47 protein-coding genes and 2 pseudogenes (2 of these 49 cut by a window edge) are annotated in these 57,671 nt (G+C 68.8%); 20 read left to right on the forward strand and 29 right to left on the reverse strand.

Going from position 1 to position 57,671, the window contains the following annotated elements; all coding sequences use genetic code 11:
- From KS03_RS10160 to KS03_RS10190, 7 genes are all read right to left on the reverse strand, one after another.
- Positions 1–427 carry the beginning of a class I adenylate-forming enzyme family protein gene (locus KS03_RS10160; RefSeq protein ID WP_012733605.1) on the reverse strand. Its footprint begins 1,040 nt before the window's first position, so 427 of the gene's 1,467 nt are visible here — the first part of the coding sequence; it begins with the start codon at positions 425–427; the stop codon falls past the left edge of the window.
- The gene (locus KS03_RS10165) at positions 424–1,698 is read right to left on the reverse strand and encodes a beta-ketoacyl-[acyl-carrier-protein] synthase family protein (RefSeq protein ID WP_012733604.1); all 1,275 of its coding nucleotides are present in this window, start codon (positions 1,696–1,698) and stop codon (positions 424–426) included. The genes KS03_RS10160 and KS03_RS10165 overlap by 4 nt, the downstream gene beginning before the upstream one ends.
- Positions 1,695–2,792 (reverse strand): beta-ketoacyl synthase N-terminal-like domain-containing protein, encoded by a 1,098-nt coding sequence (locus KS03_RS10170; protein WP_012733603.1) that lies wholly within the window; start codon positions 2,790–2,792, stop codon positions 1,695–1,697. Before KS03_RS10170 ends, KS03_RS10165 begins: the two co-directional genes overlap by 4 nt.
- A gap of 92 nt (positions 2,793–2,884) precedes the next feature.
- Positions 2,885–3,241, reverse strand: coding sequence for an acyl carrier protein (locus KS03_RS10175; protein ID WP_012733602.1), 357 nt, complete (start codon positions 3,239–3,241; stop codon positions 2,885–2,887).
- A 25-nt stretch (positions 3,242–3,266) separates the two neighbouring features.
- Positions 3,267–3,995: an SDR family NAD(P)-dependent oxidoreductase gene (locus KS03_RS10180; RefSeq protein WP_012733601.1), complete on the reverse strand. Its 729-nt coding sequence runs from the start codon at positions 3,993–3,995 to the stop codon at positions 3,267–3,269.
- Positions 3,992–4,363: a hotdog fold domain-containing protein gene (locus KS03_RS10185; protein WP_012733600.1), complete on the reverse strand. Its 372-nt coding sequence runs from the start codon at positions 4,361–4,363 to the stop codon at positions 3,992–3,994. Before KS03_RS10185 ends, KS03_RS10180 begins: the two co-directional genes overlap by 4 nt.
- The gene (locus KS03_RS10190; RefSeq protein ID WP_012733599.1) at positions 4,360–4,809 is read right to left on the reverse strand and encodes a hypothetical protein; all 450 of its coding nucleotides are present in this window, start codon (positions 4,807–4,809) and stop codon (positions 4,360–4,362) included. Before KS03_RS10190 ends, KS03_RS10185 begins: the two co-directional genes overlap by 4 nt.
- Before the next feature lie 378 nt (positions 4,810–5,187).
- On the opposite strand from KS03_RS10190, the gene KS03_RS10195 reads away from it, so the two are divergent.
- The 4 genes from KS03_RS10195 to KS03_RS10210 are packed head-to-tail and all read left to right on the forward strand — an operon-like array spanning position 5,188 to position 9,356.
- Positions 5,188–5,895 carry an ABC transporter ATP-binding protein gene (locus tag KS03_RS10195; RefSeq protein ID WP_167343587.1) on the forward strand — a complete coding sequence of 236 codons (708 nt, stop codon included), beginning with the start codon at positions 5,188–5,190 and terminating at the stop codon, positions 5,893–5,895.
- Entirely contained in the window at positions 5,892–7,289 is a 1,398-nt protein-coding gene (locus tag KS03_RS10200) for an ABC transporter permease (protein WP_012733596.1), read from the forward strand. The genes KS03_RS10195 and KS03_RS10200 overlap by 4 nt, the downstream gene beginning before the upstream one ends.
- A gap of 15 nt (positions 7,290–7,304) precedes the next feature.
- Positions 7,305–8,090: an outer membrane lipoprotein-sorting protein gene (locus KS03_RS10205; protein WP_012733595.1), complete on the forward strand. Its 786-nt coding sequence runs from the start codon at positions 7,305–7,307 to the stop codon at positions 8,088–8,090.
- Between the two features lie 3 nt (positions 8,091–8,093).
- A complete protein-coding gene (locus KS03_RS10210; RefSeq protein WP_012733594.1) occupies positions 8,094–9,356 on the forward strand; it encodes a hypothetical protein in 1,263 nt (420 codons plus the stop codon).
- A 189-nt stretch (positions 9,357–9,545) separates the two neighbouring features.
- Here the strand turns inward: KS03_RS10210 and KS03_RS10215 are convergent, their stop codons facing one another.
- Complete coding sequence (locus tag KS03_RS10215; protein WP_012733593.1) at positions 9,546–10,079, reverse strand: hypothetical protein; 534 nt, start codon at positions 10,077–10,079, stop codon at positions 9,546–9,548.
- 230 nt (positions 10,080–10,309) lie between these two features.
- Between KS03_RS10215 and KS03_RS10220 the strand changes: the two genes are divergently transcribed.
- From KS03_RS10220 to KS03_RS29825, 4 genes and pseudogenes are all read left to right on the forward strand, one after another.
- Complete coding sequence (locus tag KS03_RS10220; protein ID WP_012733592.1) at positions 10,310–11,383, forward strand: sensor histidine kinase; 1,074 nt, start codon at positions 10,310–10,312, stop codon at positions 11,381–11,383.
- 1 nt (position 11,384) lies between these two features.
- Positions 11,385–12,116, forward strand: a complete 732-nt coding sequence (locus KS03_RS10225; RefSeq protein ID WP_012733591.1) for a LytR/AlgR family response regulator transcription factor — start codon at positions 11,385–11,387, stop codon at positions 12,114–12,116.
- Positions 12,117–12,648: 532 nt separating this feature from the next.
- Entirely contained in the window at positions 12,649–13,551 is a 903-nt protein-coding gene (locus tag KS03_RS10230; RefSeq protein WP_012733590.1) for an SDR family oxidoreductase, read from the forward strand.
- Between the two features lie 117 nt (positions 13,552–13,668).
- Positions 13,669–14,193, forward strand: a pseudogene (locus KS03_RS29825) (hypothetical protein).
- Positions 14,194–14,304: 111 nt separating this feature from the next.
- Here KS03_RS29825 and KS03_RS10240 read toward each other — a convergent pair.
- The 15 genes and pseudogenes from KS03_RS10240 to KS03_RS10310 form a co-directional block, all read right to left on the reverse strand.
- Positions 14,305–15,105 carry a class I SAM-dependent methyltransferase gene (locus KS03_RS10240; protein ID WP_012733589.1) on the reverse strand — a complete coding sequence of 267 codons (801 nt, stop codon included), beginning with the start codon at positions 15,103–15,105 and terminating at the stop codon, positions 14,305–14,307.
- 356 nt (positions 15,106–15,461) lie between these two features.
- Positions 15,462–15,777, reverse strand: a pseudogene (locus KS03_RS32745) (transposase); the annotation flags it as partial.
- 124 nt (positions 15,778–15,901) lie between these two features.
- A complete protein-coding gene (locus tag KS03_RS10250) occupies positions 15,902–17,251 on the reverse strand; it encodes an MFS transporter (RefSeq protein WP_088499486.1) in 1,350 nt (449 codons plus the stop codon).
- 363 nt (positions 17,252–17,614) lie between these two features.
- Positions 17,615–18,673 (reverse strand): lipase secretion chaperone, encoded by a 1,059-nt coding sequence (locus KS03_RS10255; protein ID WP_012733586.1) that lies wholly within the window; start codon positions 18,671–18,673, stop codon positions 17,615–17,617.
- Positions 18,673–19,749, reverse strand: coding sequence for an alpha/beta hydrolase (locus tag KS03_RS10260; RefSeq protein ID WP_012733585.1), 1,077 nt, complete (start codon positions 19,747–19,749; stop codon positions 18,673–18,675). The genes KS03_RS10255 and KS03_RS10260 overlap by 1 nt, the downstream gene beginning before the upstream one ends.
- A 461-nt stretch (positions 19,750–20,210) precedes the next feature.
- Entirely contained in the window at positions 20,211–20,747 is a 537-nt protein-coding gene (locus tag KS03_RS10265) for a cytochrome b (RefSeq protein WP_012733584.1), read from the reverse strand.
- Between the two features lie 313 nt (positions 20,748–21,060).
- Positions 21,061–21,840: a peptidoglycan DD-metalloendopeptidase family protein gene (locus tag KS03_RS10270; protein WP_012733583.1), complete on the reverse strand. Its 780-nt coding sequence runs from the start codon at positions 21,838–21,840 to the stop codon at positions 21,061–21,063.
- 97 nt (positions 21,841–21,937) lie between these two features.
- A complete protein-coding gene (locus tag KS03_RS10275; RefSeq protein WP_012733582.1) occupies positions 21,938–22,249 on the reverse strand; it encodes a cupin domain-containing protein in 312 nt (103 codons plus the stop codon).
- A gap of 288 nt (positions 22,250–22,537) precedes the next feature.
- Positions 22,538–22,867, reverse strand: coding sequence for a DUF4148 domain-containing protein (locus tag KS03_RS10280; RefSeq protein WP_012733581.1), 330 nt, complete (start codon positions 22,865–22,867; stop codon positions 22,538–22,540).
- Between the two features lie 204 nt (positions 22,868–23,071).
- Positions 23,072–24,481, reverse strand: coding sequence for an NADP-dependent phosphogluconate dehydrogenase (gene gndA, locus KS03_RS10285; RefSeq protein ID WP_012733580.1), 1,410 nt, complete (start codon positions 24,479–24,481; stop codon positions 23,072–23,074).
- Between the two features lie 96 nt (positions 24,482–24,577).
- Entirely contained in the window at positions 24,578–25,243 is a 666-nt protein-coding gene (locus KS03_RS10290; RefSeq protein WP_012733579.1) for a DUF938 domain-containing protein, read from the reverse strand.
- A 247-nt stretch (positions 25,244–25,490) separates the two neighbouring features.
- Positions 25,491–26,402, reverse strand: coding sequence for an NAD-dependent protein deacetylase (locus tag KS03_RS10295; RefSeq protein WP_012733578.1), 912 nt, complete (start codon positions 26,400–26,402; stop codon positions 25,491–25,493).
- 469 nt (positions 26,403–26,871) lie between these two features.
- A complete protein-coding gene (locus KS03_RS10300; protein WP_012733577.1) occupies positions 26,872–28,473 on the reverse strand; it encodes a purine-cytosine permease family protein in 1,602 nt (533 codons plus the stop codon).
- A gap of 158 nt (positions 28,474–28,631) precedes the next feature.
- Positions 28,632–29,981 carry an NAD(P)/FAD-dependent oxidoreductase gene (locus KS03_RS10305; protein ID WP_230674547.1) on the reverse strand — a complete coding sequence of 450 codons (1,350 nt, stop codon included), beginning with the start codon at positions 29,979–29,981 and terminating at the stop codon, positions 28,632–28,634.
- A 251-nt stretch (positions 29,982–30,232) separates the two neighbouring features.
- A complete protein-coding gene (locus tag KS03_RS10310) occupies positions 30,233–30,577 on the reverse strand; it encodes a cupin domain-containing protein (protein ID WP_012733575.1) in 345 nt (114 codons plus the stop codon).
- 196 nt (positions 30,578–30,773) lie between these two features.
- On the opposite strand from KS03_RS10310, the gene KS03_RS10315 reads away from it, so the two are divergent.
- The gene (locus tag KS03_RS10315) at positions 30,774–31,610 is read left to right on the forward strand and encodes a helix-turn-helix transcriptional regulator (RefSeq protein ID WP_012733574.1); all 837 of its coding nucleotides are present in this window, start codon (positions 30,774–30,776) and stop codon (positions 31,608–31,610) included.
- A gap of 155 nt (positions 31,611–31,765) precedes the next feature.
- Positions 31,766–33,250 (forward strand): aldehyde dehydrogenase family protein, encoded by a 1,485-nt coding sequence (locus KS03_RS10320; protein ID WP_012733573.1) that lies wholly within the window; start codon positions 31,766–31,768, stop codon positions 33,248–33,250.
- A 190-nt stretch (positions 33,251–33,440) separates the two neighbouring features.
- On the opposite strand, the gene uilS is transcribed toward KS03_RS10320, so the two are convergent.
- On the reverse strand, positions 33,441–34,301 hold the full coding sequence (gene uilS / locus KS03_RS10325; RefSeq protein ID WP_012733572.1) for a UilS family quorum-quenching N-acyl-homoserine lactonase: 861 nt from the start codon (positions 34,299–34,301) through the stop codon (positions 33,441–33,443).
- Positions 34,302–34,715: 414 nt separating this feature from the next.
- Positions 34,716–35,030 (reverse strand): GntR family transcriptional regulator, encoded by a 315-nt coding sequence (locus KS03_RS10330; protein ID WP_012733571.1) that lies wholly within the window; start codon positions 35,028–35,030, stop codon positions 34,716–34,718.
- An 812-nt stretch (positions 35,031–35,842) separates the two neighbouring features.
- Here KS03_RS10330 and KS03_RS10335 point away from each other — a divergent pair.
- Together KS03_RS10335 and KS03_RS10340 are read left to right on the forward strand one after the other, a co-directional pair.
- Positions 35,843–37,453 (forward strand): DUF2957 domain-containing protein, encoded by a 1,611-nt coding sequence (locus tag KS03_RS10335; RefSeq protein WP_012733570.1) that lies wholly within the window; start codon positions 35,843–35,845, stop codon positions 37,451–37,453.
- Between the two features lie 297 nt (positions 37,454–37,750).
- On the forward strand, positions 37,751–38,272 hold the full coding sequence (locus KS03_RS10340) for a hypothetical protein (RefSeq protein ID WP_012733569.1): 522 nt from the start codon (positions 37,751–37,753) through the stop codon (positions 38,270–38,272).
- A gap of 268 nt (positions 38,273–38,540) precedes the next feature.
- On the opposite strand, the gene KS03_RS10345 is transcribed toward KS03_RS10340, so the two are convergent.
- Both KS03_RS10345 and KS03_RS31225 read right to left on the reverse strand, forming a co-directional pair.
- Positions 38,541–38,819, reverse strand: a complete 279-nt coding sequence (locus tag KS03_RS10345) for a hypothetical protein (protein ID WP_017423912.1) — start codon at positions 38,817–38,819, stop codon at positions 38,541–38,543.
- Positions 38,816–39,109 (reverse strand): hypothetical protein, encoded by a 294-nt coding sequence (locus KS03_RS31225; protein WP_124836923.1) that lies wholly within the window; start codon positions 39,107–39,109, stop codon positions 38,816–38,818. Before KS03_RS31225 ends, KS03_RS10345 begins: the two co-directional genes overlap by 4 nt.
- A gap of 281 nt (positions 39,110–39,390) precedes the next feature.
- Here KS03_RS31225 and KS03_RS31230 point away from each other — a divergent pair, with 281 nt between their 5' ends.
- Positions 39,391–39,573 carry a hypothetical protein gene (locus KS03_RS31230; RefSeq protein ID WP_020379710.1) on the forward strand — a complete coding sequence of 61 codons (183 nt, stop codon included), beginning with the start codon at positions 39,391–39,393 and terminating at the stop codon, positions 39,571–39,573.
- A gap of 89 nt (positions 39,574–39,662) precedes the next feature.
- On the opposite strand, the gene KS03_RS10350 is transcribed toward KS03_RS31230, so the two are convergent.
- A complete protein-coding gene (locus KS03_RS10350) occupies positions 39,663–39,983 on the reverse strand; it encodes a hypothetical protein (protein WP_012733568.1) in 321 nt (106 codons plus the stop codon).
- Between the two features lie 1,896 nt (positions 39,984–41,879).
- On the opposite strand from KS03_RS10350, the gene KS03_RS10355 reads away from it, so the two are divergent.
- From KS03_RS10355 to KS03_RS10380, 6 genes are all read left to right on the forward strand, one after another.
- The gene (locus KS03_RS10355) at positions 41,880–43,757 is read left to right on the forward strand and encodes a S53 family peptidase (RefSeq protein ID WP_012733567.1); all 1,878 of its coding nucleotides are present in this window, start codon (positions 41,880–41,882) and stop codon (positions 43,755–43,757) included.
- A gap of 381 nt (positions 43,758–44,138) precedes the next feature.
- Entirely contained in the window at positions 44,139–45,398 is a 1,260-nt protein-coding gene (locus KS03_RS10360; protein WP_012733566.1) for a multidrug effflux MFS transporter, read from the forward strand.
- Positions 45,399–45,669: 271 nt separating this feature from the next.
- Entirely contained in the window at positions 45,670–46,698 is a 1,029-nt protein-coding gene (locus KS03_RS10365) for a zinc-dependent alcohol dehydrogenase family protein (RefSeq protein WP_012733565.1), read from the forward strand.
- A gap of 265 nt (positions 46,699–46,963) precedes the next feature.
- A complete protein-coding gene (locus KS03_RS10370) occupies positions 46,964–48,112 on the forward strand; it encodes a nuclease-related domain-containing protein (protein ID WP_039201966.1) in 1,149 nt (382 codons plus the stop codon).
- Positions 48,113–48,502: 390 nt separating this feature from the next.
- The gene (locus KS03_RS10375) at positions 48,503–48,916 is read left to right on the forward strand and encodes a GlcG/HbpS family heme-binding protein (RefSeq protein ID WP_012733564.1); all 414 of its coding nucleotides are present in this window, start codon (positions 48,503–48,505) and stop codon (positions 48,914–48,916) included.
- A 152-nt stretch (positions 48,917–49,068) separates the two neighbouring features.
- Complete coding sequence (locus KS03_RS10380) at positions 49,069–51,237, forward strand: malate synthase G (RefSeq protein WP_012733563.1); 2,169 nt, start codon at positions 49,069–49,071, stop codon at positions 51,235–51,237.
- 240 nt (positions 51,238–51,477) lie between these two features.
- Here the strand turns inward: KS03_RS10380 and KS03_RS10385 are convergent, their stop codons facing one another.
- Positions 51,478–54,780, reverse strand: a complete 3,303-nt coding sequence (locus KS03_RS10385; RefSeq protein ID WP_045678764.1) for an efflux RND transporter permease subunit — start codon at positions 54,778–54,780, stop codon at positions 51,478–51,480.
- A gap of 1,031 nt (positions 54,781–55,811) precedes the next feature.
- Between KS03_RS10385 and tssC the strand changes: the two genes are divergently transcribed.
- Positions 55,812–57,671, forward strand: partial view of a type VI secretion system contractile sheath large subunit gene (tssC, locus tag KS03_RS10390; protein ID WP_012733561.1) — the 5' portion only. 321 nt of this gene lie beyond the right edge of the window; the window shows 1,860 of its 2,181 coding nt (coding positions 1–1,860); it begins with the start codon at positions 55,812–55,814; the stop codon falls past the right edge of the window.

Here is a 57,671-nt window from a genome sequence, read left to right on the forward strand (position 1 = left end):
TGAAGACGATCTGCGCGCGTGGCACGTCGGCGCGCGGCCACGCGAACCCGTCGTCCCCCGGCGCTTCCGCTTCGGCCAGCGCAGGGTCGAGCACGACGACCGGCAGCCCGTGGCACGCGATCGACCGGGGCGCGACCACCGCGAGCGCATCCAGCCGGTACTGGCGCAGCGCGGCGGACAGCATCTTCGGGTCGCACAGGACGACCCGGCAGCCGAGTGCCGAGGCGAGCAGCGTGAACAGGAAGTAGTCGAACCCCGAGAAGCCGACCGCGATCAAACAGCCGCGCCCGAGCAGGTGCGGCTCCAGCGGGCCCAGCGCGCGGCGCGCGGCCCTCAGCCGTGCGCGCAGGTCTTCCGCCCTCAGGCGCGTCCCGTTCACGACGAGATGCCAGTTCGCCTCCCGGGCCAGCAGCGAAGTGAACTTCATGCGGCCGCTCCTTCCAGCACGAGCGAAGCCGCGAGACCGCCCATGCCGAACGAGTTCTTGAGCACGCGCCGCGCATGGCTGGGCATCGGCGCGCGGACGACGTTCACGGGGCACTCCTGCGCCTGCTCGTCGAGGTTGATAGTCGCCGGGATGAAGCGTTCCCGCAGTCCGATTACGGTGTTCAGCACCTCCATCGCGCCGGCCGTCGCGATCAGGTGCCCGTGCTGCGATTTGTTGGCGGTAACGGGAATCCGGGGCTGCATGGGGAAGATCGCGCGGATCGCCTCCGATTCGTGCTTGTCGTTGAGCACCGTCGACGTCCCGTGCGCGTTGATGTAGTCGATATCGCCGGGCGCGCATCCCGCATCGGCGAGGGCGCGCTGCATCGCGAGCCGCATCTCGAGCGACTGCAGGTGGGGAATCACGATGTGCTCGGCGGCCAGGCTCGCTCCGTAGCCGGCCACCCGCCCAAGCGGCGTATCGCCCCGGGCACGGACGGCCGACTCGCGCTCGATCAGGAACAGCACCGCGCCTTCCGCGAGCACGAAGCCGGAGCGGCGCGTGTCGAACGGCCGCGAACGGTGCCGAGGGTCGAGCTTCAGGTCGGTCGAGATCACGTCGAGCGATTCGAGCCGCGCGAGATTGAGCGGATTGACCTTGCCCGACACGCCGCCGACGATGGCCGCGTCGATGCGCCCCTGACGCAGCGCGAGCATGCCCATGCCGATCGCCTGCAGCGACGCGGAGCACAAGCCCACGTGTGCGAGCGCGCAACCGCTGAACGGAATATGGCGATGAATCGCGCCGAACACGGCGGTCGCATCGCCACTCACGAACTCGCTCATCCGCATGTGCGAAACCAGCACGCGAATCAGCGCGTCGCGTGATTTTTCATCCTTGAGCTTGTCGACGAGCTCGAGCGCGCTCTGCACGTCGGTGGCCGGCGCGTCGACGCCGACCAGGCAGCCGATGCGCTCCGGCGCGTAGTCGCGCGCAACGAACGGCGCCTGCGCGAGCAGCCGCGCCGCCGCGAGCTCGCCATACAGCTGCTCGGTGCCGACCCGCCGCGCGGAAGGCCAGCGCACGCGCTCGTTGCCCTCGTCGGGCACGCCCGCGTGTTCGGTCGTGTAGGTCGAGCAATCGAACTTCTCGATCCGGCGAATGCCGGAGCGGCCTTCGCGGAGCGCGGCATGCAGTTCGTCGTAGCTGCCGCCGAGTGGTGTGACAGCGCCGAATGCGCTGATGACGATTGCGTCCGATCGCAGCTTCATCGCCCCACCCCGCTCAGCTTGCGAACCAGGATCGCACCGAGGCCCGACGACACGCCGATGCCGTTGACCAGCACGGCCGCGCCGATCGGAATGGCCGGATCCGCGATCGCGAGAACCAGGTCGATCAGATTGTTCGCCCGCCCGGTATAGCCTACATACGGCTTGTAAGCGTGCATGACGGCGTTCGGCCAGGCATGCAGCACGGCGTTGCGCTCCGCCTTGGCCAGCGACGGCTCGCCGTTCTGATAGAGCACGACGTGCGGCACGCCAAGCGCGCCCTGGTCGGGAAACCGCGCGAACAGCCGCGACCAGTCCGCACTCGACACCGAGGTGTCCGGCTTGTAAAGCGAATGAACGTCGAGCACCTGCGCGCAGGGCCGGCCCCCGCCGCGCGGCGTGCGCTCGACGACGGCGGCGACGGCTCCGAACGCGGGAACGATGCCGACCGGGTGCGAGCTGGTCCGCAACAGGCCCATCTTCTCGAATGCCGCGACGTTGTCGGCCGAGGTCATGTCGCCGACGGCCGCGATGACGGCGCGCTCGATCGCGCCGCCCTCGATCTGCCGGTGCGCCTCCTCGAGCGCGCACAGGCTGGTCAACGACATTCGTTGCAGCGGATAGCCTTCGCCACGCAGCGCGAACAGTTTCGATATCTGGTACAGCGCGTTGGTGGTCAGCAGACGCAGCATATCCAGTGGATTCAGGTCGGCCTTGACTTCGCCGAGGTAGCCGCAGGCGTCGAGGCCGTGACGCGCGTGCAGCGGCGTGAGCACGGCCATCGTCGCGTCCTCGCCCTCGACGCCCGTGAATACCGCGAACCGCTCGCGCTCCTCGCTCGTGTAGGGCCGGCCGGCCGATGCGGCGTCGAATGCCTCGGCGGCCACCTGCAGCGCGAGACGCGAACTGGGATTGAGCAGCGAACGATCCTCGCGCGCCATGCGCTGCACGAGCGGAAACGGCAGGTTGCCGCGCACGTAGTCGCCCGGCTTCGCGGCAGGCGCGAGCGTCGCGCGCGCGGCGAAGTCGACGTCCAGCAGCGACGCGATGTCGGGAAAAGCGGCCGTCGCGATGCCCAGGCCGGTGATGTACGACATGGCAAATCCCCATTCACGTGAGTCGAAAACGGGCGGCCGCACGGCGCCGCGCCGCGTGGCGCGACGTTCCTGTGCCGCGGGCCGAACGCGGGTCAGCTGAACTGCGCGATGCGGCGCTCGATGTAGTTCACGGTGAAGTGCTCGTAGAGCGCCTGCAGGCTGCATTTCTCGTGGCCGTTCCAGCTCATCACGTCGCATACCTGCCGCCAGCCGGCATCGGTCCACTCGGTGCCGGTGTGGCATTGCGGATCGAGCAGCATGCGGTTGAACGGCCAGAGGTTTTCGAGGCTGATGCGCTTGTCCACCTTGTCCTTGAGCTCGTAGCAAAGATCGACGTAGTCGATCGAGCTCATGTTCAGCTCGCGGAACAGCGACGCGGAGTCGGCCACCTGTTCGGGGCCGCTCAGATAGAGGATTTGCGCGACGATGTTCTTGATGTCTTCCTTCATGATCCACTCTCCTTGAGTCACTGGGTCAGCCACTGATGTTCTCGCCATTGCCGAGATCGACGACGCTGCCGGTCGTTTCGAGCGCGCCGTTCGCGAGCAGCAGGACCGCGCGCGCAACCTGCTCGGGCTCGAGGATCTTGCGCATCGGAATCTGGCGGTAGAACGCCGCCGCGTCCTGCGCAGCGAGAAAGCGCTCGAACAGGTCGGAGCGCACGAACCCCGGCGCGACCGCGTTGACGCGCACGCCGAAGCGCGCCATCTCGAGTGCCAGCGTTTTGGTGAAGCGCTCGATCGCCGCCTTCGACGCACCGTATGCGCCGTTGCCGGTCTTGGGCTTGCGCGCAGCGATCGACGACACGTTGACGATCGCGCCTCGCCGGCGCGACTGCATGCCTTCGCCGAACGCGTGGCAGAACGCCATGGTCGCGCCGAGGTTGATCCGCAGCGTTTCCCAGTAGCGCGAAAACGGACGGCCGATCAGCAGCGCGTCGTCGTTGATGCCCGCGTTGTTCACGAGCACCTCGACGGCCGCTTCGGCATTGACGTGGTCGGCGAACGCCTGCACGGCGTTCCAGTCGCCGCCGTCGACCCGAAAGCCGCGCGCCGCGCCGTCATGCGCGCGCTCCAGCGCGTCGGCCAGTTCCGGATTCGATCGGTAGGTGAAGTACACGGCGTGGCCGTCGGCGATCAGCGCGTCGACGATCGCGCGCCCGATCCCGCGGGTGCCGCCCGTCACGATGGCGAGCTTCGTCATGCGTCGTGCTCCCAGCTGAGGATGCCGTCCATCACGCCCCGGCCGTTTGCATCCCGCAGCTCGACGTGCGCGGTGGTGCGCGTGCCGTCCTGCTGCAAGCGCCGCAGCCGCGCGGTCAGGCGCTCGCCCGGCCGTACCGGGCAAATGAAGCTGACCTTGCGGAGCGTCAGCGCCGGCACCGGCCGGCGTGCCGCGATGCCGAGCGCATCGAACAGCATCGCGATCGCCAGGCTGAGGCTGAACGAGCCGGGCAGCACCGGAAACTGCTCGAAGTGCTCGTCGAAGAGCGGTGCGGCCTGCGCCACCTCGATCACGCCGAACTGATCGCCGCGGATCGCCGCCGCCGGCAGTGCGGTGGCGGGCATCATGATCGTTCTCCCGGCACGGCCGATGCGGGCCTGCCGGCCGGCATCAAGGCGACGAACACGGTCCCCGACGCGACGGGCGGACAGCTGCTGGCATCGGCATCGCGGGCCGCCACCTCGACCCGGTAGCCGTCGCCGTGCTTCGCGACCGTGCCGGCCAGCGCCAGCCTCGGATAGCCGTCTACGCGGTGCAGCGTCAGTTCGCGCAACTGCGCGGGCACCATCAGGGCCGGCGCGCCGTGCATCGTGCGCGACGCCTTGACCGCGAACTGATGCAGCGCCTCGATGACGAGCAACGCCGGACCGGCACTCGCCCAGTCGCGATACCGCCGCGGATCGACATCGCCCGCGAAACGCGCGGGATCGGACGGATCCCGGACCACTCGACAAAGGGCAAGAAAGCCAGGCTGCGCCGCCTCGCCCCCCCTCTCAAACCTGATATGTCGCATTTTTTTGCCTTGTTATGTCTGTGTTTTCGGCTTCTCGCACCCCGGTGACGGCTCTCACATCGGCCGATGTCGTGCGGATCGGCTGCTGATCGGCTGCGAGTGTATCGATTCGTCGCGCAAAGAAACGATCATGCGACCAATTGCAGAAACGGACGACGAACCGCGCATGGCGCCGATGGAATGCAACGCCGGGAGACTGCCTGCGGCGGGCCGCAAACGGCTCGCCGCGCCGGTGCGCAACGGTGCTTACCGACGGCCGCCGTTCGTCGCGGAGGAATGCCGTTCGTCCGCGCGTTCCGCCGTTCGTCGCACTGCGCGATATGCGTGCGCGGTTGCGGCTAAGGTGGCGGCATCGATCGCATACCCTGGGAGGTGTCCGTGTTGGCGGCCAGCTTGAGTCATGTCACGAAAACCTATGGAACCGGCCCGCTCGCGGTTGCCGCGGCCGAAGACGCCTCGCTCGAGATTGTCTCGAACCGCTTCACGGTGCTGTCAGGGCCGTCCGGTAGCGGCAAGACGACCTTGCTCAACCTGCTCGGCGGCATCGATCGCCCGACGCGCGGCGCGATCACGGTCGCGGGCGAGCGCATCGACGCGATGCGCGAGAATGCACTCGCCGATTTCCGCGCGCGGCACGTCGGCTTCGTGTTCCAGTCGTTCAACCTGCTGCCCGTGTTCAGCGCGGTCGAGAACGTCGAATATCCGCTGACCCTGCTGGGCGTCGCCCGCGCGCGGCGACGCGAACGGGCACTCGCGCTGCTCGACGCCGTCGGCATGGGCGACAAGGCGAATCGCCGGCCCGGCCAGTTGTCGGGCGGCCAGCAGCAGCGCGTGGCGATCGCGCGCGCGCTCGTCACCGAGCCGGCGCTGGTGCTGGCCGACGAACCGACGGCCAACCTGGACAGCGCGACGGGCGCGGCCATCATCGCGCTGATGCGCACCATGCAGCGCGAACGCGCGACCTCGTTCGTGTTTTCGTCGCACGACCCGCAGGTGATCGCGGCCGCGGACGATGTCGCGACGATCAGCGACGGGCGCGTCGTCGCGACCCGCCCGACCGCGCTGCACGAGGAGGCCTGCCAATGAGCGTCTGGGTGCTCGCCTTCCGCAACCTGTTGCGCAACCGCCGCCGCTCGTCCACCACGCTGCTGGCGATGATCGTCGGCCTGACCGCGATCCTGCTGTTCGGCGGCTATGCGCGCAACATCAATTACGGCCTCCAGACCAGCTACGTGCGCCAGGGCGGCCATCTGCAGATCCAGCACCGCGACTATTTCCTGTACGGCAGCGGCGACCCTGTCTCCTACGGGATCGACGACTACCGGAAGGTCATGGATACCGTGCGCGGCGATCCCGAGCTGGCGCGCGAGGTGACGGTGGTGACGCCGGTGCTGACCGTCAACGGCATCGCCGGCAACTTCGCGGCGGGCGTCTCGCGCACCGTCTCGGGCAGCGGGATCGTGGTGGCCGACCAGAACCGGATGCGCCAGTGGAACGACTATGGTTTCGCCGATCGCGCGACACCCCTCGCGCTGACCGGCAGCGCCGCGAATGCCGTGGTGATCGGCACCGGCGTCGCGCGCGTGCTGCGCCTGTGCGACGCGCTGCGGGTACCCGCATGCCGCGATCCGGTGCCGGCCGCCCCGGCCGGCACGTCGGAACTGCCTGCCGACATCGCCTCGCTGTCGCAGGCCGAGGCCGCCGCGAAGCCCAAGCACGGCGGCGGGCCCGCCCGCCTCGAACTGCTGACCTCGAATGCGTACGGCGCGCCGAACGTCGCCGATCTGTCGGTGATCGCGGCGCAGAAGCAAGGCGTCAAGCAGATCGACGACATGTTCGTGCAGATGCGTCTTGCGCAGGCGCAGCAGCTCGTCTACGGCAGCGGCCCGAGTGCGAAGGTGACGTCCATCGTCGTGCAGCTGAAGCACACGGCCGATCTGCCGGCCGCGCGCGCGCGCATCCAGACGCTGCTGCGCACCCGGCTCGCGGGCGAGCCGCTCGAGGTGCTCGGCTTCGCGACGCTGAATCCGCAGTACGGGCAGGTCACCGGTATGTTCGGCGCGATCTTCGGCTTCATCGCCATCTTGATCGCCACGATCGTGCTGTTCACGGTCGGCAACACGATGAACATGGCCGTGATGGAGCGCACCCACGAGATCGGCACGCTGCGCGCACTCGGTCTGCGCGACGCCGGCATTCGCCGGCTGTTCGTCTGCGAAGGGTGCCTGCTCGGCATCTGCGGCGCCGCCGCGGGCACCGTGCTCGCACTCGCGGCGGGAGTCGCGATCAACCGCGCCGGCCTGCACTGGACGCCGCCCGGGCAGACCGATCCGGTCGCCCTGTCGGTACGCGTATGGGGCGAGTTCGGGATGATCGCGCGCTACGCACTCGGCGTGACGGTGGTGGCGACGCTCTCGGCCTGGCTGCCCGCGCACCGTGCCGCCCGCCTGCCGATCGTCGAGGCCTTGCGCTTCGCCTGACCTGGAGCCTTCAACATGACATTCCCGATCCGGATCATGCGCGCCGCCGCGCTGCTGCTCGCGCTCGCCGCCAGCGCGGCCGCGGCGAGCGGCCCGTCGGCGCAGCAGCTGCTCGCCCAAAGCGACGCGGTGCGCAACCCCGACAAGCCATTCGGCCTGACGACGACGCTGCTCGAATTTCGCAACGGACAGCAGACGGACGCCGAGGTGCTGAAGATCTACTCCAAGGCCGATCCGGCAAGCGGCCAGTTCCGCACGCTGGTGCAGTTCGTCGCCCCGGCCCGCGACGCCAACAAGCTGATGCTGAAGAACGGCAACGATCTGTGGTTCTACGATCCGTCGAGCCAGGCAAGCGTCCGGATCTCACCGCAGCAGCGCCTGCTCGGCCAGGCCGCCAACGGAGACGTGGTGACCGTCAACTGGGCGAACGACTACGACGCGTCGCTCGCAGGCGAGGAGAATGTGCTGGACGGCGAGCACCAGACCCGGTCCTGCTACCGGCTGCACCTGACGGCACGCTCGCCGGATGTCACCTACCATGCGATCGACCTGTGGATCGCCAGCGACACGAAGCGGCCGGTCAAGGCGCGCTTCTTCGCGGCCAGCGGCAGCGTGCTGAAAATCGCGTACTACCGGCACTACCAGGAGCAACTGGGCGCGGCGCGGCCGACGGAAACCGTCATCATCGACGGGCTCGATCCGGGCTGGGTCACGGTGATGCGCTATGCCGACTACGCGTGGCGCGACATTCCGGATGCGTGGCTGCAGCGCGCGTACCTGTCCCGCTTCAAGGCCGACTAGACGATGGCACGATCCCGGCTCGCGGCGCTCGTCTGCGCGGCTGGCTTCGCAGCCGCGCAGGCCGCGCTGGCGGCCGACGACGCCGACAGCGACGCGCTGCGGCTCGCCGATGCGGCAACCGCACCGCCCATGACGCCAAGCAACTGGCACGGTACGTTCGAGGCCGCCGCCGCGAACTACACGGCAGCGAGCCAGGCCGGGCCGGTGACGCTCAACGACAACGCGCGCGTGTCGAACACGCTGTCGTACGACCGCACCTCCGGCAACTGGCGGGCGATCGTGTCGAATCGCGTCGATGCGGGATGGCGCGCGGGCACCTCGCAGTACAACGCCGTGGACACGCTGAAGCAGGCCTACGTGAGCTGGCAGGCGGGTCCGAGCGCGATCATCGATGTCGGCCGCGTGAACCTGCGCGAAGGCGTCGCGTCGGGCTTCAATCCCACGGACTTCTTCAAGGCCGGCGCGCTACGCTCGGTCGTGTCGATCGACCCCGAGAGCCTGCGCGAGAACCGGCTCGGCAGCGTGATGGCGCGCGGGCAACTGCTGTGGAGCGGCGGCTCGATGACTGCCCTGGTGGCGCCGCGGCTCGCGACGCGGCCCAGCCAGGCCAGCTTCAACCCCGATCTCGGTGCAACCAACGCGCGCACCCGCTACATGCTGAGTGGGTCGCAACGGCTGTTCGGCAGCTTCTCGCCGCAATGGCTGCTGTACGGCGGAGAAGGCATCGCACCTCAATTGGGCGTCAACGCCACCACGCTATTCGGCGACGCGACGGTCGGATTCCTCGAATATGCGATCGGCCGCGGCAGCGCGGTCGAGGATTTCGCAGCGGCCGCGCCATCCTGGACCTCGAAGCTGGCAACCGGCGTCACCCATACCTTCGCGAACAAACTGTCACTGACGCTCGAGTACGACTACGACGGCGCCAGCGCGAGCGCTGCCGCATGGCGCGTGCTGCAGCGCGACCCGGCGCAATACTGGCGCTATCGTGACGCGGCGAGCCTGGCGCAGGAGCTGATGACGCGCCGCTCGTTGTTCGCCTATGCATCGATGCCCGACGTGTTCGTCGAGCATCTGGACCTGACGGCGATGGCACGCTACAACCTCGACGACCACAGCTACTTCATGTGGCTCGAAGGGCGCTATCACTGGCCGCGTACCGATTTCGCCGTGCAATGGCAAAGCAGTCACGGCTCGCAGCACAGCGTGTATGGCGCACAGGCGCAAGGCGAGATCGTGCAGGCGATCGCGACGTTCTTCTTTTGAACAGGGAAGCGGCGGGCAGCCAGCCGTCGGCGCGCGTCGTGCGGGACGCGCCCGGCACGCTGCTGCGGACCGGCAAGGCGATGTGGTGTCCCGCGGCCTCGATCATGTGGGCCGGGGCGGCGGGAGCGCAAGGCGCGCGGGAATCGGAATGCAACCCGGCGGGCGCTCCCGCCGGCGGCTCGACCTCGCTCAGCGCGACTCGAGCGCGGAGCTGCCGTCCTCCACCGACACGCCGTTCGCATGACGGATGCAGCGCGTCAGCACGTTGACCGCACGTCCGAGCGGCATACCGACCAGCCCGCCCCAAACCGCGAACGACAGGGCCGCGAAAGCGCCGGTGGCCGCCCACGGCCGCGAGGTCGCAATCGCGTAATGAATGAACGTTTCGGCAACGAACGTGAGCAGCAGCGTGACCAGCAGGCTGCCGTCGCCCGGCAGGCGCACCAGCATGCCTTCCGGCTCCGTCCTGAACCGCAGGTGCCAGCGACTCGCGTGGATCCATCCGCCTGCCGCGCCGCACGCGAGCATGGCGAGGCCTGCCATGTACGCATCGGCGCCGGCCCGCGGGAACAGGTGGTGGAGGCTCGACAGACCGAGGCCGACGAACACGGCCGGAAACAGGATCGGACGCCAAGGTCGGACTTCGCGCGCGAAGCAGCGCTTCACGCCGATATACACGAGCACGCAGAACAACACGTAAATGTAGGTAGGGAAATGTGGCATGGAAAGCACCTATTCGGAAGCGCCGCAACGGGCGGAGATGCCAGCGACTATAGCGGCGGGCCGGACCACGCGCCGCGCTTTGCGATAAACGGTGGAAATCGAGCGACGAACGGCCCTCGGGTCCGCTGAACGTCCGCGGTCGCCGGCGCAGGCCTGTCACGGTCGACCGCCGATAGCAACGCCGTCGCGAATTGAGCTACCATCTGCGCAACCCGCCCCCGCTCGCTGCCATGCCAAGCAAGCTGCTCGCCTTCCTGTCGTCGGAACCGCAAATCGGCCCCGTGCCTCGGGGCCGCTCGCTGCTGGGGCTGTTCTGTTTCAATTCGGCGATCGGACTGATCTTCTGGGCGACGCGGCAACACGAGGCACTGTTACCGTACCTGATCGTCGCGAACGGCATCGGTTTCAGTGCGACGCTGCTCAGCGCAGGAATCGACAGGCTCGTGCGCGGCAAACTCGCCTTGGTGCCGAAGATTCTGATCGTCGCGCCCGCCAGCGTGTTCATCGGTTTCGAGGTCGCGGCCTCCACCACCGGGCACGTTCCGCACCTGATCGGGCATGCCGGCGTCAAGGTCTGGCTGGCCTACGGCTCGTCGTTCGTGGTCGCCGGCGCCGCCTGCGCGTTCGTCTCGGTGTTCGTACAGGCCGCACGCATGCGCACGTCGCTCGAAACGCAGCGGCGCGAGGCCGCCGAGGCGCGCCAGGCCGAAACCGCCGCCCGGCTCGCCCTGCTGCAGGCCCAGATCGAGCCACATTTCCTGTTCAATACGCTGGCGAACGTGCAGAGCCTGATCGAGCGCGACCCCGCCCGCGCCACGACGATGCTCGACAGCCTGAACCGCTATCTGCGCGCAAGCCTCGGCCGCACGCGCAGGGCCATCGCCACGCTGGGCGAAGAACTGGAACTGGTCGAGGCGCTGCTGAAGATCGCGACGATCCGGCTGGGCCAGGAACGCCTGCGGTATGCGATCGCCGTGCCGGATGCACTGCGGGCCCTGCCCCTGTCGCCCCTGCTGCTGCAGCCTCTCGTCGAGAACGCCTTGCTGCACGGCATCGAGCCTTCCGTCGACGGTGGCGAGGTGAACATCCGCGGAACGCGCGACGGTGACCTGCTGGTGCTGAGCGTGAGCGACACCGGCGTGGGGCTCGGCAATGGCGGCACCAAGCTGCACGGCGGCGTGGGGCTCGCGAACGTTCGCGCGCGGATGATCAGCCTCTACGGCGAGCGCGGCCGCGTATCGGTTGGCACGAATGCCGACGCCAGACGCGGCGTGACCGCAACCTTGCAGATCCCGATTACCTGATATGCCGACAGCACTGATCGCCGACGACGAACCGAACCTGTCCGCCGAGCTCGCCGCGCGCCTCGGCACGCTGTGGCCCGAGCTGGAGATCGTCGGGATGCCGCGCAACGGCGTGGACGCGCTCGCGGAGCTGAATGCGAAGCGCCCCGATTTCGCCTTCCTCGACATCCGGATGCCGGGTGTCGACGGGCTGAAAATCGCCAGCCTCGTGCCGCACATACACGTCGTCTTCGTGACGTCCTACGACGAGTATGCGGTTCAGGCATTCGACCAGTCGGCAATCGACTATCTGCTGAAACCCGTCACCGACGACCGACTGCTGCGCTGCATCGTCAAGCTGCAGCGCGGCGGCCCTGCCCCCACCCACACCGCGCTGCTGACGAGCGTGCCGGAGCAGCGCGACGCCGCGCCCATCCGCTGGCTAACCGTTGGCCTACGGGACACGACCCGGCTCGTCTCGGTGGACGAGGTGCTGTATTTCCAGGCGGCAGACAAATACACGGAGGTCGTGACTGCGAGCGAGCGTCACGTCATTCGCACGCCCCTCAAGGAAATGCTCCCGCGGCTCGACAGTGCGCGTTTTGCGCAAGTGCATCGCGGCGTGATCGTCGCCTATGCCGCGATCGACCATATCGAGCGAGACTTGCTTGGCCGCCAACGCATCCATTTGCGCGGCAGCGGCGACGTTTTGCCGGTCAGCCGCGCATGTGCGGGGCTTTTCAAACAGATGTGAACAATCGGGGCGTCAGGCAGGCTTTCTCGTCATTGAGGCTGCGCCATGTGCGCTCGACGAATTTTCGCGGCCACTTCCGGGCGGACAACTGCTGGATGAGGGTACGAAAATTTACACCGCCGGGTTTACTTTTTTCTCGAGCAAACTACACTATGCGGTGTACGTCATCCGAAAGCCGCTGCGGATTCGGCTGAACCTGCTTTGCTGCCCGGCGTTGCGCTCTTGGGTCCCTGTCTGCGAGCTGCCACCCACGCGCCGCTCCCGCCTCGGCTTCGGTGCCGATGCGCCGTATGCGCTGCGCCACGGTTTGCTGACGACGTCTTGCGCGCCCCGCCCTCACACTGGCCGACGGCCTGCTCAACACGCCATGCCTCCCCTGGAACGTCATGCCAAACGAGACCATCGATGCCGTGCCTGCGTGGAAAGGTCTGCGGCTAGGCCGCCGCTGCCCCGGCAGTGCCACGCTATAGGTTCCAGGCAAGGGCTTGCGACGATACCTGGGCAGCCGAATCAACTCATAGGAGAGGCCCGGATGTATGAAGTTCTTGATCAGCGGGGGCGCCGGGTCGTCATTACCGGCGCCAATAGCGGCACGGGCAGGGAGGCGGCCAGGCGATTGGCGGCGGCTGGTGCCGACCTCGTGATGGCGGTCCGCAGCGAGTCGAAGGGCGATGCTGCGCGTCGGGATTTGCAGGAGCAGTTTCCAGGCGCCTCGATTGAGGTTCGCATGATGGATCTCTCCAGCCTCGCGAGCGTGAGGGAGTTTGCCACCCAGTTGCTCGAGGAAGGGCGTCCCCTCGACCTGCTCGTGAACAACGCCGGCGTCATGATGCCTCCGAGGCGCGTACTGAGTTCCGACGGATTCGAGCTACAGTTTGCGACGAATTTCCTCGGTCACTTTGCACTGACCAATCTTCTGTTGCCGCTCTTGCTCGAAGCGAAGTCGCCGCGCGTCACCACGATGACAAGCAGCGCCGCGATCGGAGCCAAAATCAATTTCGACGATCTTCAAGGTGAAAGGTCGTACAAGCCCATGGCCGCGTATGCGCAGTCCAAGCTGGCCTGCCTGTTGCTGGCAAATCGATTGGCAGAAATTGCACACGAACGTCGCTGGCCCTTGCTCAGTACGAGCGCCCATCCGGGCCATGCGCGCACCAATCTACAGACAAGCGGCCCGAACCTGGGAACTGATTCAACCCGCAAGAGGCTATTGTTCAAGCTTGTACCGTCCATGAGCGTGGAGTGGGCCACTGATTCGCTCTTGCAAGCGGCGCTGGAGCCGACAGCCACGCAGGGCGCATTCTACGGCCCACGATTTCTGCTCATCGGGAACTCACATATTATCGAACAACCTCACTCCGCCAAGCGCGCGGATTCCATTCGGCTGTGGCACGTAGCGGAAACATTGACTCAAACGAGGCCGCCGCCGGTGTGATGGACAGAAGTACGGACTTGATCTGACAGCAAGGCCTTGCCAAGCGGTGCGGTTGCCCGTTTTGATAGAGGTGCGAAGCTTCATCGAAGCAGCGCGCAAGGGCCAGGAACTGGCCCCGTGAGTAGTCTCGACCCACATGTCGTCCGCCACGAGATCGGTCTGCTGAAACTGGCCATCGAGCCGGGCAGCGTGTCGAAAGCCTGCACGCTGTTCGACAATCGGCGCAAACCCAATCCCAAGAATCACGTCGATAAAGCGACGGAAATCGCCGTTCCGGCCTATGCCGTCGCGCAGCCCGCGCACGGGCAGGTTCGGGTCGGCAACGAATTCCGCCGGCGCTGGTTCGATCTGGCTGCGTCACGCGTTGTCGTCCTTCAAGCCGAGGCTCGTGGCGCTGGAGAAGCAGGCCGCTGCAAAAGGCATCGTGCTGAGCGGCGACGAGGTAGCCGCGCTGGAAAGAAGCACGATTATCAGCGGTACCTGACTATGAACGAACTACAGGTCGATCTCGATGCCTGGCTGCCCTACTACAACGGCGAGCGTCCCCGTCAAGGTAAGCTTTGTGGCCGCACGGCTCTGCAAACGCTCATCGCGGGCAAGGAGGTATGGCGTGAAAAAGTGCGCCAGCTGAATCCGATCTGACAGTCACGCACCGTCGGAACGGGCAACCGTCAGGTCCGGTCGCGAACTCTACGCCTAATCCGGCGGCTCCGCGCCGCTTTGCCTCTTCAGTGATCGCTTCGCCCTGATGCCTTAGCATTTAAGTGCTAACGTCGCCAAAAATGTCGGAAGGAAGTTGTCGATGACGAATCGAGGTTTCGGCTGTTCATCTTCGTAAAATCCTTTGAGCAAAAATCCGGCCTCAAGCTGCCCTCCAATCTGTTCGCTCAAGCTATGGCCGAACACCAGCGCTCCCTCGGCCCGCTTCAGAGCAAGCTCCGCTGGCGTCAGGTCGCGTACATCCGCGTAGGGAATTTTGAAGCGCGGCCGGATCAAGCCTTGCTCTGCCAACTCCGGATCTCGATCGGCAACGAACACGACCGGATTAAAGAAGCTGCTCAGCAATCGCCCGCCCCGCGCGCGCAGTACCCTGAAACACTCGTGCCACACTGGCCGCACGTCCGGAACATACAGGTTGGAGATCGGGTGAATGACGATGTCGAACGATTCATCTTCAAAGTCGGACAGATCGCACATATCGCCTTGTGCGATATTCAAGGCCAGGCCGTCTCGGCGTGCGACCCATTCGTCCTGTGCGAGTTGCATGGCCGATGCGTCGAAGACAGTCACTTCGGCGCCAGCGGCCGCAAGAATGGGGGCTTGCTGACCACCAGCAGAAGCCAGACATAGAATTCGCTGTCCGCGGACGTCGGTAAGCCAATCTGGCGGAAGGGGGCCGGGTGTCAAATGAACGCTCCAATCGCCGCGGCGAGCCGCGGCGATCACGTCGGCGCTGACGGGTTGGGACCATTCACAGCGGCTTTTCGCCTGGCGATCCCACGCCATGCGGTTATGGTCGAAAATATTGAACTCGTGGATCGGCAAGTCGGGCATCGTGCTTTCCTTCGAATGGCTGGAGAAATTGCCCGTCGATACACGTGCCGCATGCACAATTCCGCGTCACCGGACTGCGGCGCCCTCTCGTGGAGCGGAGGCCGGGAGCAGAATAATCGAAATGAATAAGCAATGCGGCTCGCGCATGAGGCAGCGAGTGGTCAAGATGCATGGCATCCAGGCATTACTCATTCATTCGAAACACCTTTCGATTTTTGGTGGCAGAACAGCATTATAAGCAATGCGCGGGCGATCGGTGTCAACGCGTCGGGCTCGCCCTCGGTGGGCATACAGGCGGGACCGCGGCACGTCCAATACCGCGCAGATCAGCTCGACCGATTCGCCTGCGCCAATCTGATCGATGACCTCGTACGTTCGATGCCTTCCGACATCAAGAGTGCGGTAGCCATTTTTTAAAATGGCCTTCTCACGTTCGAGGCGTTCGAGACGCGCCTCGAGTTCCTGAATACGCTGTTGATCCGGTGTGATTGCCTTGCCCTTCGGAGCGACGCCCTGGCGCTCCATCTGAAGTTGCTGCACCCAGCGGCGCAGCACCGTCTCGCCGACGCCGACCGAGCGGCTTGCTTCCAGATGGCTATCGCCCTGGTCGAGCACCAGACAGGCGGCTTGCTGTTTGAACTCCGGGGAAAACGTAAGTCGTTGCTTGCTCATCGGACACTTCTTCGTGGCGACCATGCTCGCCTAAATCAGTGTCCGGATTCATTAGGCCACTACAGCATGAGGCGTCCCGGCAAGGCGCGAATCGAACCGATCGCCAACCGCTCGCCGCGCGCGCTCACTTGCCCGCCCGCTGCGCCCCCACCGCCTTCCCCGACCGATGCGAAGGCGCAAACAACCGCAACCCGCTCGCCACGCTCGCCGCCGCCGAGAACCCGGCTCCCAGCGCCAACGCCAGCGTCGGTCCGTGCCGCCCGGCGATCCCGAAGCACAGCGCCACCAGCGCGGCCCCCGTCGCCTGCCCGATCAGCCGCGCCGTGGCGATGATCCCGCTCGCCCCGCCGCTGCGCTCGGGCGGCGCGCTCGCCATCAGCGCCTTCAGGTTTGGCGATTGAAAGAACCCGAACCCGGCCCCGCACAGCGCCATCCGCCAGACGATGTCGGCCACCTGCGGATACGCCGGCAGCCCCGCCAGCAAGCCCATCCCCACCGCCAGCACGGCCAGCCCCACCGCCCCGAGCAAGCCGGGCGGATAGCGATCCGACAGCCGCCCGGCCACAGGCGCCGCGAGCGCGACCACCACCGACCACGGCGTCATCAGGAAGCCCGTCTCCACCGCGCTGCGGTGCAGGACGTCCTCGAAGTAGAACGGCAGCGAAACGAACGCGAGCCCCTGCGCCGCGAACGAGCACACCGCCGTGACCGCCGACAGCGTGAACACCGGCCGCCGGAACAGATCCACCGGCAGCATCGGCGCGGCATGCCCCGCTTCGCGCCGCACCAGCAGCCAGCCGAACCCGAGCGCGACGCCGGCCGCGCCGAGGCTCAGCGCCAACGGCCCGCGCTGCGCGGCCTCGCCGAGCGCGAAGATCAGCGCCGCGAACGTGATCACGTTGAAGGCGGCCGCCAGCGGATCGAAGCCATGGCTGCCGCGCGGCGTCTGCGGCAGCGACGGGATCGCCACCGCTAGCGCGGCGATCCCGAGCGGCACGTTCACGGCGAACAGCCAGGGCCACGCGGCCACCGACAGGATCACCGAGGCCACGGTCGGCCCCACCGCGAACGACACGCCGACGATCAGCGCGTTGAGGCCGAGCCCGGCGCCGAGCCGGTGGGCGGGATAGAGGCAGCGGATCAGCGCGGCGTTGACGCTCATGATCGCGGCGGCGCCCAGGCCCTGCACGATCCGCGCGGCGGTCAGCATCGGCAGCGTGCTGACGAGCGAGCAGGCGAGCGAGGCGGCGGTGAACACGATCAGGCCGCCGATATAGACGCGGCGATGCCCGAGAATGTCGCCGAGCGCGGCGAGCGGCAGCAGCGTGGCGACCATCGCGAGCTGGTAGGCGTTGATGATCCACACCGAGGCGGCGGGCGCCGTGTAGAGGTCGGCGGCGATCGCGGGCAGCGCGGTGTTCGCGATCGCGGTATCGAGCGTGGCGAGCGCGACCGATAGCAGGATCGCGGTCATCGCCCGCCAGTTGAACGCCGGCTCCGCGGCGCGGCCGGCGTGGGCAGTTTCGGACAAGGCAGGACTCGGCGGGACGGGCGGTGCGGGAGACGCACCGCGGAATGGAACGACGCGCCGGCGCGTTTGTACCGATCCCGATCGTCAAACGCGCCGCCGCCCCCGCATTGTTGCAGAGCGTCGTGATTCTTGCTCGCTCGCGGCGCCGCTGCAAGCGGGTGGAAAGGCAACAGCAAGCACGATGTGGGCACGCCGTCCGCACGCTGTCACAGGCGCCATCTCGGCACACCACCGGCGCTGCAGCGGCACCGCCGCCGCCCCACCCCGTTCGAGCGCCGCGAACGGGCCTCCGGCGCGGCGTGGCCCCTAGCCGCCCGCGCCGCGATCGAGCGACGCCGCGCGGATCGCCTCGCCCGGCGCCTTGAAGGTCTGCTGCCTGAGCTGCGCAATCCGCGCGTCGCGATCCTGCGGCGCGAGCCCCTGCGCGGCGATCCGGTCGCGCTCGGCCGCGTAGGCGCGATAGCGGCTCTGCCAGGCATCGTCGTCCTGCTGCAGTTGCGCGGCGCGCGCGGCCGCTTCCGGCCCGAGCGTCTGCGCGATCTGCGCACGCATCTGGTCCGGCGTCGCGCCGGCCTTCTGCAAGTCGGCGATCTTCTTCACCGCGTCCTGCTGCGCCTGCAGCGCCGCCTGCTGGGCGCGCTCCCCCGGCGTCAGCTGCGCATCGAGCGCGGCCAGCCGCGCAGCCTTCTGCTCGGGGCTCAGCGAGGCGTCGTTGGCGATCCGGAGCCGTTCGAGGTCGTGGCGCTGCCGGCGCTGCTCGTCGCCGAAGAAGGGCCCGGCCCACTCGCCGAGCGTGCGATCGGCCAGCGCCGCGCGCTGGTCGAGCGCGAACTGCATGGCGGTCGGATCGAGCTTGTCGCCGAGCACCGCGTTGTCACCGGGCAATTTGCCGAGCGCGTCGAAATAGGCGCGATAGCGCCGCCACACGTCGAGCGCCTCGGCCTGGGCGGGGCTGCCGTCGAGCTGCGCGGCAATCTCGCGCCGCACCAGCACGTCGAGCGCGGCGGGCGTCAGGTCGCCTTGCGCGGTCAGGCAATAGTCGAAGAAGTCGCGCACCGCACGGGTTCTCGCGAGCCGGCCGTCGGCGCCGAGCGGCAGGCGCGGCGCATTCGAGCCGGCCAGCGTGGCAGGCAGCGCCACCGGCAACGGCGCGGCGGCATCGGCCGCGCCGCTCGCCGTGCCGGGCCGGCCGGCCGGGGCGGCCGCGCCCGCCGCGGCCGGCGCGGGGGCGGGGCCGGCAGGCCGCAGCCACAGCGCGATCGCGGCACACGAGGCGACCGCGACGGCCGCGGCCAGCGCGAACGACGCACCGCGCCTCGGCCACGCGGATCGCCCGCCGCGCGCCGCACGATCGCCCGTCGCCATCACACGCCCTGCAGCTTGAGCCGGTTCACATGGGTGCGGATCACCGCAAGCGGGTCTTCCGCGTTGGCGCCGCGCACGCCGAGCAGCTGGTTGATCTCGTCGAGATGGTTCCAGTGATAGCTGGTGCTGATCACCTGCCCGAACAGCGAGCTGCACCGCGAGACCAGCCCGTCGTTCTGCCCCGAGGCGCGATTGATCATCACCGTGCCGGTGGCGAGCAACACCAGCGTGGACGGGTCGGCCACGTTCGCGGCGTCGATCAGGCCGGTGCTGGTGTCGCTCGCGCCGGTCACGCCGAGCACGGTCGAGGTCGGCTGGATCGCCGTACCGCCCCACGAATAGAGCAGATGCTGGTTACCGCCGACGGTTTCGGTCGCCGCGCCGGTCTGGCACGAGCCGGGCGCGCCCAGGCCCGCGCTCGGGAAGTTCCGGTTGTAGACGGCGGCCTGCGCGGTGGTCAGCGTCTTCAGCGCCGCCAGCGCGTCCTGGTTGGGATTGTGCGAGCTGCTGACGAGCGTGCCGAACACGTTGACGAAGCCGGCGATCACCTTCGACGAAAGCCCGGTCGGATCGACCTTCAGCACGTCCTGCACGAAGTCGGCGAACTCGGAGCCGCGATGCGGCGTGCCGATCGTCGTCACCGACGCCACCAGTTGCGGCGCGACAGCGGCGACATAGCGCGAGGTCAGGCCGCCCTGGCTGTGGCCGATCAGATTCACCTTGGTCGCGCCGGTGGCCGCGAGCACCTGCTTCACGTAGGCGAGCAACTGCTCGCCGCGCCCGTTCGGGCCGTCGTCGCTCTGGAACCCGGACAGGTTCGCCACGTACACCTTCGCGCCGTGCGATTCCAGATCGCTCTGGATTCCGTACCAGTAGTCCAGCACATTCGCGTACTTGTCGGTGCCCGTGAGGCCGTGGACGAGAATCACCGGATAACGCGTCGCCGCGTAGGTGTCCGCCGCGACGGCCGCGGGCGACGCGGCCATCGTCAAGCCTGCCACGCCGGCCAGCGGCATCGCCCCCAATGCCCATGCCACCGCCTTCGCCACCAGTCTGGAACGCATCGATCTGACCATGTTTATCTCCATCGTTATCGGTTACGTCGATCGGGATGCCACGCCACGCCGTGCCGTGTCATCAGCCGTCACGCTCGCGCAGCAAGTGTGGAGTGAAGCATGACGGCGCGGCTCCTGTCCGCAATCAGACGTTCGTTTAGATGGGCGTCTCTATTCGATGGACAAGGCCGCATGCGGGCGGCGGGTGGGCGCGCGACGGGGCGGATGCTGCAGCGCGCAAGCCGGCGCCATCGATTCGGTGGATGACGTGCCGCGAGCGGGCCGCGCAGGCACGGTGCCGAGCCGGTTGCGGACGCAACAATCGCGCCGTTTCGCGGCGATTGCATCGCGAATCGTCATGATGCGGCGCGAGGCATATTGCAGTGCAGCGCGAGGGCTGCGCCGCGCCCCACCCGCCCGCGTTCCGGGTGGCGACAGGACGGCTTCGGGGGAGCCGGGGCGCGCGTGCGGCGCGCGCGGGCTCAGGGCAGGATCCGGCGCAGCGTCGCGTCGCGCTTCACGAAGTGATGCCAGAGCGCGGCCAGCGCGTGCAGTGCGATCACATAGTAGAACGCGTTGCCGAGCCACTCGTGGGTTTCCTTCAGCGGCCCGCGCAGGGCCGGGTTCGGGCCGAACAGCGTAAACGACAGATGCAGCGGCGTGATCTCCACGGGGTGGCCGCCCATGTTGACGAACGCGATGCCGAGCAGCGGCTGGCCGAGCGTGAACAGGTACAGCATGAGATGCGCGAGTTTCGCGAGCAGCGCGAGCACGAACGGCTGCGGCAGCGGGTCAGGCCGGCGCGACGAGAAGCGCCACAGCACGCGCAGGATCGACAGCGTCAGCACCAGCGTGCCGGCGGCGAAATGCACGCTGGTCCAGAACGTGCGGCTGTCGGTGCCCTTCGGGCCGCGGATCTCGATCGCCAGATAGGCGAGCGCGACGAGCAGGACGATCAGCCAGTGGAAGGCGATCGCGGGACGGTTATAGCGCGGCTGGGTCGCGAGGATATTCTTCATCGGGGCGTCGGCGAGCAGGTATTGGTAGGATGAATGGGACGCGTGTGTCGGCGCCGGTGGTCCGCCGGCTGCCGCGGTGCGATTGTACCGGGCGCGCCGCACGACTGGCGCATCCGCGCCGCCGCGCAGCCATGCCAGCAGTCAAATCGTGGCGCGGCCGGCACGGCGGCGGCGCGCCGGCTGCCGCCGTCCCGCGGCAAACGCCGCGCCGGCCGCCCGCCGCAGCAAACAAAAACGCCGCGCATCGCGCGCGGCGTCCGGTGCAACGCGGCGCCTCCCGGGCCGGGAGCGCGCCGCCTGCGGGCCGGCGGCCTCAGCCGCCGTTGCGCGGCAGGAACGTCATCGGATCGACGGGCTTGCCGTCCTGGCGCACCTCGAAGTCGAACGAGGAGCGGCCGTCCGCATCGGTCTGCATCTCGGCGACGGGCTGGCCGGCGCTGACGGCGTCACCGTCGTTCACGAGCAGCCTGCCGTTGTGGCCGTAGGCGGTAATCAGCCCGCTCTCGTGCTTCAGGATCACGAGCGGGCCGTACTTCGCCACGCCGTTGCCGGCATAGACCACGCGCCCCGCCGCCGCCGCGCGCACGGTCTTGTCGCCGGTGGAGGTGATGGTGATGCCGCGCGTGCGGCCCGGGATGAAGCGCGAGGTGACGGTGCCCTGCGCGGGCCACGCCAGCATCGGCTGCGCCTCGGCGGGCGGCGTGCCCGGCAGCGCCGACGCCGAAGGCGAGGTGCCGCCCGGCACCGGCGAGGTGACCGCGGTCGTGCCGGGCGGCGGCGCGACGCGCAGCACCTGGCCCGGCGTCAGCATGTCGGTGGACGCGATGTGGTTCCAGTTCGCCAGGTCCTGCACCCGCTGGCCGAAGCCCGCCGCGATGCCGGGCAGCGTGTCGCCGGGGTTCACGCGGTAGTAGCCGGCCAGCACGCCCGCCTGCGACTGGCGGCTCGGCTGCGCTTGCTGGGACGGCTGCCAGTTGTCCGTCCATGGCGTCATCGTGCAGCCGCCGACGAGCGCCGCGCCGGCCGCAAGCCCGATCGCGCGCGAGACGGCGCGACGGTACGTGGTGGTTTCGGTGAAGATCGTTCTTCTCAAGCTGCCTCCCTAGTTTCGCTTCGCGGCGGCGGGCCGCGCATCGCCAACGCCGCCCGCCGCCTGGCCCGATACGGGCCGGTCCCGAGGACTGGGACCGTCAGACGCTGCCTTCGGTTTCCACGACGAGAATACGGGCTTCTCCTCGCGGATGGGCGACGTGCTCGGTGCCCACCGTGGCGTGAAAGATGTCGCCGGCATCGAGCACGGCAACGTGCTCGCCGGCGGCATCGCGATAATGCATGTCGACTTGCCCGTCGAGCACGACGAACACCTCCTCACCTTCGTTCACATGCCAGATGTAAGGTTGGTCGGTCCAGTGCAGCCGGGTCGTGATACCGCGCATGTTCGCGATATCGAGCGCGCCCCAGGCGCGCGACGCGGTAAAGGTCTTGCTGCGAATCAGCTTCATGGCGTATCCCGGCGCGGCGCGCCCGGCGCCGCTGTCTCGCCGCGCGGCCCGGCCCGGCCGCTGCGTGCCCGTCGGATAGTACCCGCTCGGCGCGAATTGCGGAACCTTCGTGCCCCGATTCAAGGCCGCGCCTGCCGCCGATGCGGCACGAATTTCGCCATACGAAAAAGCGCCGGCCCGTGATTCCTCGCGGAACTCACGGGCCGGCGCTCGTCACCCCGCCTGCCTCGTCGATGCTTCATGAGCAGGCGGCGTGCCTGGGCGGCATGTCCTGCCGCGCTCGCTGGATCAGCGGCCCTTGTAGACCGGGGCACCGTCGGCGATGCGGCGGACCTTCGACGGCGTGCCCGATTCGACGCCGGCGGCCGGCTGGGCGCCGTAACCGCTGGTGTCGGCCACGGCACCGTCCTGCTGCGGGTGGACCCGCGCTTCGGCCGCCTGGATGTCGTTCGGGTAATTGACGGTGTTCGCGTTCGGGCTGTAACCGGCGTTTTCCAGCTGGATCAGTTCGGACTTCACTTGAGCGCGCGTGAGCGGGCCGTTCGATTGTTGGGCGAACGACACGGCCGGGACGGCGAGGACGGTAGCAGCAGCAACAGTAGCGATCAGCGATTTCATGATTTTCACCTCCGAGACTTTTTTTGCTCCGCCGCCCACACCATGTGAACAGCGAGTGATGTGAAGTCTAGTCGCATTGCAACCTAGGGAAAACCATGAAACGACGAAAACACTGTTTCGTTAAAGACACTAATCACGAATCTCCAACGCGATTGACCCGCTGGATAGCGTGGTTATTTGCAACAATTACCGCCTCGCCGCGGCTCAGGCCCAATTGGCGTGGAAGCTGCCGGGCTTGTCGGTACGTTCGAAGGTATGCGCGCCGAAGAAGTCGCGCTGCGCCTGCACCAGGTTCGCCGGCAGCCGCGCCGAACGGTAGCTGTCGAAATAGGCGATCGCCGACGAGAAGGCCGGCACCGGCACGCCGGCCTTGACCGCGGCCACCACCACGTCGCGCAGCGCCGCCTGGTAGTTCGCCGAAATCTCCTTGAAGTACGGATCGAGCAGCAGGTTCGCGAGCTCCGGATTGGCCGTATAGGCGTCGGTGATCTTCTGCAGGAAACGCGCACGGATGATGCAGCCCGCGCGGAAGATCCGTGCGATCTCGCCGAGGTTGAGCTTCCAGCCGTACTCCTTCGAGGCCGTGTCCAGCTGCGCGAAGCCCTGCGCATACGAGATCACCTTGCTCAGGTACAGCGCGCGGCGCACCGCCTCGATGAACGCGGCCCGATCGCCGTCGAGCTTGCCCGCGGCCGGGCCGCTCAACACCTTGCTCGCAGCCACGCGCTGCGTCTTCAGCGACGACAGCACGCGCGCGAACACCGATTCGGTGATGAGCGGCAGCGGCACGCCGAGATCCAGCGCGTTCTGGCTGGTCCACTTGCCGGTGCCCTTTTGCGCGGCGCGATCGAGGATCACGTCCACCAGGTATTCGCCGGTCTCGTCGTCCTTCTTGCCGAAGATCTTCGAGGTGATCTCGATCAGGTAGCTGTCGAGCTCGCCCTGGTTCCACTCGGTGTAGACGCGGCCCAGCTCCTCGTTCGAAAGGCCGGCCACCTGCTTGAGCACGGCGTAGCTTTCGGCGATCAGCTGCATGTCGCCGTACTCGATGCCGTTGTGGACCATCTTCACGAAATGGCCGGCGCCGTCCGGCCCCATGTAGGCCACGCAAGGCTCGCCGTCGGGCGCCTTCGCGGCGATCTGCTTGAGGATCGGCTCGACCAGGTCGTAGGCATCGCGCTGGCCGCCAGGCATGATCGACGGGCCGTGCAAGGCGCCCTCCTCGCCGCCCGACACGCCGGTGCCGATGAAGTGCAGGCCCGATTGCGCGAGCTCCTGATTGCGGCGGATGGTGTCGGTGAAATGCGTGTTGCCGCCGTCGATCAGCACGTCGCCCTTGCCGAGCAGCGGCTTGAGCGCCGCGATGGTGGCGTCCGTCGCCTCGCCGGCCTTGACCATCAGCAGAATCTTGCGCGGCGTCTCGAGCGACCCGACGAATTCCTCCAGCGTGTAGGTCGGCACCAGTTGGCGGTCGGGGAATTCGGCGATCAGCTCGTCGGTCTTGTCTCGGCTGCGGTTGTACACGGACACGGCATGGCCGCGGCTCTCGATGTTCAATGCCAGATTGCGGCCCATGACGGCCATCCCGACCACGCCGATTGCTTGCTTGCCCATTGTTCACTCTCCGATCAAATCACGGCGCGGCCCGACCGAGCCGCGCGCACAAGCCGCAAGGATACGGGAAAACCGCATGGCGACGCTGCGGCGCGCTCAGCGCGCGCGCCGCCGGAACACCACGCAGAGGTTGTTGGCCGGCATCTCGGTGACCTGCGCCGCCTCGAATCCGGCGGCCTGCGCCAGCGCGTCCACGGCCTCCAGATCGCGCACGCCCCAGGCCGCGTCGCGCTGGCGCAATTGCGCGTCGAACGCCTCGTTGGACGGCGCCGTGTGCGCGCCGTTGCGCCGGTACGGGCCGTACAGCACCAGCACGCCGCCGTCGTCGAGCCGGCGCGCGGCGCCGTCGATCAGCGCCCGGCACGCCTCCCACGGCGAGATGTGGATCATGTTGATGCAGACCACGGCGTCGAGGCCGCGAGTGCCGTCGAGCGGCCAGCGCTCGGCGCGCACGTCGAGCGGCAGCGGCGCGCGCAGGTTCGGCAGCGCCGCGTCGGCGACGCGCGCGGCGATCGACGCGAGCGCCTTCGAGTCCGGATCGGTCGGCTGCCAGACCAGCCGCGGCAGCGCGGCGGCGAAGTACGCGGCGTGCTGGCCGGTGCCGCTCGCGACCTCGAGCACGGTGCCCGCCTCGGGCAGGACCTCGCGCAGTACCGCGAGGATCGGCTCGCGATTGCGCTCGGCGGCCGGCGCGTGCAGGCGCACGGCGCCGTTGGGCAAGGCGGGATTCGGCGTGGCGTCGGAAGGGTTCGGATTCGTCATGGAGAGAAAATCGGCGTGAGCCCGACAGGGCGGATGGGCGCAGTGTGCCGCATCGGCCGCCGATGCGCGATGCGGCCGGCGCGGTTTCGCCTCGCGCCGCGCCGCCGGCCCCCGGCGCACTGGCTGCGGGCCAGCGCCGGAGGCCGGCGGCACCGGGCCGGCCGGGGCAGCGTCGCGCATCCCGCTCGCCCTGGCTGTTGCCGAGCCTGCCGCGCGCGCCCTCGGCCGTCGAATTCAGCCGGTGCATTCATGCCGGCAAGTGGCCGGCCGGACCGCCGCCGAGCCCGAGCCGCCCGGCCAGCGCGTCGAGCGCGGGCCCGCACGGCACCTCGACCTTCAGCGCGAGCAGCGGATCGGCACGCGTGCGGCCGAGGTTGAGGGCGGCCACGGGCTTGCCGCGCTGCCCTGCCCAGACGCAGAAGCGGTAACCCGAATACACCATCAGCGACGAGCCGACCACCAGCATCGCGTCGGCCTCGTCGAGCGCGAGCGCCGCCGCGGCAACGCGCTCGCGCGGCACGTTCTCGCCGAAGAACACCACGGCCGGCTTCAGCATGCCGCCGCAGATCGGGCAGTCCGGCACGCGGAACGCATCGAGCACCGCCCGCTCCTCCAGCTGCGCGTCGCCGTCCGCCAGCGGCGCGGCCTCCACGGCGAGCAGCGCGGGATTGTCGGCCTCGAGCGTGAGCTGGATCGCGGCGCGCGAATGGTGGGCGCCGCAGGCCAGGCAGGTCACGCCGTCGATGCCGCCGTGCAGCTCGATCACGTCGGCGCTGCCGGCGCGCTGATGCAGGCCGTCCACGTTCTGCGTGACCAGCCGGCCGATGCGCCCGGCCGCGCCGATCCGGGCCAGCGCGAGGTGCGCGGCGTTCGGCCGGGCGCGGCCCACCACCGGCCAGCCGAGCATGCTGCGTGCCCAATAACGGCGCCGCGCCTGCTCGGAGCCGACGAATTCCTGATACTGGATCGGCTGGGAGCGCATCCACTGGCCATTGCGGTCGCGATAGCCGGGAATGCCGGAATCGGTGCTGATGCCGGCGCCCGTCAGGACGAACAGGCGCGGATGGCGTTCGACGAAGGCCTGCAGCGCATCGAGCGCCGCGGGGTCCGCCGTCGAATCGATGAGGGCCGCGGCGGACAGGGGATCTGGATCGTTCATGGCTGGTGGGGAAGTCCGGCAGGCGCGGCGCGGGAGCGCGGCCGATGCCTGCCTGATGACCATTGTGGGGCCATCATACCGAACCCGCCCGCCGCGCGGCGCTGCCCCGCCCGGCTGGATCGCAGGAGCGGCGCGGCATCTCGCGCCGGAACACCGCGTGGCGCCGCCGTTGCATAGGCACAACGCATGGAAATCCCCTGCAGATTTCGCTTGCCACGCCTAGTACAAACCCTTAGCATCGGGTTTGTCTCCTCCATGTCTCCAACATGGATTCAGCCCGCAACGCTGTTGCGGGCTTTTTCTTTGGTGGCGCCGTTATCGTTGCTGCAACATTGGCGCCCCTGCCCCGGCGCGCCGCGTCCGCGCCCTTTCCAGCTCGACGCCGCGCCGCTCAGGCGCGCCGCCCGACACGGGCCAGGGCCGCTGCGGCTGCGGCGGGCCATCTGTCCCGCGCGCGATCGCGGCATGATCAATCGGGACAACCGCGCCGCCCGGCCGGGTCGCCGACCGCCCGCACCGACAGCAGGCCTGCCGAATCGCATTCGTCGCGCGCCAGCGGCGCGCCGGCCTTAAGCGCCGGTGCGCCGCCCGGGCGGCCGCGCACGAAGCGCCGGCCGGCCGGGCCGTACACCGCGTCCGGCTCCGGGAACAGTTGCAGGAACAGCAGGTACAGGCCGCCGCCGAGCACCATCGACACCGGCACGCTCAGGTCGAGCCCGCCCCCCAGGTTGCCGAGCACGCCCACGAACTGCCCCGGCAGGTTCACGCAGGCCAGGCCGATCAGCGCCGCCGGCAGCCACGCGCCGATCGCCCGCAGGTTCCAGCCGTGCGTGAACCAGTAATGCCCGCCGCGTCCGCCGCGATTGAACACCTGCAGGTCGTCGGCGAGATAGTGGCCGCGCCGCGTCACGTAGCCGATCACCATGATGGCCATCCACGGGCAGCTGAACGTGCCGATCAGCGTCGAGAAGGTCGAGACGCTCTCCACCAGGTTGAACGCGAAGCGCCCGATGAAGATGAAGCCGATCGCGAGCGTGCCGATCAGGACCGTCGCGCTCACGCGGTTCAGCCACTTCGGCACCATGCTCGACACGTCGAGGCCGGTGCCGTAGAGCGCGGTGGTGCCCGTCGACATCCCGCCGATGATCGCGATCACGCAGGTGGGCAGCAGGAACCAGCGCGGCGAGACGGCCAGCAGGCCGCCGACGTAGTCGTTGGCGGCGATGAACGACGGCGCGCGGGTAGCGATGATGGTGGCGGTGGCCAGGCCGAAGAAGAACGGCACGAAGGTCGCGATCTGCGCGACGAACACGGCGCCCATCACGCGATAGCGCGGCGTGGTATCGGGGATGTAGCGCGCCCAGTCGCCGAGCGTGGAGGCGAACGACACCGGATTGCTCATGGCGACCAGCGCCGCGCCGCAGAACGCGGCCCAGAAGCCCGGGCTGTCGGTGCTGAGCGTGCCGGCGTAGTGGGCGTCGAAGCTGCCGGCGAACGCCACGGCGCCTGCGGCGAACATCAGGCTCGCGGTCCATACCGCGATCCGGTTCACCCACAGCATGAAGCGAAAGCCGTAGATGCAGACGATCAGCACCAGCACCGCGAACACCAGGTACGACGCGCCCACCGTGGCGCCGTTCACGGGCAGCCCGACCAGGCTGTGCGCGCCGCCCACGAGCGCGTCGCCGGAACTCCACACCGCGAGCGAGAAGAACGCGACCGAGGTGAGCAGCGCGAGGAACGAGCCGACGATGCGGCCGTGAATGCCGAAGTGCGCGCCCGAGGACACCGGATCGTTGGTGCCGTTGCAGGTGCCGAACAGGCTCATCGGCGCGAGTATGCAGGTGCCGCCGATCACGCCGAGCAGGATCGACAGGACGCCCGCTCGAAACGACAGGCCGACCAGCACCGGAAAACTGCCGAGCACCGAGGTGGAGAAGGTATTGCAGCCGCCGAACAGCAGCCGGAACAGGTCGATCGGCCGCGCATCGCGCGCGGCGTCGGGAATGCGTTCGAAACTGAAGGCCTCGACGCTGGTCATGCCGGCGTGCTCGGCAGGGATATCGCTCATTGTCTCGCTCCATTCGGGCGCCGGTCCGGGCCGCTCGCGGCCGGCCGGTGTGTTGTGCCGGCCGGCGTCTCGCCTGGCCGGTCCGGCGTCGCAATCATTTTGGATTCCTGATGCATCGTCACGGGCCTCGCCGCGGCACGCGGCCGGCCGCCTCGCCGCTACATCGGGAAACCCAGCGCCTTGATGCCGCGAATCCAGGCACGCTTCCAGCCGCCTTCGGCATCGGCACCGTCGAACGCGTGAAACGTGAGCTTCGCGGCGAGCCAGCGCAACGGCTCGGGCGGGATGTAGGTCGGGCTCTGGTTGGCGATGTCGAGCCGGCGTTCGGGGCTGTCGCGATCGAACAGGATGTTCAGCCCCATGAACGCGCCGAAGCGGCTCGCGGCCACGCCGAAGCCGGTGTAGCCGGCCACGAACACCGCCTTGCCGTCCAGATAGCGCTTCGCGAACACCGAGCCGCGCGAGCAATAGTCGATCGGTCCGCCCCAGGCGTGCGAGAAGCCCACGTCGGCGAGCTGCGGAAAGGTGCGGAAGAACGCCTGCGCGAGCCGCGTGTAGGTGTCGTGCCGCGCGTCCTGCGGCGGGTTCGGATCGCCGTCGAAGTGATAGCTGACGAGCCCGCCGAAGATGATCCGGTTGTCCTTCGTGAGCCGGAAGTAATTGAGCTGCGTGCGCGTGTCGTAGATGCCCTGGCGGTTGCGCCAGCCGATCCGCGCGAGCTGTGCGTCGCTGAGCGGCTCGGTGGCGAGCACGTGATCGCGCACCTGCAGCACGCGGCGGTTGATGTCGGCGATCCCGACCTTGGCGGTGCCGCTGCCGAACAGCACGCGCGGCGCGCGCACGCTGCCCTGCGGCGTGGTGGCCAGCACGGTGGCGCCGTCGTCGCGGATCTCCCGCAGCGGCGTATGTTCGTGAATGCGCACGCCGAGCGACAGCGCGGCGCGCTTGAGGCCCCAGGCGAGCTTGGCCGGATGCACCGTGCCGCTGCGATTGCGCGACCAGAGCGCGCCCGCGAACAGCGGCGAATCGAGCTGCGCGCGCGTGGCCTGGCCATCGAGCAGCACGACGTCGTGGCCATAGCGCGCGTGCAGCTCGTAGTCGTCGCGCAGCTGCGCGAGGTGGTCGGGGTCCACCGCCACCGTCATCTCGCCGTTCCACTCGATGTCGGCATCGATGCCGTAGCGCTCGAGCGTGGCCTCGAAGCCGTCGAGGTTGCGGTGCCCGAACTCCTCGAGTTGCGCGATGTCGTTCGGGAACACGCGCACCGCGTTCGGCAGGCCGTGCATCACCGACGTCGAGATGATCCCGCCCGCGCGGCCCGACGCGCCGTGCGCGACGCGGCCGGCCTCGATCAGCACCACCTCGAGCTCCGGCATCTGCTCCTTGGCCTGGATCGCGGCCCACAGCCCGGTGAAGCCGCCGCCCACCACGAGCAGGTCGGCCTGCGCGGCGGTGGCAAGCGCCGCCTCGGCGGGCGGCTCGATCGGGTTGTCGAGCCAGTACGGCATCAGCTTCGCGCCGGCCAGCGCACGCCTCGCGTCGGCTCGCGCGGCGCCGCGCGCCGGCACGGCGGCGGCCGGCGGCGCAGGGGCCGGCGCGTCGGCCTCGCGGCGGTTCGTCGCATCAAGCATCGCGCGCCTCCTGCTGACGGGCGCCGCCGGCGAGCGCCGGCGAAACGGACGGGACGCGGCCGCGCGCGGCGCGCGACCGGGACCACACGACGGACGGATTCATCGCGGACCTCATGGTTTGGCCGGCTTCAGGCCTGTTCGAGCAGCACATAGAACTTCTTCGCATCCTCGAGCGTCTCCCAGCGGCCCGCGAAGCCGGCCGGCAGCAGGTAGCCCTGTCCCGCCGAGTACTCCCTGCGGTTGCCCTCGACATCGGTCAGCGCGATGCGCCCCTCGACGAGCCAGACCGCCTCGTCGGCTTCGGTGGCCGGAAACTCGACCGAGCCGACCTTGCCCTCCCACCAGCCCACCACGTAGCCGCGGCTCTTTCCGGCGCACGCGCGCCAGTCGCATTCGTCCATGCCGTAGTCGAGCCGCGTGAATTCGCCGAGGCCCGCGCCGAGCGGGACGATGTCGTGGATCAGTTTGCTCATCTGCGTCATTCCAGGGTTGAAAAGAATGGAATGGACTGTACCCACGGGCCGTGCGACGGTATGCCCCCCCTCAGGGGGGGCAGTGCGCGTTTCGTGGCGCCCGCCGTGAGCCCAAAACGGGATCCGTACAACACCGGCGTTACGACCAGCGCCGGGCCTGACCTATAATTGCCCCGCCTTCATTCCGGCACGCAATATGGCCGTCCAAGCCCATCACCCGCTTCCCGACTCCGCGCCGATCCCGCTCTCGTTCCAGACGCTCGGGCAGGTCATCGAATCCGTTGGCAGCCCTGAATTCGTGCCGCGCCTGACCGTGCTGCTCAACGAGATCGTGCCCGTCAGCGTGGTGCATATCGAACGCTCGCGCGCCGACACGGCGATGCCGACCGGCTTTCGCTGCGAGTGGGTGGGCAGCGGCGGCGTGGGCATGGACAGCCGCACGATCGCCGAGGTGATGACGCTCTACTACGACCGCTTCTACGATCGCGATCCGCTGTTCGCGGGCATTCGCGGCGAGGTCGGCACGCTGCTGGTGGTGCGCGACATCGGCGCGATCCCGCCCGGGGAATTTCGCCAGCGTCTCTACGACGAGGTGCAGATCGCCCACGAATGCGTGCTGGCGCGCGGCACGCGCCACGCCCAGCATTCGATCGCGCTCGAGCGCGACACGCGGCAGCCGGCGTTCTCGCTGGCCGAGATGCAGCGGTTTCGCACCGTCAGCGACTGCCTGTTCCCGCTGCTCGAACTGCACGCCTCCACCACCGCCGCGAAGCGGATCGGCATCGCCCAGGTCACGCCGCACCTGCACCCGCTCGCGCTGTTCGATGCGCGCCTCGCGCGCGACCAGCCGCGGCTGTCACGGCGCGAGTACGAGATCTGCACCCACCTGATCGGCGGCAAGACCGTGCCCGAGGCCGCCGACATCCTCGGCGTGCGCGTGGCAACGGCCGAGTCCTACGTCAAACGCGCGTTCGCCAAGCTCGGCGTGCGCACCAAGCGCGACTTGATCCTCTGGGGCCAGGCCGGCGCCTGAGCCCCCGCCGCCGGGTTTCGCGTCATGCGCCAAACATCGCTCGCAATCGATGTGGACATCGCCATTTCGCGATTCGTCGCCCCTGCGAACTCCCCTACCATCTTCGCGGCGCGGTTCGCGCGACGCATCGCATCGACATACCGGAGACCTTCCCGATGAGCTTCCTTCCGACCCGTCACGCCGACGACGGGCTGCCCGTCTATCCCGCCGCGACCATCGCCGGCGCGCATCACTACCGCGGCGACACCGCGCGGGACACGCGCCATGCGCTGTATCACGCGGCCAGCGGCGAGCCCGCCGGCTGGCAGGAGCGCGCGAGCGCGGCGCAGATCGACGCGGCCGTGGCCGCGGCGCGCGACGCACTGCCCGGCTGGCGCGCCACCGCGCCAGCCGAACGCGGCCGGCTGCTGCGCGAGATCGCGGCGCGCATCGACGCCGACGGCGTCGAACTGGCCGCGCTGCAAAGCCGCATCAGCGGCAAGCCGCCCGCGGAGGCCGAGATCGACGTCGGCGACGCGGCCGCCACGTTCCGCTACTACGCAACGCTGTGCGACGACGAGGCGAGCTTCGGCCCCGAGCCGGTCGCGGTCCCGGGCGCCGCAATCGAGGCCGAGCGCGCCTACCAGCCGGTCGGCGTGGCCGCACTGATCGTGCCGTGGAATTTCCCGATGGTGACCACCGCCTGGAAGCTCGCGCCGGCACTGGCCGCCGGCTGCACGGCCGTGCTGAAGCCGTCCGATCTGAGCTCGCCGGCCGAGCACCGGCTGATCGCGCTGCTGCATGCGGCCGGCGTGCCGGCCGGCGTGGTCAACGTGGTCAACGGCGGCGCCGAGGTGGGCGCGCAGCTGACCGCGCATGCGCATATCGACAAGATCTCGTTTACCGGCAGCACCGCCGCCGGCCGCCACGTGATGCGCACGGCCGCCGAGCGGATGACGCGCGTGACGCTCGAACTCGGCGGCAAGTCCGCGCTGATCGTGCGCGACGACGCCGACCTCGAGCTGGCCATCTCGCTCGCCATGGGCGGGGCGTTCGCCAACGCCGGGCAGATGTGCTCGGCCACCTCGCGAATCCTGGTTCACGAGCGCCTCCACGGCGCGTTCATGGCCGGCTTCGAACGCGCCGTGCGCGCGCTGGTGGTGGCACCGCCGCAGGTGGCCGGGGCGGCGATGGGGCCGCTGATCTCGGCCGCGCATCGCGCCCGGGTGGACGCCGCGATCGATGCGGGCCTGGCCGCCGGCGCCGAGATCGCGTTCGCGGGCCGGCTCGATCCGGCCTGCGGCGAGGGCTTCTTCCGCGCGCCGGTGGTGGTTGCCGAGCCCGCGCCCGACAACCCGCTCTGGACCGACGAAGTGTTCGGCCCGGTGGCCTGCGTGAAGTCGTTCCGCAACGACGACGAGGCCATCGCGCTCGCCAACGACACGCGCTATGGGCTCGTCGCGACCGTCGTCACGCGCGACGACGCGGCCGCGCGGCGCTACACGACGGCGCTGCGCGCGGGGCTGGTGTGGATCAACACGCCGCAACTGATCTTTCCGCAGGTCTGCTGGGGCGGGCTCGGCCTGAGCGGGATCGGCCGCGAACTCGGGCTGGCCGGCCTGCGCAGCTATCAGGAACTGCGGCACCGGATCGCTGCCTGATGCGGCGGGGCCGGGCGCCGCGCCCGCCGTCCGCCTGCGCGGCATCCGGCAAGCCGTCTCGCCGCTGCGCGGCCCGGCCATCGCCGCCGTCCCGGCCGGCGCGGCGTGGCGCGCGGCCGGCCTGCACGCTTGCCGGGCGGGCGCAAGGGCGTGCCGCCAGAAGCGCCCGCCTGTCGGTCCGGCCGCGCCGTCAGACGTGCTCGGCGAACCAGGCCAGTTGCCGCGCGATGCTGTGGTCGAAATGCGCGCCGTCGTACATGTCGTAGTGGCCGGCGCCGGCCTCCACGTGCAGCGCCTTGGTTGCGGACGCAACGGCATCGTACAACGCGACGCCCTGCTCCGGCGGATTGACGCCATCCTCGCCCGCCACCACCACCAGCACCGGGCAGGCAACGCGCGCGGCCGCCTCGGCCGGCTTGTAGTGCAGCATCTCGCGCACGGTCAGGAACGGAATCTTGATGTCCATTGCCGGATGGCGCTGGCGCATCGCCTCGACGAACGTCTTCGACTGTTCGTCGGTCAGCACCTTGGTGATCGCGACGAACATCTCGCGGCCGGTGCCGGCCTTCTTCTCCTGCATGCGCTCGAGCATCGCGACGAACTCCTGGCGCTGCTCGCCGGACATGTTGCGCGTGACCACCTGTTCGCCATCGGCGAAGCTGAGCTGGCTCACCACCGCCTGCACCGCCGGATCGGCCGCCGCCGCGGCCAGCACGTGAGCGCCGCCCAGCGAGGTGCCCCACAGCGCGATGCGCCCCGCATCGAGGCCCGCCTGCGTCTTCACGAAGGCCAGCACCGTGGCGATGTCGTCGATCTGCAGCGCCGGCACGAGGCGCCCCGCCTCGCCGCCGCTGGCGCCGAAGCCGCGATAGTCGAACGTGACGGCCGCATAGCCGGCCGCGACGAAGGCCTCGGCGAAGCGCGGCAGCAGCACCTCCTGAGTCCCGCAGAAGCCGTGGCACAGCACGATCACGGGGACCGGGCCGGGCGTGTCGGGGCGGCGCACGGTGATCGCGATCTCGTTGCCGGTTCGATGTGTCGTAAGGTTCATGGAATCGAAAGCTGGAAGTGGAAGGGCCGTCGAGCCGGCGGCGGGCGGCAAGGCCGGGCACCCCGCGCGGGGCAGCCGCAAAGCGGCGCCCATGATACAAGACGCACCGCGCCGGCAAGCAGGCGCCTCGCGCCGGCCGCGAGCGGCAGGCCGTGGAGGCTGAACGCTCAGCACCGACGAACTGGACCGGCAATCGCGGCCGCGCGCCTGCGCATCGGCGCGAAATTCGCGGCCATCATCGGCCACCCGCGCATCATGCCCGACGGGCGCCGGCGCGATTCGGCGCAACTCGGCGCGCTTCAGCCAGATCGACGCCGAATGGCCGGCGACGAAGGCGATGCTGCGCGCCCGGCCCGAACGCTGGCTCGCGGCGGTGGCGACCGCCCTTTGCTGCGTTGCGTCATGCGATCCGCTTCAACTCGGCGCAGCGGCAAGCACGAGCGTGCCGCGCCCGGCGAAGCCCTTGATCAGGCCGCGCCGCGCCGCCTCGCGAAACGCGGCATGGATGGTATTCGGATGGAAGCCGAGCGAATCGGCGATGGCCTGCTGGCTCGGCAGCCGGTCGCCGGGCCGGAACACGCCGGCGCGGATCGCCTCCTCGATCTGGTCCGCGATCGCGCGCGCGACGTGGCCGCGAATGCGGGCGAAGTCAGGGCGCCAGTCCTGCGCGAGACGCGGCGCGCGCGATTCGCTCGCGCGGCCGACCACGGTTTCGATGTGTGCTTGCATGCGCTATCCACCTAGTGTGAGTGCCCTTTCACGCCGGCAGGCTTGATGGTTGTCGATCGTCGGCGGCGACGGCCGCGCCGCGCGGACGATGCCGCGATTCTGACATCAAACCGCCGCCGGACTCCAGTGCCATCGACACCGCCCGGCCTCTGTCCCGACCAGCCGGGACGCCCGTTGTGGCAGCCGGGGGGCGCGCCGTTTTGCTTCACCGCACCATGCGCGGCGCCAAACGGAGCAATACCGCGTTTTGTGCAATGCATCGAAACGAGGCCGGTCGGCCTCGTCGCGCGGCCCGTCAGGCGGATAAAATCGGGACCATGCCCGCCTCGTTTTAATTTTTCCGGCAAACCCTTTGACGGCGGGCGCTTCCCGCCCCGAATCCGTTTGGAATTCGACATCCATTTACTTGATGGGCGGTCCGTATCATAGTTTCGCGAAACAAGATCCACCAATAACACTTGGCGCGTACCGACGGAGACATCGATGATACGCACGGAAATCTGGGGCCAAGCGGGCACTGATCGCCCGTCATTCCCGCCGGAACGGACAGCGCGCACGAGGCGCTTCGCGTCCTTCCTTTCGCCTTCATGGCATCCATACCCGATTATTGTCGGCCGCGGCTTCGCGACTCGCGAAGAGCGCGGCGCCTGAACATGCATTCATCATTCCGGACCCGCGCCGGCATGCACCGCAAGTGGGTGCCGCCGGCCACGTAACCGGAGGTCGCCGGTCGAACCGCCGCATCCGCGAGCCGCAGCTCGGTTCGTATCCGATCGACGACAGAAATCCAGTATCACCAACAAGGAGGGGGTATGTTCCGCAACACCAAGCCGCGCACCGCGCTGCTGTCCTGTTTCGTGCTCGCAATGCCGTTCTTCGCCGGATGTGGCGGCGGCGACAGCGGCGATGCGCCGGCCGCGATCCAGGTGCCGCAATGCTCGGGCAGCAGCTGTCCGGCCAGCGGCTCGACGACGACCGCGACCGTCACCAACAAACTCTGTCCTGATGCGCTCGACTACTCGACCACCTACACCGGCGGCTCGGGCAGCGGCGAATACGTGAAGGTGCAGTTCGACACCACCAAGCTCACCTACCAGATGCAGTTCGTCCTGTCATCGGTGCCGACCAGCGCCGGCCAGGTCAACCTCACGCGCGCCGGCAAGACCATCACCGGCACGTTCCACCGCGCCACCTCGCTGCCCACCGCCGAGCAGAACCGCTGCGCGTTCGTGCTCGACAATGGCGCCACGTCGGACGGCAGCTACTCGGTGACGATCAACCCCGTCGACCCTCCGACGCTGTTCGTCGGCAACGGCGTGGTGGGCGGCGGGATTCCGGGCGCGACGATCGAGTTCGACGGCGTCGCGCTGCTCGGCAACCTCGGCGCCGTGCCGTCGCGCACGTTCGACTTCTTCCCGTACATCGGCTTCACCGACACCGAGACCGACTTCACCAAGGTGGCGGGCAACTACAACGAGCTCGGCATCCACCTGTCGCCGATCGGCACCTCGTACCAGACCGCGAAACCGCAGGGCTGGCAGCCCGACGTGGTCAACTGGAACGAGACGCTGAACGCCGACGGTTCCTGCACGATCACGCCGGGCAGCGACTACTCGTGCCGCACCACCGGCTCGCCGTGGACGCTGCGCACCAACAGCGACGGCTCGCCCGACAACGTGTTCGTCAGCAAGCCGACCTCGTCGAGCTCGCCGTATCCGAGCGCGGGCCAGGGTCAGCCGATCGTGCTGCTGGCGCCCAGCCAGGCGCAGGGCATCATGATCGTCGGCAAGCTGCGCGGTGCGCTGATCCCGATCGTGATTCGCGTTGGCCAGGCCTTCGTGCCGTCGAATCCGGCGGACCTGCTGAGCACGGTGGCGGATGCGGAAATCGGCATCTCGGCACTGGCGCCGGCCACGGCGATCGCCTCGAATTCGCTCACGGGCGGCTTCATCGGCGCCACCAGCGCGTCGGCCTGCGGGATCGTGGCCAACAACGGCAACTCCGCCGCTCCGGCCGTTGGCGATGCGAGCTTCAACGCCTCGGTGCCGCACCCCAACCTGCCGGGCATCTATAGCGGAACGTTCTTCGAGCCGACCGCCGGCAACTGCCTGGACGGCACCGCCGTCTCGACGTTCGCGGCGAACTACACGTCGACGCTGTTCAGCGGCGCGACGGCCGCGTTCATCGATCCGCTCACGTCCAGCAGCAGCAGCACGTTCTCGCTCGACTACACGCAGGCCACCCCGGGCCTCATCAAGGTGACCGCGCTGCAGGACTTCAACGCGCGCAACGGCAGCGGCCCCGTCGCGATCTTCCACAGCGGCGACACCGGCTGGGCGATCAAGGTGGGCGAGGTCTACGCGATGGTGATGAACAACAGCCAGTACAACCCGTTCTTCACGGTGGGCGCCTTCGTGCAGTAACGAAAAGACGGTATCGCAACGAATCGGCGGCAGCATGTCTGTCGCCGATTCTCCAAACAAAATGATCGATAGGATACCTATCGATCAGGTGAAGATTCACGCGCGGCACGGCGCGGCGCATCGGCGTCGCGCACCGTGCCCGGGGGCCTTCGGGCCACCGGCCGGCGCGGCAGGACAGTTTCGACCGGGCGCATCCGCGCGGATGCATCCGGTTTTCCGTGGAACGCGGGCGGCAAGCCGCCTGCAGTCCGCTTACCCATGGCGGTTCGCCGCCAATCGTCAATTGAGGCACGCATCATGACTATTCGAAAAGTGGCTTCCCTTGTCGTCGCTCTGGCAGTCTCGTCGGCGCTCGCCGCGCCGGCATTCGCCGTGACGGTGTCGCTGGCCAACGGCAATCCGCTGAATCCGAACGGTGAGCCGTTCTCGGCCTCGGGCGCCACCACGCTGAAGAAGGGCACGGTCAGCACGAGCTGCACCGCGACCTTCAACGGCACGATCACGTCGACCGGCGCCGTCACCATCACCTCGGCGACGTTCGGCGGCGGCGGTCTCTGCGGTCTGATCTCCGGCAGCGCCACCAGCTCGGCGCCGTGGACGGGCCAGGCGGTCTCGACCACGCAGCTCGCGATCAGCAACGTGCAGGTCAACGCCTCGCTGCTCGGCACCTGCGGCCCGAGCCCGATCAACGCGACCTTCAACAACAACCAGTCGGGCACGACGCCGCCGTCGTCGCTGACGTTCAACAACGCGACGCTGTCGCCGAACTGCTCGGTGAACGGCATCATCACCACCTCGCCGGCATTCAACGTGCAGTAAGCGGCCGGGCGGCTTGCGCGAGGCGCCGTGGCGTAGGGCCACGTTGCGGCGCGGTACGCGGTTATCGACGGGATGGTGCGCGCGCGCCGTCCCGTTTTTCATTGGCACGCGGTTGCGCCGCAGCGCGGCCGGGCGGGAAGCCACCGGCACCGGCTTCGCGCCGGCGGCGCCGAGGCTGGCCGTGGCCGCAGGCGGGCAACGCGGCTTGCGATCACAGCAAAAAGCCGGCCCCTGGGGGCCGGCCTGGCTGGAGCGGCAGGGCTCGCGTTCAGCGCGGCGCGGGCGCCGCCGAAAGCGGGTCGGTCTCGCGTGCGAGCCCGATCATCAGCGCGATCAGCTCGACGAACTCGTCCTCGGGCAATTGGTCCGCCCATTGGTGATAGTCGGCTTCGGACATGTCGAAGAATGCCTGACCCAGCTCACGCACTTTCGCGACGGCCCGGTCGCGTGCCTCGGCATTCTCGAGTGAAGGCGGAAGCTGGTCGCCGAGCTGCTGGAAACGGTCCTGAATCTTCAGTTTCAGTTTGTATCCCGTAAGACCTCTCATCGTCTGACCTCGATTATCTGATTGTGATATTGGTAACGGCGCTTGGCCGATCGGGGCGCGTCATCGCTCTCTCCGCACGAGAGCCGGCGGTACTGCCCGGCATCGAGCCGGCCCTTGCAGACCATCGGCTCGATACGCCCCAACACGTCAGTAAAGCGACCAGCTATCGAGAACGCAATTGCGATTCGCTTACGAGTTTGATCTAAATCAAATATTAACGGACGGCTTTCGTCGAGCCTCGGACGCGCGCACCGGGCCCGCACGATGGCAAGATCGATGAGCTTTTTCAATGAGGCGGGGCCGATTGGTCCACGGCCGCGCGCAGCCATGCGTTTGGCCGGCGGCCACGGCCATTGCCATCAGAAAACCTGAAGGCACGGATAAGCATTACTCGCTTGGTGCGGCCCGCCGGATCTGGGATAGTAAGTGTCACGATGCTGTAACACGGCGGCCTCGCCCGTGAGCTAGCGATACCGCCGAAACACGTCGTGATGCCGGTCGTGCGGCGTTCGGTTGCCGGACTCGCGAACGATCGCCGCCGCTCCCGTTTTTCAGTGCAGGAGACCCCGCCATGCCCGCTCTTTCGTCGCCCGACTCCAGTCACCTACCCCTCGGCCCGGACCATCCGCCCGACGGCACGGTGAAGCCCGTCACGCCCTACGAGGCGATCCTGCGCAATCCGACCTGCGCACTGGCCACCCGCCTCTCCGAGCGCCCCGAGATCGAGACCAGCGCGATTCTCGGCTACAACTGAGCACGCATCCGGCACGAACCCGCATGGCTCGCGATGCCCTCATGGCGCCGTGACGCCGCAAGGTTCGGCGCGGCCCCGCGCGGCCCGGTTCACTCCGGATAGTTGACGTTCACCTCGAAGCGCGCGAGCTTCATGATCGTGCGCAGCGTGCGCGGCTGGATTTCGCGGCACGAGGCGAGCGAGGACAGGATGAAGTCGAGCGCGCGGCCGTAGCGATAGAGCGTGAGCCAGCCGTCGGTATCGCTGGCGTCGGTCTGCAGATGCTCCGCGACGCGCAGCATGCGAGTGGACAGGGCGCGCGCCATGTCCAGCTCGATCTGCTGTTTCTCGCCCCATGCGGCCGGCTCGGGTTGTGCGAGCAGCCGCGCGAGAAAGGCCTGGAATTGCGCGTCGGACTGGTTCGTATCCATGTCGGTTCCTTTCTGCGGTTGAGCGGGCGAACGCAATCGGGGCGCCCGCGGGGTTATGCCGGTACGCCACTTTCATGGCGCTCGTATGACGTAGTCAGCAGAATTCGTACCAGCGTGCGGCGTGCCCTGCCTGATCGAGCCCACAGGCGCGCCGGCATTGGGTTTGCCGGAATTCGCGCAGGCCCGGGGCGGCAGCCGGCGGCGGCTCGGGTAGCGCGATATGTCACCGCGTAACGTGACATGTACCCGGAACTTCAGACGAAACCTTACACGCAAGCCCATACGCGCGCCAAACCCGGCGTCGCGGCTGCCTGCCCGGGCCAGCCGGCGAGATCGGGTCGCGCTCGCCGGAGCCGCCCGGACGGTAACCCTTCGAATCACAAAAATAAAGTTCACCCATTACCGATTCAATACTTTAAGCAGCCACGTCGGCTGGGCGTGCCGGCTGCCGCATTCAACTTTCCATGCCTGCCGCGCCGCAGCCGGCACCGATGCCCCCCACCGCGCTGAAGACGCTCGACGCAAAAACGTGCGCCCCGCCAAGCCGAGCGGCCTGTCCCGATTCTGACGACGCTGGAGGTGCACCACATCGCTCGCGCGAAACCGGCCATCACGGGCAAGCCGTTCACGATCTTTCCGGAAGAAGCACCGCTACCGGGCCAACCCGTTGGCAAGCGCGCAGCTCCTCGACGACCGCGCCCCGAACCGCCGCCGCACGCCGATATGCGAGCAGCGCTTCGCTCCGGCCAGCCTCGAGTACCCGCCTACCTGTGCTCACTCGGCGCGCGGGCGCGGCTGGCGCGGTCGATCGACGGCACACCGCATACGGGCTCGCTCGCCGAGATGAACCCGGCGGGGCCGACCCGCCTGATCGCCGGCGCGCACCGGCCCGGGTTGTTCGTGCGCGCGGATACGTTCCCGCGACGCCGCGCGCTACCTGCCGGGCCACAGTATCACGCAGACCCGCTGGGCAAGTCCCTCGACGCCCGTCGCGCCGGCATCGACGCCACGCTGACTTCGCGAACACGGCGGCCACGGCACGCGCGCAATACCCGAAGGCAACCGGCCGCCGATCGACACGGCGGTCACGCGCGGCCTCGCCGACGCATCGCCCGCACCGTGTTGCTGCTCGCCGCGTGCCGTGATCTGCCACGGGCCACATCGTGCGCGCGATATCGCCGGCCGCGGTGAGCCATCGAATGCGCGGCACGCTTCGTCACGCCGATGCTCGATGACGGGATTGGCACGTTTATCGATAACCGTGCGCAATTCGCATCGCCAAAATCGCAAGCGCCGCCGATATGCCGCACGACTGGCCTATTCCATGATTTGGGTAAGCCGCCATTCGTCGCTTCCAAGCCCACCGGCCGCCACGACGGTCTGTTGCGGCCGGTGATTCGGCATTTAAGCGCGGCGCGATTGACGAATTGACGATGATTTACATTAGCCATTCGAATCATTACAAATATCATTCAGACATTGCAATCTAACTTTTTTAGATATTCTTGAAAAAGGTTTGTGGCGCACTTTTGACGATGCTACCATCCACCACGAAATCGGCCGGCCAAGGACTTTGACGTCTGTCTGAACGCCGTGCCCGATTCCAACAAAACCGGTCCGTCGAGGTTCCGACGGCAAACCGGTGTCGTACCGGCTGGCGGGAGGCCCCGGGTACCCGGCGGCGTGCTTCACCCGGCTGTTCCAGCTGTTTTCGCATGACGGCTTTACACGAATTGCTTAGCAATCCGCATCAATCGTTCGGTTGACACGCCTGTGCCCATCTCGTCCGGTGGCAATCCGCCGGCGGGCACGCGTGCGCCCGGTGGTGCGCCCGCATTCCGCGGGACGGCCGGGCAGCGACTGAAGTCGTTCCAACATTCCGAGGGGGAATCTGCAATGAACCGAGTTTCCGGCAAGACCCGTCAGCGCTTCACGAAGCTCCTGATCGCCTCCGCGGCGCTGGCCGCGTTCGGCGCATCGGCCGCGCAGGCAGCCACGCAGCAGAGCTGGACCACCACCCGCACCAAGGCCTTCCTGCCGCTGGTGCAAACCGCGAGCGCGGCGGCGGCCTCGCTCACGCAGGCAGCCGGCGCCACGCGGGCCACGCAGCCGATCCCGCTCGCCAACGGCGCGGCCGTCCATGTGACGGTGGGCCTGAAGCTGCGCAACGAAGCGCAGCTCGACCAGTTCCTCGCCAAGCTGCAGCAGGGCAGCGCCGGCACGCTCACGCCGCAGCAGTTCGCCGAACGGTACGGCCCGACGCAGCAGCAGGCCGACGCGGTCGCGCAGTATCTGCGCGCCTCGGGCTTCACCAACGTGCAGATCGCGCCGAATCGCCTGTTCGTGACGGCCGACGGCACGGCCGGCACCGTCAAGCAGGGCTTCAACACCACGCTCGAGGAGTTCACCACCGGCACGGGCCGCCGCGTGTTCGCCAACGCCGAGGACGCACAGGTGCCGAGCGCGCTCGGCAACGTGGTGGATACCGTGCTCGGCCTGCAGAACGTGGTAGTGGCGCATACCTTCCACCACGTGCTGCCGGTGGGCGAGGCGGCACCCGCGCGCGCGGCCGCGGCCGGCACCGCCACCGGCCACAACCCGGTGCAATTCTCGTCGATCTACGACGCGGGCTCGACGCCCACCGCCGCGAACACCACGGTGGGCATCATCACCTACGGCAACCAGGCCCAGACGGTCAGCGACCTCAACACCTTCGCGAGCCGCAACGGCCTGGCGCCGGTGTCCTCGTCGATCGTCAACACCGGCGGCTCGGGCCGCACCTACAGCAGCGGCGACATCGAATGGCAGCTCGACAGCCAGTCGATCGTCGGCGCGGCGGGCGGCGCGGTGCAGCAGGTGATCTTCTACAACGCGCCCGACGACGCGCAGACCAACCAGGCGCTGCTCGACGACATCTCGAACGCGTTCAACCGCGCCGTCACCGACAACAAGGCAAAGGTGATCAATGTCTCGCTCGGCTGGTGCGAATCGGATGCGGACGGCACCAGCATCCGCGCGGCCGACGACAACATCTTCAAGCAGGCGGTGGCGCAGGGCCAGACGTTCTCGGTATCGAGCGGCGACGAAGGCGCCTACGAGTGCAGCACGAGCCGCGTGTCGGGCGTGGGCGGCGTGCCGAACACGACGCATTATTCGGTATCGGCACCGGCCAGCTCGCCCTACGTGATCGCCGTGGGCGGCACGACGCTCTACACCTCGGGCAACAAATGGGCGAACGAAACGGTCTGGAACGAGGGGCTGCGGGCGATCGGCTACTACGACAGCGAAGGCGACTACGATTCGACCAAGCGGCTGTGGGCCACCGGCGGCGGCTACAGCACGGTCGAGGCCGCGCCGTCATGGCAGAGCGCCTCCGTCACCGGCTCGTCGAGCGCGCGGGCGCTGCCCGACATCGCGTTCGACGCGGCCTCGAGCACCGGAGCGATCCTCTACTACAACGGCAGCACCACCGACTCGGACGGCAACCCGAACCAGGTGGGCGGCACCAGCCTCGCCTCGCCGATCTTCGTCGGCATCTGGGCGCGCCTGCAGTCGGCCAACGGCAACGCGCTCGGCTTCCCGGCCGCGAGCATCTACCGGTACTTCCCGAGCAATCCGTCGCTGGTCCACGACGTGACCTCGGGCAACAACGGTAGCGGCAGCTACAAGGGCTTCGCCGCCGCCGCAGGCTGGGACGGCTCGACGGGCTTCGGCAGCATCGACATCTCGCAGCTGAACGCGTTCATCAAGAGCCACAGCGACTTCGCGCGCTGACGCGAAACGCGGCGCGCGCGGGCCGGCCACGGCTCGCGCGCGCCGCGGCACGCACGGCCAGGCCCGCTCGGCCGTGCGCCAGAAGCCGCAGACCGGCGCCGCCCCGGGCCGCCGCGCGTCCGGCCGCGGCTCTATCTGTTCGATGGGCATCACGCCCGGCATCGCGCGCCCGGCGCGATCCGCAGCGAGCCGGCACCGCGCCGCGCCCAAGCGCGAGGCGCGCGATTCCCTGCCTGCGCCATGGGAATCGCGTCCGGCTTCAAAATGACAGGCACAATACGCCACCGACGCTCCGCGCCCCGCCCGCTGTTCACCATGCGAACTCGGCAGGAGCCTCGCACGCCCCGCTTCGCGCGCCGCCGCCCCGTTTCCGATGCCTTCATGAACCCCGATACGCCAAGCCGTTCCGTGCAGGCGAGCGCCGCCAATTCGCCGCGCTTCCTGCTGCTCCTGATCTGTCTGTTCGCGTCCGCCGGACAACTCGCGATCGACATCTACGTGCCGGCGCTGCCGGCCATGGCGCGTGACTTCTCGACCTCGCCGCAGGCGATCCAGTCCAGCGTGTCCGGCTACATGGCGGCCTACGCGCTGGGCCAGCTGATCTTCGGACCGGTGGCCGACGCCTACGGCCGCAAGCGCGTGCTCGGCTTCGGGCTCGTGATCTACACGGCCGGCTGCCTGCTGTCGCTGGCCGCGCCGAACCTCGAGACCTTCCTGCTCGCGCGCTGCCTGCAGGGCTTCGGCATCGCCACCACGAACCTGCTGGCCAAGGCGATCATCACCGATTCGTTCTCGGGCCAGGCGCTGGTCCACGCCTTCACCTACATGGCGATCGCCTGGGGCGTCGCGCCGATCATCGCGCCGGTGATCGGCGCGCATCTGCAGACCTGGTTCGGCTGGCGGGCCTGCCTCGTGTTCCTGCTGATCTATTCGCTGACGATGTGGGCGATCCTGTGGCGCTTTCGCGAGACGCTCAGGCAGCCGGTGCGGCTCGCGCCGCGCACGCTCGCGGGCAACGCGGGCAAGGTGCTGGCGAGCCCGGTGTTCCAGAGCTGCTTCCTCGCGCAGGGCGTGTGCTACAGCATCCTGCTGGTGTTCAACATCGTCGGCCCGTTCATGGTGCAGACCACGCTGCACGAGCCGCCCACCTTCTTCGGCTATCTCGCGCTCGCGATCGGTGCGATGTACTTCTTCGGCGGGCTGTCGAACCGGATTCACAGCGCGGCGCTGCCGAGTTCCGAGGCCCGGCTGCGGATCGGCGCCTACCTGATGGCCGGATCGGCGCTCGCGATGCTGGCGCTCGCGCTGACGGTCGGCCTGCGTGTCTGGACGCTCGCGCTGCCGGTGATGGTGATGGGCTTCTGCGCGGGCGCGATGTACCCGACGCTGATGGCCAAGGGCAATTCGCTGTTCCCGCATATCGCCGGCCTGACGAGCGCGATCCTGGGCTGCGCGCTGCTGCTCGTCTCGGCGGCGATGATGGGGCTCGCCGGCTTCGTATCGGTCCACGAGCTGACGCCGCTCGCGGTGTTCTTCGTGATCCTGGCCGGCATCGTGGTGGTGACCGTCACCCGGCTGCTGCGCCATCTGTCCCACGCCGCGCCGCCGCCGGTGGCCTGCAAGGCCGGCAACGCCGCCTGAGCGGGGCCGCCGCGTACCCTCCTCGCCGGTCGCGCTGGCGCGCTGGCCGGCCGCTTTCCTCGCCTCCATGCGCGGTCCCGCCGTGCCATCCCCGCCGCGCCATGCCCCGCCCTGGCAGCGGCGATTGATCCATCGCAAGCAGGCAACGGCATCGTCGGCGCACAGTGACGGCGCCGCCCGGCAACGCGCAACCGTGGCGGCGAGGCACTGCGGCCGCGCCTCGCCCGGCGGCCGTGGGTTGCCAGGCAAAGCGCAGATCGAGGAGTACGCGATGAAAGCACTCGTTTATCACGGACCAGGCAGCAAGTCGCTTGACGATTGCCCGAAGCCTGAGTTGATCAAGCCCACCGATGCGCTGGTGCGCATCACCCGCACCACGATCTGCGGCACCGATCTGCATATCCTCAAGGGCGACGTGCCGAGCTGCGAGCCCGGCCGCATCCTCGGCCACGAAGGCGTGGGCGTGATCGACGCGGTGGGCACGGCGGTGGAAACGCTCAAGCCCGGCGACCACGTACTGATATCGTGCATCACGCGCTGCGGGCGCTGCGACTATTGCCGGCGGGGCATGTATTCGCATTGCAGCACCGGCGGCTGGATTCTCGGCAACCGGATCGACGGCACCCAGGCCGAGTTCACGCGGATCCCGCACGCCGAGACGAGCCTGATGCCGATCCCGCCGGGCGTGGACGAGGACGCGCTCGTGATGCTGTCCGACATCCTGCCCACCGGCTATGAATGCGGCGTGCTCAACGGCAAGGTGCAGCCTGGCAGCACGGTCGCGATCGTCGGCGCCGGCCCGATCGGGCTGGCCGCGCTGCTGACGGCGCAGTTCTACGCGCCGGCGCGGATCCTGGTGATCGATCCCGACCGCAAGCGGCTCGAGGCGGCGCGCCACTTCGGCGCCACCGACTGCATCGCCGACGACGCCGCGCGCACCGTGATGGCGCTGACCGATGGCCTCGGGGTGGACTGCGCGATCGAGGCGGTGGGCATCCCCGCCACCTTCGAGCTGTGCACCTCCATCGTCGCGCCGGGCGGCGTGGTGGCCAACGTCGGCGTGCACGGCGTCAAGGTGGACCTGCACCTGGAGCAGCTCTGGGATCGCAACATCTCGATCACGACGCGGCTCGTCGATACCAGCAGCGCGCCGATGCTGCTCAAGAGCGTGCTCGCCGGCAAGCTCGATCCGGCGCGGCTGATCACGCATCGCTTCCCGCTCGGCGAGATCGAACGCGCCTACGACGCGTTCGCCCGAGCGCGCGAGACGCAGGCGCTGAAGATCATCATCGAGGCTTAGTAGCCAACGAAGGCGCGGGCGGCACGCGCGCTTTTGCTTTACCATTCACCACACATGAACGGCATCGCCGCGCACGCTCGCGGTGAAAGCCGTCGCCCGGCATCGAGCTCGCTCGTGCGGGCAGCGCCACCGTTCGGGCCAACGGCGGCACGCATCCGGCAACAATGAATGATCGCGTTTCGATTCGGAACCGGGCTCCTCCACGCTGCCCGGATCGCGCCCGGATCGCGGCGGGTGGAGCTGCCCGGTCAAGGACTCCATCCGCATGCAGGGCATCGAACTTTATTTCGGCAGCAGAAACCCGCTGAACCGGGGTGAGCAAGCGGTGCTGCGCCGCCTCATCGATTGGCTCGTGACGCACCGGCAACGCGCCGTGATTCTCTGCGATCTCGTGCTCGGCAGCGATCAGATCGATATCTTCGTCGGGACCGATACGACCACCCTGCAACTGGAGGTCAAGGAGCACCATTGGCCGGTTTCCGGCAAACAGAACGGCGACTGGACCATGCATCGGGACCAGGGCGACCAGACGCTAGGCAACGGTTTCCGGCAGGCGATCGACAACAATCAGGCGCTGCGCAACGCGATGTCGCGCCTCGTCGGTATCGAGGCGAGCTATCCGAACGGCGCGGTGGTGTTCGAGCCGTGCAGGCATCCCGACACCGAGATCGAGATTCCCGCCTACGAGAAGCGCGTCCGAATCGTCGACGCGCAAGCGCTCGATCTGCTGCTCTCGACACCGGGCCGCAAGCCCTGGCCGCTGACCTGGCTGAGCCGGCTCGCGCAGGCCGAGAATCTGATCCCGCAACCCGATCTACGCGCCGCCAGCGCACCGCCCATGGCAGCGGCAGCCGCGCCTCTCGCGCCGCCCCCGGCGGCGGCGCTGCCCGCCGTCGCGCCCCGCGCCATCGACGAGCCCGTCCCGCGCGGCCCCGCGAGCCGGCCGTTCGCGCCTGACCGGCCGTTCGTCCCCGGCGACGTGATCGAGGTCGCGCCGACGCGGCCGCTCGCGCGGCATGCGCCGATCGCGGCGCTGGCCGTGGTGGTCGCGGCGTTCTACTTCGTGCATCCGGTGAGCCTTCCGGCATCGGCCGCGCTCACCGCCTCCGCCCCTGCGTCGGCCTCGGCCGCGCGTCGCGGCCGCCATCCGGCGCCGAGGCATGCCGTCGCGCACCGCCACCCGCGCCACGCCGCGCCGGCCGCCGGCGCGCCCGCACCGAGCGTCGCCACGCCAACACCGGCGCCGGCCGAGGCGGCGCCCGGCGCGGCCCTCGCCCCCGCCGCCGCGATCGTCTGCCCGGACGGCGTCGACCGGCTCGGCTGCAACGGCCGCGCCGGCGTGCTGCCGGCGCCGCAGTGCCCGCCCGGCTTCCAAGCCTCGGGCGACACCTGCGCGCGCGCGGCGACGCCTTGATCACGCCTTCGCCAGCCCGGCTCCCCGCCATGCGCGCCGCCGGGTCCGATGCCATGGCCGCCGCCTGAGCGGCCACGGCGTCTCGGCCCGCCGGACGCATCGAGCCCCGGTTTCCCATATGGAAGTAAAAACTCCTTGTACTTTTATCCGCCATATAGAGGGGGCTGCGCGCCGGCCCCTCGGCGTAAAATCGTCGCGACAGCCGAACCACGGCACGACGCGCTGCGCGGCGCCATCCGCGCGGCGTTCGGCCCGCGCCATCCGCCGGCCATCCCGGCATGCCGTTTCCCTTTCGCTTCGGTCGCCAACGATCGCGCCGGCCGGCCGGGCAGGCACACCGGCTCCGGCTCGCCGGAAGCCATCGGACCCACCCAGCGAGGACGCTTCACCATGCAGACGAAACCCGTACTGACGATCGCCGAAACGACCCGCATCCTCGACGCCGCGCGCGCCGCCGCCGAGCAGCAGGCCTGGACCGTCTCGGTGGCCGTCGTCGACGACGGCGGCCACCTGCTCGGCATGCTGCGGCTGGACGGCGCCGCGCCGATCAGCGCGGAAATCTCGATCGGCAAGGCCCGCACCGCCGCGCTCGGCCGCCGCGAATCGAAAGCCTACGAGGACATGATCAACGGCGGGCGCACCGCGTTCGTGGGCGCGCCGCTCGTCACGCCGCTCGAAGGCGGCGTGCCGGTGCTCGCCGACGGCCAGGTGGTGGGCGCCGTCGGCGTATCGGGCATGAAGCCGGCCGAGGACACGCTGATCGCCCGTGCCGGCATCGCCGCGCTCGACCAGACCGCGCGCTGACGCCCCGCACGGCGCCGGCCGGCGCCGCGCTTCGGCAGCGCATCGGCAGGCGTTTACGCCTGCCCCGAGGCATCCGCTTTCACTTCGCCACTTTCGCAACTCTAGGGCCGACTTCCCCCAAGGCCGGCCCCCACCCTAAGATGGAGCAGTCGATGAATTCCATGATCCAGCGTCACGGGCTCAAGATAGCCGAGAGCCTCGCGCGCTTCGTCGATACCGAGGCTCTGCCCGGCACCGGTGTCGACGGCGACGCATTCTGGTCCGGTTTCTCCGCGATCGTCCATGACCTCGCGCCGAAGAACCGCCAGCTCGTCGCCGAGCGCGAGCGCCTGCAGCACGAACTGAATCGCTGGCACCGCGACCATCCCGGCCCGGTGCGCGACCTGCGCGCCTACCGCCAGTTCCTCGAGAGCATCGGCTACATCGTGCCGGCGCCGTCGAACGTGAAGGCCAGCACCGCCAACGTGGATCGCGAGATCGCCGAGCAGGCCGGCCCGCAGCTGGTGGTGCCGCTGTCGAACCCGCGCTACGCGCTGAACGCCGCCAACGCGCGCTGGGGCAGCCTCTACGACGCGCTGTACGGCACCGATGCGATCCCCGACACGAACGGCGCCGAGCGCGGCGCGACGTACAACCCGAAGCGCGGCGCGCGCGTGGTGGCGTTCGCGCGGCGCGTGCTCGACGAGGCCGTGCCGCTCGCGCAAGGCTCGCATGCCGACGCCACGCGCTACGCGGTCGAGGGCGGCAAGCTGGTGGTCACGCTCGCGAACGGTAGCACGCAGCTGAAGGACCCGGCGCAATTCATCGGCCATCAGGGCGACGCGGCCGCGCCGTCGGCGGTGCTGCTCAAGCACCACGGCCTGCACCTGGAAATCCAGATCGACGCGAACGACGCGATCGGCAAGACCGACCCGGCGCACGTGAAGGACCTGGTGCTCGAGGCGGCGGTCTCCACCATCATCGACTGCGAGGACTCGGTGGCGGCGGTGGACGCGGCCGACAAGGTCGACCTCTACCGCAACTGGCTCGGCCTGATGAACGGCGACCTCTCGGAGTCGGTCACGAAGGGCGGCAAGACCTTCACGCGCAAGCTCAATGCCGACCGCGAATATGTCGGCGCCGACGGCGCGAGCGTCAGGCTGCATGGCCGCTCGCTGCTGTTCATCCGCAACGTCGGCCACCTGATGACGAATCCGGCGGTGGTCGATCGCGACGGCAACGAGATTCCCGAAGGCATTCTCGACGGCGTGATGACCACGCTCTGCGCGCTGCGCGACCGCCAGAACCGGCTGAACTCGCGCACCGGCTCGATCTACATCGTCAAGCCGAAGATGCACGGCCCGGCCGAGGTGGCGTTCGCGAGCGAGCTGTTCGCGCGCGTCGAGGATCTGCTGGCGCTGCCGCGCAACACCATCAAGATGGGCATCATGGACGAGGAGCGCCGCACCAGCGTCAACCTCGCCGCCTGCATCGCCGAGGCCGCGCCGCGCGTGGCGTTCATCAACACCGGCTTTCTCGACCGCACCGGCGACGAGATGCATAGCGCGATGGAAGCCGGCCCGATGATGCGCAAGGGCGACATGAAGTCGAGCCGCTGGATCGCCGCCTACGAGCGCAGCAACGTGCTGGTGGGCCTGGCCGCCGGGCTGCGCGGCCGCGCGCAGATCGGCAAGGGCATGTGGGCGATGCCGGACCTGATGCACGCCATGCTCGAACAGAAGATCGCGCACCCGAAGGCCGGCGCGAACACGGCCTGGGTGCCCTCGCCGACCGCCGCGACGCTGCACGCGCTGCACTATCACCAGGTCGACGTGCAGGCCGTGCAGCAGGCGCTCGAGGCCACCGACCCGGCCGCCGCGCGCGACGAGCTGCTCGACGGGCTGCTGTCGGTGCCGGTGGTGGAGAAGGCGAACTGGAGCGACGCCGAGATCCGCGCCGAGCTGGAGAACAACGCGCAGGGCATACTCGGCTACGTGGTGCGCTGGGTCGACCAGGGCGTGGGCTGCTCGAAGGTGCCCGACATCCACGACGTCGGGCTGATGGAGGATCGCGCCACGCTGCGCATCTCGAGCCAGCATATCGCGAACTGGCTGCATCACGGCGTGGTCACGCGCGAGCTCGTCGACGAGACGCTCAGGCGGATGGCGAAGGTGGTGGACCAGCAGAACGCCGGCGATCCGCACTATCAGCCGATGGCGCCCGACTTCGACAAGTCGCTCGCGTTCCAGGCCGCCAGCGCGTTGATCTACGAAGGCCGCGCCCAGCCGAGCGGCTACACCGAGCCGCTGCTGCACCGCTTCCGCCTGCAGAAGAAGGGCTGACCGCGCACGCCGCCGCCGCGCGGCGTCTCGCCGGGCGCGGGCCCGCCGGCCCGCCCGCCGGGTGCGATGCGTTGCCCGCGCACGGCCTGCCACCCCGGTCCGGCCTGCAGACGCGGCCGGGTCTGCCGTCGCGCATCGGCGGCGCCGCAACCGGCGCGGTGCCCGCGCCTGCACGTATCGAGGGACGCGCCGCGGCGCCGGCGCGCGCGGCACCCGCCCCGCTCAGCCTTCCGAACCCGCTCAGCCTTGCGACGCCGCACGGCCGGCCCGGCGCGCGCGCCTTCGCTCGGCCGCGAGCCGCACGCGGTCCATGTACAGATACACCACGGGCGTGGTGTAGAGCGTGAGGATCTGCGAGGCGATCAGGCCGCCCACCAGCGTGATGCCGAGCGGCGCGCGCAGCTCGGCGCCGTCGCCGTTGCCGAACACCAGCGGCAGCACGCCGAACAGCGCGGCCAGGGTGGTCATCAGGATCGGCCGGAAGCGCAGCCGGCAGGCCTCGTGGATCGCGTCGAACGACGCCAGCCCGCGCCGCGCCGCCACGATCGCGTAGTCCACCATCATGATCGCGTTTTTCTTGACGATGCCGATCAGCAGGAAGATGCCGATCAGACCGATGATGTCGAATTCGGTGTGGAACAGCAGCAGCGCGAGCAGCGCGCCCACCCCCGCCGAGGGCAGCGTCGAGAGGATCGTGACCGGATGGACGTAGCTCTCGTAGAGCACGCCGAGCACGATGTAGAGCGCCACCAGCGCGGCGATGATCAGCAGCAGCTGGTCGCGCAGCGCCTTCTCGAACTCCTCGGCCGTGCCCGCGAACGCGCCGCTGATCGAGCCCGGCATGCCGATCTCGGCCATCGTCTCGTAGATCACGCGCCGCGCGTCGGACAGCGCCACGCCGGGTGGCAGGTTGAACGAGATGGTGACGGCCACGAACGGCCCCTGATGGCTGATCGCGATCGGCGTGGTGCCCGGCCCGAAGCTGGCGATCGCCGAGAGCGGCACCATGGTCGATTTCGAGGTCGAGACGGCGGTGCCCGATGAGGCGCCGGCCCGGCCTTTGCTGGCGATCGCGTTGAGCGCCGCGTTGCGCGCCGAGTCGCTGGCGATGGCCGCCGCGCTCGGCGCGCCCGTGCCCGAGGTGCCGAGCCGGCCGCTGCCCGCCACGAAGGTGCCGGCCGCCGCGTTAGTGCTCTGCGAGCCGCTCGCGAGCCCGCCGCTGGTGCTGATGTACACCTGCTTGAGCATCTGCGGGTCCTGCCAGTATTTCGGCGCCACCTCCATCACCACGTGATACTGGTTCAGCGGGTTGTAGATGGTCGACACCTGGCGCTGGCCGAACGCGTCGTAGAGCGTGTTGTCGATCTGGGCGGGCTGGATGCCGAGGCGCGCGGCGGACGCGCGGTCGATCGTGACCCTCGCCTCCAGGCCGCCCTGCTGCTGGTCGGAGTTCACGTCGGCGAGCTGGTGCTTGCGCTTCAATGCCGCCACCAGCTTCGGCCCCCACTCGTAGAGCTCGGCCGTCGAGTCGCCGAACAGCGAGAACTGGTATTGCGCGTTGCTCTGCCGCGCCCCGCCTCCGCCGCCCAGGTCCTGCGCGGCCTGCAGGAAGATCTGCGCGCCCGCCACGCGATCCAGTTGCGGACGCAACGTGGCGATCACCTGGTCGGCCGACTGCCTGCGGTCGCGCTTGTCCTTCAGCGTCACGAACATGAAGCCGGCGTTGGTGGTGCGCCCGCCGCGGAACCCGGCGATGCTGACCACGTTCGGATCGGACTGGATGATGTGCATCATGTCGGCGAACTTGGCCTGCATCGCCTGGAACGAGGTGGACTGGTCGACCTGGATGCCGCCGATCAGCACGCTCGTGTCCTGCTGCGGAAAAAAGCCCTTCGGCACCTTGGCATAGAGCACCAGGTTCAGCACGATGGTGGCCGCCAGCGACAGCAGGATCAGGCGCGGATGGCGCAGTGCCCACAGCAGCGAGACGTCGTAGCCGCGCTGCAGCCGCGCGAAGCCGCGTTCGAGCCAGCGCGCGAGGCGGCCCTCCTCGCGGCGCGTGCCGGCCTCGGGCAGCAGGCGCGCGCACATCATCGGCGTAAGCGTGAGCGAGACCACCAGCGACACGCCGATCGCGAGCGACAGCGTCAGCGCGAACTCGCGGAACAGCCGCCCGATGAGGCCCGTCATCAGCAGGATCGGCAGGAACACGGCGATCAGCGAGAGGCTGATCGACAGCACCGTGAAGCCGACCTCGCGCGCGCCGTCCAGCGCGGCCTGCATGCGCGGCTTGCCGTGCTCGATATGGCGCGCGATGTTTTCCAGCACCACGATCGCGTCGTCCACCACGAAGCCGGTGGCCACGATCAGCGCCATCAGCGAGAGGTTGTCGATCGAGAAGCCGAGCAGGTACATCGCGCCGAACGTGCCGATGATCGAGATCGGCACCGCCACGCTCGGAATCAGCGTGGCGCGCCAGTTGCGCAGGAACAGGAACACCACCATCACCACCAGCCCCACCGCGATCAGCAGGGTGTGCTCGGTGTCGCGCAACGAGGCGCGGATCGTGCGCGAGCGGTCGAGCACCGGCGCCACGTCCACGTCGGCCGGCATCGCGGCCTTCAGGCGCGGCAGCGCCGCCTGCACGCGGTCGACCACGTCGATGACGTTGGCGCCGGGCGCGCGGTAGAGGATCACCAGCACGGCGCGCTTGCCGTTGGCGCGGCCGAGATTGCGCACGTCCTCGACCGAGTCGATCACGCTGCCGAGGTCGGCCAGGCGCACGGCCGCGCCGTTGCGGTAGGCCACCACCAGGTCGCGGTACTGCGCGGCGCTCGAGGCCTGATCATTGGTGTAGAGCTGAAAGCGTTGCGGGCCGAACTCGATGGCGCCCTTCGGGCTGTTGGCGTTGGCCGAGGCCAGCGCGGCGCGCACGTCCTCCAGGCCGATGCCGTAATGGAACAGCGCGGGCGGCTCGAGCTCGACGCGCACCGCCGGGTTCGCCGAGCCGAACACGTCCACCTCGCCGATGCCCTGGATCTGCGACAGCGACTGCTGCAGCACCGTGGAAGCGGCATCGTAGACGCGCGACGGCGCGGCCGTGTCGGAGGTGACCGACAGCACCATGATCGGCGAATCGGCGAGATTGACCTTCTGGTAGGTGGGATTGCTCTTGAGGCTGGCCGGCAGGTCCGCGCGCGCTGCGTTGATGGCGGCCTGCACGTCGCGCGCGGCGCCGTTCAGATCGCGGTCGAGCACGAACTGCAGGCTGATCAGCGCGTTGCCGAGCGAGCTTGTCGAGGTCATCTGCGAAACCCCCGCGATCGAGCCGAGATGCCGCTCGAGCGGGCTCGTCACGCTGGTGGCCATGGTCTCGGGGCTCGCGCCGGGCAGCGACGCGAACACCGAGATGGTCGGGAAATCGACCTGCGGCAGCGGCGAGACCGGTAGCTTCGCGAACGCGAACAGGCCCGCCAGCGCGATGCCGAGCGCGAGCAGGGTGGTCGCGACCGGACGATGGATGAACAGGCGAGACAGATTCATGCAGGGATGGCGTCTCCGGCTGCGGGGTTGGACATGCGCCCGGGCGGCCACGATCACGGCGACGAACGACCGCCGCCGGACGCCGGAACGGCATGCGGCGCCTCAACGGGCGAGCGGATTCTTGCGGATGCGTCGCCCGGACACTGCGCCGGTTCCTTCATCTCGCTTCGGTTGCCGGCCGGACAATCGAAGCCACGATGATACTGGGAATCGCCGGCGGAGCCGGTCGGGGCATCGCGGGCCCGCGGCGAGGCGCGACACGCGGCCGGCGGCGCCGTGCGGGCGACGGGCCGCTCATGCTGGATGAAAACGCGCGCCGCTCGAGCTGATCCGGGCGCCACGCAGGCTCGCCTGGCCCGGGCGCCGCTCGCGCGCCTCAGGCCCGCGCCCCCGCCGCCGGCGCCAGAACGGCCGCTTCGCCCAGCGCGTCTCCCAGCGATAGCAGGCGGCCAGATTGCGTTCACGGGCCTGCCGGTCGCCTCGGCCCGACCCGCCGGTCCCGGCAGCGCCTCCACCATGTCGAGAGCACATCGAGACTCGTTCGCGCATGCGCTTCGACGCGCCGTGCCTGGCGGCATCGCGCAATGCGGCGCGCGCACGCGCAGCGAACCGCAGGGTCGTCTGCCACCCACCCCGTGCCCATCCGGCACGCCCCCCGCCGATCGAGCGCCCATCCGCGCCATGCAAGCCGCAGCGAGCACGCGGGGCGCCCGCGCGCTGGGTGCGAAGCAACCCAGCGCGGCTTTCCCGCCGCAACGAAACCTCCAGCCAAATCAGCAGCTTGCCGACGGCGTCGCCGCATGGCACGGCCATTGCATTACCCCAGTCGCGAAACGGTTCGCCCTCGCCCGGCCTAGATGCACGGGGAAGCCGGGCCGCCGCGAACAATCGAATCGATCGCCGCGCCAGGCGCCACGCGAAGCCGTGCATGGCGCCGGGCCGGGGTCGTGCAATCACGGCGCGCTGAGCATGCTCATCGCCGGACCAATCGAACGTTTCACAAGAGTCAACAACGAACGCGAGGTGAGATCATGAGTGAAAGCGTGCAGAAGAAGCTCCTGCGTATTCGCCCTCCCCGGGTGAGGATCACGTACGACGTGGAGACGGGTGGCGCCATCGAGAAGACGGAGCTGCCGTTCATCGTCGGCATCCTGGCCGACCTGAAGGGCGAGCGCGAAGATGCGGAACACTATCCGTCGCTGAAGGAGCGGTCGATGATCGAGATCGATCGCGACAACTTCGACGACGTGATGAAGAAGATCCAGCCGCGCGCCACCTTCACGCAGCTGAAGCAGGACGACGCGGCGCTGAAGGCTCTGCTCGTGCAGGACGGCGACAACGCGCTGATCTTCCCGAACATGGAAGCGTTCGAACCGCTGAAGGTGATCAAGGCGCTGCCGTCGCTGAACGACATCTACGTCAACCGCGGCAAGATCCGCGACCTGCAGGCGCGCGCGGAAACGAGCGACCCCGTCAGCAAGGTGCTCGATGCGATGATCCAAGGCGCGGTGCTCGGCCAGGCCGCCGTGGCGGCCCAGCCCGCGGTGCCCGATCAGCCCGAGGTGCCAGCCGTGCCGGCCGTGCCGGCCGACGGCGACAAGCCGGCCGTCGAGGCGGTGCCGGGCAAGCCCGCCGTCAAGGGCACGCCGGCGGTGGCGGCCAAGGATGCCGTGCCGGCCCTGCAGGACTCGGCCGTCGAGACCGCGCTCGCGGCGCTCGCCGATCTGCGCAAGAAGGACGTCGCGGTGCCCGACGATCTGAACGTCACGAAGTTCGCGGAGCAGTTCAAGCTCTTCTACGTCGCCAGCAACGACGACGTGGCGAAGATCACCGAGGCGCGCAAGCGCGGCGCGATTGCCGTGATCGACGCGCTGATCGCCGAGATCGACAAGCAGCTCAGCGACGCGGTGTCGAGCATCATGCACTGCGACAGCTTCAAGACGATGGAGGCGACCTGGCGCGGCCTCAACTACCTGGTGATGAACACCGAGACCAGCACGACGCTGAAGCTGCGCGTGTTCGACGCCCAGAAGGAAGAGCTGCGCAGCGACATGGTGAAGGCGGTCGAGTTCGACCAGAGCGCCCTCTTCAAGATGATCTACGAGGCCGAGTACGGCACCTACGGCGGCAAGCCGTACAGCCTGCTGGTGGGCGACTACGCGATCGCCAAGACCCCGCAGGACATCGAGTTCGTCACCAAGATGGCCGAGGTGGCCGCCGCCGCCCACGCGCCGTTCCTCGCGCAGGCATCGACCGATCTGTTCAGCCTCGCGAACTTCGGCGAGCTCGACAAGCCGCGCGATCTGAAGAAGATCTTCGAGGGCGAGGAGTACGAGGCATGGCGCGAATTCCGCGACCTCGAGGACGCGCGCTACGTCACGCTCGCGCTGCCGCGCGCGCTGCTGCGCCTGCCCTACGGCATGCCCACCAAGCGCAGCACCACGCCGTGCGACGGCATCAACTTCGACGAGCGCATCGGCGCCTCGGGCAAGGACGACACGCTCTACGGCAAGGACGCCAGCGAGCCGCTCAGCTACGCGAAGCCGGCCCCGGACCATCTGCTGTGGGGCAACCCGGCCTACCTGCTCGCGCAGCGCATCACCAACGCGTTCGCGCACTACAGCTGGACGGCGGCGATCCGCGGCGAGGAAGGCGGCGGCCTGGTGGAGAACCTGCCGCTCTATACCTACACCTCCGACAACGGCAGCACCGAGCTGCTCTGCCCGACCGAGATCTCGATCACCGATCGCCGCGAGAAGGAGCTCAACGACCTCGGCTTCATCTCGCTCTGCCATTGCAAGGGCACCGGCAAGGCGGCGTTCTTCGGCGGCCAGACCACCAACCAGCCGAAGAAGTACTTCTCGGACGCGGCCAACGCCAACGCCCGGATC

This window comes from Burkholderia glumae LMG 2196 = ATCC 33617, from assembly GCF_000960995.1.
In the GTDB taxonomy this organism is placed as follows: domain Bacteria; phylum Pseudomonadota; class Gammaproteobacteria; order Burkholderiales; family Burkholderiaceae; genus Burkholderia; species Burkholderia glumae.

Excerpts from the sequence above, each read along its gene's own strand:
- KS03_RS10165 (WP_012733604.1), bottom strand. The coding sequence starts at position 1,698 with ATGAAGCTGCGATCGGACGCAATCGTCATCAGCGCATTCGGCGCTGTC.
- KS03_RS10170 (WP_012733603.1), bottom strand. The coding sequence starts at position 2,792 with ATGTCGTACATCACCGGCCTGGGCATCGCGACGGCCGCTTTTCCCGAC.
- KS03_RS10175 (WP_012733602.1), bottom strand. The coding sequence starts at position 3,241 with ATGAAGGAAGACATCAAGAACATCGTCGCGCAAATCCTCTATCTGAGC.
- KS03_RS10180 (WP_012733601.1), bottom strand. The coding sequence starts at position 3,995 with ATGACGAAGCTCGCCATCGTGACGGGCGGCACCCGCGGGATCGGGCGC.
- KS03_RS10185 (WP_012733600.1), bottom strand. The coding sequence starts at position 4,363 with ATGATGCCCGCCACCGCACTGCCGGCGGCGGCGATCCGCGGCGATCAG.
- KS03_RS10190 (WP_012733599.1), bottom strand. The coding sequence starts at position 4,809 with ATGCGACATATCAGGTTTGAGAGGGGGGGCGAGGCGGCGCAGCCTGGC.
- KS03_RS10200 (WP_012733596.1), top strand. The coding sequence starts at position 5,892 with ATGAGCGTCTGGGTGCTCGCCTTCCGCAACCTGTTGCGCAACCGCCGC.
- KS03_RS10205 (WP_012733595.1), top strand. The coding sequence starts at position 7,305 with ATGACATTCCCGATCCGGATCATGCGCGCCGCCGCGCTGCTGCTCGCG.
- KS03_RS10210 (WP_012733594.1), top strand. The coding sequence starts at position 8,094 with ATGGCACGATCCCGGCTCGCGGCGCTCGTCTGCGCGGCTGGCTTCGCA.
- KS03_RS10215 (WP_012733593.1), bottom strand. The coding sequence starts at position 10,079 with ATGCCACATTTCCCTACCTACATTTACGTGTTGTTCTGCGTGCTCGTG.
- KS03_RS10220 (WP_012733592.1), top strand. The coding sequence starts at position 10,310 with ATGCCAAGCAAGCTGCTCGCCTTCCTGTCGTCGGAACCGCAAATCGGC.
- KS03_RS10225 (WP_012733591.1), top strand. The coding sequence starts at position 11,385 with ATGCCGACAGCACTGATCGCCGACGACGAACCGAACCTGTCCGCCGAG.
- KS03_RS10230 (WP_012733590.1), top strand. The coding sequence starts at position 12,649 with ATGTATGAAGTTCTTGATCAGCGGGGGCGCCGGGTCGTCATTACCGGC.
- KS03_RS10240 (WP_012733589.1), bottom strand. The coding sequence starts at position 15,105 with ATGCCCGACTTGCCGATCCACGAGTTCAATATTTTCGACCATAACCGC.
- KS03_RS10250 (WP_088499486.1), bottom strand. The coding sequence starts at position 17,251 with ATGACCGCGATCCTGCTATCGGTCGCGCTCGCCACGCTCGATACCGCG.
- KS03_RS10255 (WP_012733586.1), bottom strand. The coding sequence starts at position 18,673 with ATGGCGACGGGCGATCGTGCGGCGCGCGGCGGGCGATCCGCGTGGCCG.
- KS03_RS10260 (WP_012733585.1), bottom strand. The coding sequence starts at position 19,749 with ATGGTCAGATCGATGCGTTCCAGACTGGTGGCGAAGGCGGTGGCATGG.
- KS03_RS10265 (WP_012733584.1), bottom strand. The coding sequence starts at position 20,747 with ATGAAGAATATCCTCGCGACCCAGCCGCGCTATAACCGTCCCGCGATC.
- KS03_RS10275 (WP_012733582.1), bottom strand. The coding sequence starts at position 22,249 with ATGAAGCTGATTCGCAGCAAGACCTTTACCGCGTCGCGCGCCTGGGGC.
- KS03_RS10280 (WP_012733581.1), bottom strand. The coding sequence starts at position 22,867 with ATGAAATCGCTGATCGCTACTGTTGCTGCTGCTACCGTCCTCGCCGTC.
- gndA (WP_012733580.1), bottom strand. The coding sequence starts at position 24,481 with ATGGGCAAGCAAGCAATCGGCGTGGTCGGGATGGCCGTCATGGGCCGC.
- KS03_RS10290 (WP_012733579.1), bottom strand. The coding sequence starts at position 25,243 with ATGACGAATCCGAACCCTTCCGACGCCACGCCGAATCCCGCCTTGCCC.
- KS03_RS10295 (WP_012733578.1), bottom strand. The coding sequence starts at position 26,402 with ATGAACGATCCAGATCCCCTGTCCGCCGCGGCCCTCATCGATTCGACG.
- KS03_RS10300 (WP_012733577.1), bottom strand. The coding sequence starts at position 28,473 with ATGAGCGATATCCCTGCCGAGCACGCCGGCATGACCAGCGTCGAGGCC.
- KS03_RS10305 (WP_230674547.1), bottom strand. The coding sequence starts at position 29,981 with ATGCCGTACTGGCTCGACAACCCGATCGAGCCGCCCGCCGAGGCGGCG.
- KS03_RS10310 (WP_012733575.1), bottom strand. The coding sequence starts at position 30,577 with ATGAGCAAACTGATCCACGACATCGTCCCGCTCGGCGCGGGCCTCGGC.
- KS03_RS10315 (WP_012733574.1), top strand. The coding sequence starts at position 30,774 with ATGGCCGTCCAAGCCCATCACCCGCTTCCCGACTCCGCGCCGATCCCG.
- KS03_RS10320 (WP_012733573.1), top strand. The coding sequence starts at position 31,766 with ATGAGCTTCCTTCCGACCCGTCACGCCGACGACGGGCTGCCCGTCTAT.
- uilS (WP_012733572.1), bottom strand. The coding sequence starts at position 34,301 with ATGAACCTTACGACACATCGAACCGGCAACGAGATCGCGATCACCGTG.
- KS03_RS10330 (WP_012733571.1), bottom strand. The coding sequence starts at position 35,030 with ATGCAAGCACACATCGAAACCGTGGTCGGCCGCGCGAGCGAATCGCGC.
- KS03_RS10335 (WP_012733570.1), top strand. The coding sequence starts at position 35,843 with ATGTTCCGCAACACCAAGCCGCGCACCGCGCTGCTGTCCTGTTTCGTG.
- KS03_RS10340 (WP_012733569.1), top strand. The coding sequence starts at position 37,751 with ATGACTATTCGAAAAGTGGCTTCCCTTGTCGTCGCTCTGGCAGTCTCG.
- KS03_RS10345 (WP_017423912.1), bottom strand. The coding sequence starts at position 38,819 with ATGAGAGGTCTTACGGGATACAAACTGAAACTGAAGATTCAGGACCGT.
- KS03_RS31230 (WP_020379710.1), top strand. The coding sequence starts at position 39,391 with ATGCCCGCTCTTTCGTCGCCCGACTCCAGTCACCTACCCCTCGGCCCG.
- KS03_RS10350 (WP_012733568.1), bottom strand. The coding sequence starts at position 39,983 with ATGGATACGAACCAGTCCGACGCGCAATTCCAGGCCTTTCTCGCGCGG.
- KS03_RS10355 (WP_012733567.1), top strand. The coding sequence starts at position 41,880 with ATGAACCGAGTTTCCGGCAAGACCCGTCAGCGCTTCACGAAGCTCCTG.
- KS03_RS10360 (WP_012733566.1), top strand. The coding sequence starts at position 44,139 with ATGAACCCCGATACGCCAAGCCGTTCCGTGCAGGCGAGCGCCGCCAAT.
- KS03_RS10365 (WP_012733565.1), top strand. The coding sequence starts at position 45,670 with ATGAAAGCACTCGTTTATCACGGACCAGGCAGCAAGTCGCTTGACGAT.
- KS03_RS10370 (WP_039201966.1), top strand. The coding sequence starts at position 46,964 with ATGCAGGGCATCGAACTTTATTTCGGCAGCAGAAACCCGCTGAACCGG.
- KS03_RS10375 (WP_012733564.1), top strand. The coding sequence starts at position 48,503 with ATGCAGACGAAACCCGTACTGACGATCGCCGAAACGACCCGCATCCTC.
- KS03_RS10380 (WP_012733563.1), top strand. The coding sequence starts at position 49,069 with ATGAATTCCATGATCCAGCGTCACGGGCTCAAGATAGCCGAGAGCCTC.
- KS03_RS10385 (WP_045678764.1), bottom strand. The coding sequence starts at position 54,780 with ATGAATCTGTCTCGCCTGTTCATCCATCGTCCGGTCGCGACCACCCTG.